We start from the raw sequence: 57,671 nt of genomic DNA, 5'->3' as shown, positions 1-57,671 counted from the left end.
CAATCTTCCATAATTGTACCTTTACGGGTGTAATATAGGAAAATTTGATTTTTATGCCTGAAAAGGTATATTTTGTAATTTCCGATCGATATTATACCCGAATAGGTATATAAAAAATTAGAATATTTAGCCCCCATATCTACCATAACTAATCTGCGCATGGATCCTGTGCTGTTTTTATAGTGTACGGGAAGTTAAGCGTTAAATAAAAACAGCATAGGGCGCAAAGTAATTATGATCTCTATGTCACAGTAAGAAATCATCAGTTTAAAGGGAGATTGTAGGAGTGCGTACCGAAAGCTAACTGTAACTATTTCCTTTTAACAGAATAGAATCTCAAGCCATTTCTGGTTTGAGATTTGACGCAAATAATGATGGTTTAATTGGGGTTTTCGGGGCATTTTACGCAAATAGTGGATGTTTTGCGGCAAAGTCAATTGTCATGACAAATCTTGCTTTAAACAAATAAATTTTGGTTGAAAAGACACTTAATCGCAGGATGTAATTTTACAAAGCTAGGGAATGCTACCGCAGTTAATTAAGCAAAACTTTCTCAAAACAATTCAAGACAATATGCTTTCTACTTAAGAAATTAGATTTAATCTTATTTTTTTAAAAACCTCTCCACATATAAACTGGCGTAAAAATCCGCAAGATTTTCCAAGTGAGGACTGACCGAGCCATAGCTTATATATTGTATTGGCAATCGTTATTTTTACATTTGAAGGTTCAAATTCAGTTTTGCTCCTAAAGCATTAAAAATCCGCATTACAGTTTCAAAAGTCACATTTCCAGTACTATTTTCAAGTCGAGAAATTTGAGCTTTTTTTACTCCAACTAATTCTCCTAATTGCTCTTGAGTCAGTTTCCTTTTCTTTCGAGCAGTTTTTATCATATCTCCAATCAATTCAAGTTTTAGCTCAAATTCATATTCATCTCTTTCTTCCGTTCCCTTTTTTCCTATTAAAAGGCCTTCTGCTTGGTCTAAAGTGTAACTTTTCATTTCTTTTTATTTTTAAAATACGTTTTTCTAATTTTTTCCGCTTTGTCAATTTTCTTTCTTATCCACTTTGCTGGTTTTCTTAATAATTCCGTGAGTTGCAAAAACTAATGTTTCTGTTTTATCTTCTTTGTCCCAAAATGCAAAAAGTCGATATTGAATTCCTGAATATAACGTTCTAAATTCCCAGATTTCATCATTTAATTTTTTGAAAAACTTTGGGTCGGACTGTTGTTAAGCACTTCTTATGTTCTGAAATATTTTCTTTCTTGCTTTTAGGTTTTGTTTTTCTATAAATCCAAAATCTTCTTCAAGCAATTTTGTTTCAAATCGTTTTATCATTCTTGTTATAAAATCAAATTTGATACAAATATATAAAAAGTTTCGTTAACTGTAAACTTTTGAGTGAGTTTTTAATTGTTGCCAACGGCAGTCTGTCTAATAACCTAATCCTAATCGCTGAGAATCGCTTATTCAGAAATTTTCAAAGACACCTACCCGAATATCAAATATACTAAAACAGGTTATTAGACAGTCTGACGGTCTTGGTTAAGGCAAGTGGCGTGGAGTAGGGTCACGTTCTTGTCGGCTTTGTTATTGGTTTCTTGGTCTCTAAAATATCACTTTTTAATCAATTGCCCGATATTTGCGCTTAACCGATGTTATGTGCTGGCTTAAATCTAGTCTCCAGTTTTAGCATTAATAATTTTTAATTTGAGCTCATAACTCAGTTCTTCGTCATAAATAATTGCTGCTATAATTTCTTTTAATAATTCTCTATCAATAATATTATCAGCGACATCTACCGCTATATTTTCCATCATATCAATAAATTTAGAAACTATATATCCTAAACCATTTATTTCTAAAAAGTATGCGCTCAGAGCAATAGAAGAACGTTTGTTACCATCGTTGAAAGCATGATTTTTATTTATGGCATAAAATAGATAACATACTTTATCTTCTATTTCAGGATAATATCCGTCATCTTGCACAAATTCTATTGTTGCATGAAGAAGTCCTAAATTTTTGCCCCCATTTAAGCCTCCAGAGTGTTCAATGATATAATCATGTTCTTTTACGGCATATTCAAAATCAAAATAAATAAAATTCATGCTATCTGTTTTTCAATCTTTTGAAAACGTCAATATTTTCATCAATTCTATCTTCTAATGCTTTACTCTTTTCTCCTAAAAATCTCTCAAAATCGGATTGAGAAACTGTATTTATATAGTTTTTTAAACTTTCATGAAAAACTTTCCTAAAACCATAATCTCTACTTGCCATTTTTATTCTAGCATCTTCTATTAATGGTTTGAATAGTGGATGGATGGAAAAGTCATATAATAGTACATCCATTTCATGTTTTGTTAGTTTTCTACCTAATGATTGTGACTTTTCTTTCATTTCATGCGATAATCCATTTTCAAACGAAGCGATAAGTTTTAGAACTTCAGAATACATAGTGTCTCTAGCATTGTCTTTTTCACTTAAGTTTAGTATTTTCTTATATTCTGTAGCATTTTCTTTAAAAATACACTCGTAAATTCTGCTGGTATAAATTGGGTATTTAAAATTTCCTAAATCTAAATATAGATTTAAAGAATTAGTGAATTCTTTACGGTAATGAGGCTCTTTTAAAATAGTGCTTAAAAAGTCTTCATCTCTTTGATTAATATATTTTGTGGAACCTCCAGCTTTTTCATTTAAACTGTCAATTACTATATCAAGGATTTTGCTTCTTAAAGCTTTAGCTATTTCACTTTCTACTAGTAACATTCCTATGTTTAAGAAAGATCGGAAGTTAAAAACCCCTAAATGAGCAGTATTGCTTGAAAGGTTTAAAATATAGCCGAATTGTTTTTTAAATTCTTTTAAATTCTTTCCTTTTAATACTGTATAGCCGTTGTGTTTAAACTCTTTTTCATTATTTTCAAGGTATCTTTCAATTGTAGCTACATCTATTTGATAAAAATCTGATATTTGTTGTTTGGTATATTTATACTCCTCTTGAAATAACATGCCCGGTACGCCAAGATAATTTCTTAGATTCTCTAGAACGGTCGTATTATTTAGAACGTTTTGCCTATCTATATTTGAGGAAGTTAAATCTTTCATTTTTCCAAATTTTGTTAATAACTTTTCGCTAACCAACCCGCATTGATGCGGGTTGGTTGTTGATAACTCGGGATTTTTGTTGATAAAGCCTTTGTTAATCAAGCATTTCATGTAAATGTAAGATTGTTTTTTGTGATTCTAAAGTTAGAATCTTCTTTTTTAGCTTGCACATAACATGTAATAAGAGAACAGATAAAATGCTATTGTAACGGAATAAGGGTAAAATTTGGCTAGAAATGTAATAGAATAAGGGCAAATAAAAAGAACATAGTTTTTTATAAAAAAACAGCCTCATCGTTCTCTGTAAGTTTTATAGCTAGCGATTTACCTATTAAAATTTTAGTTTGTCTCATTAATTATAGGTTGTGGTTTTAATGTAGTTCCAAAAAATAGCAATACATGATTTACCTTATTAGTCATCAAAGGGGCTTTCCTTGTTCCATATCGCGAACAAAACGCAATCCAACACCAGTTAAATCGGAGAGCTCTATTTGAGTCATTTTACTCGCTTTCCGCTACTTTCGCACATACTCACTTGTAGGGTTATTACGATTCCAATCTTCCATAAATATACCTTTAAGGGTGTAATACAGTAAAAAATACGATTTTTATACCTGAAAAGGTGTATTTTGTAATTTCCGAACGATATTATACCCGAATAGGTATATAAGAAAATTAGAATTTGCAGCCCCCATAATTAGCCTTGCGCGTGAAAAATATTCGGGAAAACAAATTCAGTTACAAGAAAACTTAATATATATTTAGAAAAAGTGGTTATTAAAGCTGAGACTAGGAAAAACTTATCATGCATTTCGCCAGACATAGTTTTGCCAAAAATGGGAGTTGGCACATATCTTATACAGTAAGCTTAAATGCGTTCTCCATTAATTGTTGCTCCTTATTTGATATCCCGATTTGCTTTGCGATAATTCCCCAATCCTTTACTACCCTTAAAACCTCATCAATGATTTGGTCCATTTCGATTTCGTTTAAGCGGAAAAACTCACCTACACTCTTTGCTAGATTATCATCCATATCAATATTTAGGGCAAGACCATCTTTTTCTGTAGACGGATTGAGATCGTAAGCAGGGGAAAGCACCCAGCCTTTTTTTTTAATATAAATCCGTGATTGCGCAAATGGTCATCTGTGTTTGAAATTGCTATATTAAATATAATTTTGCGCCACAGTTGATGTAAGTTTTCCTCCTGTCATAGCTTATAGTAAATCAAGGTCTTGAAGTTTTCGACCAAAAGCATCATCCCCGGCTAACTTTGCAAAATCACTATCTAGATTAAGTACTTTTAAAACATTGAAATAAATACCTATAGACACCGCTGGATCACCTTTTTCAACACGATGTAGGGTTGCTCTATGTATGCCCGCACGTTCAGAAACTTGTTCGGCAGTTAGCTTTCTACGTTTACGTGCTAATTTGATATTCTCTCCAATTTTATCGAATACTTTTTGATATTTAGGTAGCAGAATTGTTTTCTTTGAATTCATGAAGTCGCTTTTTTACGACAAATATAACTATTATGCCAGTAATAAGCGACATGTTTGCTGCATCTATATTTTTTGCTCATAAATGGAATAACGGCAAATAGAGAAGGCATTATTTTATACCCGATAGATATATTAATATTTCAAATTTCCAGCCCCAGATCTACAATAACTAACCTGCGCGTGAAAATATTTAGTAAAACTAATTCAGTTACAGGAAAACTTAATATATATTTAGAAAAGGTGGCTATTAAAGCGGCGACTAGGAAAAATTATCTTGCATTTTGCCAGACATAGTTTTGCCAAAATGGGAGTTGACACAGACTGTATAAGTGAGCCCATGTACAATCAAAACCCTAGCTATTATCCTAGCATAGTTAAAAATCGGGATAACTCAAAGTTGAATGCCTTTTATGCTTTGTAATTGTAATTATGCTTTGAGAGCATAATTCTTAACAAAATACTCAATATAATTTGGAAGTTGTGTGCCCAAATAATAAGGTAAATTCATTAATAAAAATGGAGTACCATTGGTGGTTTTTGATTCTTCGATATTAAATTTTCCTCCACAAATTCTAATTGCGTATGGATGATTTGCTCTTTCTATAAATTGATGCAGGGATCTGAGAGTGCCTTTTGCCCCCGATTTTATTTCTATGGGAATCACTTTATCGTTATACGGATAAACCAAATCCACCTCGGAGGATGATTGATTTTTATCTCTTACCCAGAAATTTGGTTTCGCATTCGTTATTGTATTTAAAGAAATCAGTTCCTGAGTAATTAGATGTGGTATAATAGCTCCTTTAAAGGAATTGCTTAAATCTTCCATTCCCAACATCTGCGCCTGAATTCCCAGAGCATGGTTTATTAATCCAGTATCCAAAAATTGGAGTCTAGGAGACTTTTTTAAATTGGATTTAATTGGATTATCGGTATCTGTGGTAGGATAAATAAGTTGAATGATTTTGGCATCATCCAAATTACGCATAGCCTCCCCTACTTCCCGGGATTTATAATTAGAATTACCAAAATTTTGAAATTTGATTCGTTCATCCACATATAAATGTGCTACGCCCATAATATGTTTTATAACGCGTCTTTCTGAAGAATTGGATGTGTATTTCTCTACATCATTCTTATATGTACCCCAAATACTTTCATAAATCTTTGGTAAGTCAGCCAAGTTTTTGTTTTTTAAATCGGCTTTAACAACTTCGGGCATACCACCAATAATGGCATATCTATGAAATAAATCCATTAGCGTTGAATGGGCAAAAGGTTTTACTGGTATGGTATTTAATTGGTCAAATGCTTTTTCGTGTTTAAGAGCTTTGAGATATTCAGCGAAATTAAGGGGGTATAAATATAAATATTGGATACGTCCTACGGGGAAGCTTTTCACGTCCTTAATGGCAAATTCCAGTAAAGAACCTGCCGCAATAACATGCAGTTTCGGCCTATCTTCATAAAAATAACGTAATAACTGGATGGCTTTTGGCAACTCTTGAATCTCATCTATAAATAATAAAGTATCGCTTATATCTACAGAAGGTATATTATTAATAAGGAATAGGGCTTCCACTATAGTTTCCGCATCATCGTATTCTTCGAATAACCTTCTATCCGCAACTTTTTCCAAATTTAAAAATATAGAATGCTTATATTTTTTTGCAAAATCATTTACCAAAGTGGTTTTACCAACTTGTCTAGCCCCTCTTAGTACCAAGGGTTTCCTGTTTATCCCTACCTTCCAATCTTCTAAATGAGAACTAATATGCCTTTCGAAATCCATAATTATTTATCATATAATAAGGGCAAATATATAGTTTTATTGTAACAAAATAAGGGTAAATTTTGATAATTTATGTAATGTAATAAGGGTAAATAGGAGATATGGTACTTTTATACCAAAGTATATATACGATAACTTAAGTTTTCAGCCCCCATATCTACCATAACTAACCTGCGCGTGGATCCTGTGCTGTTTTTATAGCGTACGGGAAGTTAAGCGTTAAGTAAAAACAGCATAGGGCGCATACTACTTATGATCTATAATTTACAGTAAAAAATTACCGTTTTATAGGGGTTATGGAACCATTTACTGTAAAATTAGGATAATTTGCGGCAAGGTCAATTGTCATGACAAATCCTACTTTTTTCCTTCCAGCCACTCGCAATAATCATCTTTAATTTCAGGATTTATAGAAAGATATTGCTGATAACTATCATTCTCTGATTCCAAGATTATTCGATATATTTCAAACTTTTCTTTCTCTGCTGCTTTTGCGGTATATCCAAAATAACCCAATAGACTTAATGCAATTATTCCAAGTGTTCCGAATAGAATCAACAGGTAATTCGGAATTATTCTGGCGTGTTTTAGCTTCTTCTCTATTTCTTTGAGAACTTCATCTTTTAATCGGTTTTCTTCTTCCTGTTTTTCCAGGAAAATGTTCAAGTTCTTTTCGAGTGCTTCTGTTGTAATCGGAATACTTATTTTTGAGAGTTGTTTTGAAAGCAATTCAAGTTCCAAAATTGCTACTTTAAAGTCGGCCATCTCATCGGCCATGAGCTCCATAATTTCGTCTAGCTTTTTCATTCCTTTAATTTTTTAAAATCCTATTCCAGTATCTAAGCTTCTCTTTATTACTTGTTTCACTAAGCTTTTAGCTATACTTGTTGCCATATTAGCGCTGACTTGAACTGTTTTATCCATCAATTTTAAACTGTTGGGTACTTCTTTCATTCTTGTGTATGCTGAATTTCTAGTAATTTCTCCAATGAGTTTACCACCAGTCATAGATCTGTGAACATCACTTCCTTTTAAATTCATTCCTTTATATTCAAATCGAAAGCCTTGCAACTGATTTGATTTATTAATGCAGGGAATCACTTTTACCTGATGCTCTTTCATTTTATTAATATATTCATCCAGTGATTTCGGTTTGGATTCCAATACCCGGTCATGGATCTGTTTTATTGCCAGTCGCTGCGGATTTAATTCCTGTAATTTATCTTGCTGCACTTCCCTAACTCTGGTAAGACCAAGCTCTTTTGCTACGTTGTCTGCAGCTAGCTGACTTCGTTTTCCAATGAAACTGTCGTTATAAGCTTTTCCATCAAAACCAATCCGGTTAGTATAAATATGCACGTGGGTATGTTCTTTGTCTCTGTGGACAAATCCAATAGACTGGTTGTTTTGCAGGTTCATCTCCTTTAAAAATTTTTTAGAGATTTCTTCCAGGTCTTTTACGCTTAGGTCCTTTCCATCTTCTATGGTTGGACTTAGGATAAAACTCAGGGTGTTATTGGTGCAACGTTCATTTTGCGACTGGATGATTTTGAACTCCTCAGTGATTTCTTGGGGAGTATCCCCGGCCAGATATTCCTTAAGGACAACTTCGGCATCCTTTACCTGATTCCATCCATAATCTATAGATGCTCCCGTTCTTGCTATGGAATGTCCCTTGCCGATCATTTTTTGAAATTATTTAAATGTGATCTGATTTCTTCAGACAACTGTTTTACTTCTTTGGCAAGTTTTGGATTGCCCTTTTTAAACATATTGCTGATTCGGCTAAAGTTGTTTTTATACTGAACCAGGAGCTGATAACTTTCTAACTGCTCCTGGGTAATTCGTTCCACAATATTTTTCTGAAAAGCCGTGGATCGCAAATATTCTGAAAGGGAAATACCTGCTTTGGCCGCTCTGTTTTTGAGTAGCTTTTTCTCGTAGATCGAGCAGCGTATCTGAATGTATTCCCTTTTCATTTTTTATATTTCTTTTTAAAAAAACTTTGCAACCTCCGGGAGCAAAGCAAGATTGTCATGACAATGACACATCTTGCTTTGCTATCCCAAATGAAATCTCCCTTGTGGCTTTTACATTTTTAATTCTATATTGAATTACACTTTTTTTTCGCTTTTGACCGAAATCAACTTTTCATTGAGGTCTTTATAACCTTTAAATAATTTGCTTTTATCTTTTACGTTTGCATAGTGACTTATTAAGTCTTTCGAATATTTCATTCCCGCTGAATCATTATCCAAATACAGATCAACTTCCTTATAATTTTCAAACAAATAGGAAACTGGTTTCAAAAAAGAGAGTGAGTTTAAAACGATCACATCCGAATTTATAAGTTCCTCAGGAAATAATTCAGCCAGTGATAATAAGTCAAACATTCCTTCTAAGAGAATTAAGTGATCTGAAACATTCTTCAAAAAGGAATAGGCTTTTGGAGAGCTAGAGCTTTTAAAGTATTTATTGCGAAGTTCCCATCCGTTCAAATGGTTTTTAAGTCCCAAGGCAAAGTAGTTTCTTCCCTTAAAGCTGTACTCAATTTCGTTACAATAAAACTGCGCTATTGCTAGCCGAATTTCTCTGGTACCCAAATATTGAATCAAAGCCTGATGCTGTATTTTTTTAATTTCGAAAACTTCAATTTTTGGAGAGTTTTCCTTTTTTAAAATCTGCTGCTGAAAAGAAAATAGATTTTTTTCATTGCTTAGAAGCTCCAAGGCTTGTTTAACAGAGCACTTTCTCATGGCTACAATCAAATCCAGCCCGTTTCCGCCCTTTCCAATTCCATGGTCATACCATTTGTTCAAAATTAAAGAAACCTTGAAAGAGGCCTGCGTTTCTGACCGAAGGGGACTCAGAAACCAGGCTTCTTTCTCCGTTGTCCTGTTTGGAAAGTGCCCGAATCTGGCCAGCGTTTTTACGATGGAGAGATTTCGGGCTCTTTCGCAGGTTATTCTTCTTAAGTTCATTTTCCTTTGCTTTAATTAATTGTTTCCTTGATTTGATTTTCTTACCCGTAAATCCTATTTATTTTTTTTTCAATAGCATATTTATTTTTTTAAAAAATGTAATTTTTCTATGGTTTTCTTGTTTCATTATTTGTCATCACTTTTTTTTGATGACAGTTTGATGACAAAACGATGACAACCTCAAGCCTTACTATTACTGGTCTAAAAAGATTCTGTCATCATTCATCAAAAAAAGAGAGAATTTGTAAAGTGTTTACAAGAAAAATCAGCTTCATTTTGATGAAACGATGACAACCTCTGAAATCCCTTCTGAAATCGAGGGTTTCACTGTCATCGTTTTGTCATCAATTCATCATTTCTTTTTTTATTCCTTTAATTCAGTCTTAATCTTGATCTTCAAAATTCTCTAAGAGGAAAATTTTATTTGTAGTGAAATAGCGTCCTTTAGCATCTGAAAGATTCGTACTGCCATCTGACCAAAGTGTGAACTTTTGATAGCGGTTCGAATTGGCAATATTTTCTAGTTTCCAGTCTTTCTTTAGAATTTTCCTTATCTGGGTTAAATCGGTTCTAATCCTCGTTTTGCTAATAGCATTTAATACATCCATGGGACAAAACTTTATTTCCTCTAAGTCGTGATTCTCCATTACCATAAGTAGAATGCTGGCTAGCTCCTTCTCTACCCTATTTCGATTATTCTGAACCAGTTTAATCAGGGCGGGGGTTTCAATTTGTTTGGGTGTGAACCACATTCGGGTTTGATGAGGACTATGTAGTGTGCGGTTCTGAAGGAAATACAAAAATGCGGGAATCTCCTTTTCCAAAGCATCTAAAAAACCAGTAATTTCCTTTTTGACCGAGGGTACTTTTAAAACCCAGAACCGGGTTTCGTGATGATCTATTTTTATAAAGTTTTCCTCATTATTACTACAGAGGATAAACTTGCCAAAGAATTCTACTTCCCTTCTGTCAATTCCCTTTTTTTCTAGTTTATTATAATTGGTCGTGCTTAGATACTTGATCCGTTCGGTGAGCTCTTCCTTATTGAACAAGACTTCATCAATACAAATCAGTAATTTATTCGCCCAATCGGAATTGAATTGACTGCTGAAACTTTCATTGGTGAGATAGGTCAGGTTATTTTCAAAGATCTGTTTGAGCCATTTTAGAAAAGTGCTTTTCCCCGTGGATCGTTCCCGGGAAACCAGACAAAGAATGGGAAGTATTTGAATTGGTTTCGTATATAAAAGTTGCAAGTAATCAAGACCTATTTCATAATGATCTCCAAAAATATGTTTTATGAAATCAAGAGATTTAGGACAGTCTCCACTTAAGACACTGTGACTCAGCGGAGAGTACGTATTGTAGAAGTTATTATAGGTAGATTGGAAATTCAAATGATCTGGGATACAAGTAAAGCCATCAAATTTCGGAATAGTTGCCAAAAATGTTTTTCCGTGATCCTGCCTAATAGTTTCGATGTTCCAAGAAACTAGTATTTCATTTACCTGTCCTGCAATTGTTGGTGCTTCAACTATTTTATAATAACTGACCCCTACTCTTATATATGTGCTCTCAATTTTCATCTAAATCTGGAATATCATCAGCTAAAAAACAGTTCCTTCAAATCACATTTAAAAAATAATGATATAAGAAAATGTACTGACAAAACATCGATTAAAGATAACTAAAACGAGTATTAATTAAATAATATTTATTAATTATTTAATTTGACTGAGAATAGTGCAATTTGATATCAAAAGAGTTAATTTATAACGCTTGAGCATATTGGATGTTGCTAAATGATTGATTTTGAGTTTTTGATATTTTTGAGAAAATCTGGAAAAACAACCAAAAAAGTCTAATGCAGGAAAAATTTATGATGGTTTTCAAATAAACTAGTAATCATATTATTAAAAAAGAAAATCTTTTTGATTGTCTTATCTAATTATCTAAAATTAAATCTAATGGAGTTGTATTCATCCAATAGTCATTAAAATTAACAGCTTTAGATATCTCCATTTTCTTGTATAGAAATTCTTTTCTTTAGTAAATCCATATCCTCACTCAATTTCTCATCCAGGATTTTAGCGTATTGTTGAGTTACTTTTAAGGAGCGATGCCCAAGCATTTTACTTACCGATTCTATAGGTACACCATTCGATAAAGTTACTGTAGTTGCAAAAGTATGTCTGGCCATATGAAAAGTCAGGTTTTTTTTGATGCCACAACTATCAGCTATTTCTTTTAAATAACTATTCATTTTTTGGTTCGAATATACTGGTAGTAGTTTTCCGTTTGGGCTTTCTAAGTCCTTATATTTTTCTATTAGTCTTTCTGCAACTGGGAGAATAGGGATGCTACTTAAGGATTTAGTTTTGGTTCTTTTTATTTTAATCCATTGATTTCCATCATTACCCTTAACAATATCATCGGCAGTTAGCTTAAAAACATCAGAATACGCCAGGCCGGTATAACAGGAAAACAGAAAAATATCTCTCACGTTTTCAATTCGTTGAATAGTGAATTTCTTTTCCATTATTTTAATAATTTCGTCTTTAGTTAAGAACTCGCGATCTATTATTTTTAGTTTTAATTTGAAATTATAAAACGGATCTTTCTCTAGCCAACCATTAGCATATGCTACTCTCACAATTTTTTTTAGGTATGCAAGATATTTGACGGCTGTATTATGAGACTGGTTGAGAGCCGTTTTTAAATAATATATAAAGCTATTAATGAATTTGGTATCAATATCCTTCACTGGATAATCTGTCATTTTGAAATCTGAAGAAATAAAAGCGGCGAGATGCTTTTGCGTTGTTTTATATCTTTGAAGAGTTCGGAAAGAATATTCCTTTCCAACCAGTTGTTCCATCTTCACATTATGATCTTCGAACATTTCAAGGATGAATTTACTATCTTCATTATTACCTAAGAACTCATTTTTTATTTTTACAGCAGTTATATCCTCCCCTTTATCCAAATATTTCTGATAGATTTCATGAATTCTATGTCTGATTATATCAAGATTCCTATTCACTTGTTTTGCTTCTGCGGATGATCCATTTACTTTATTAGCTTTTGAATTCCACTTTAGGAGAGAAACTTTTCTCAATGTACTTAACTCAACTCTTCTACCCTCATAGGTAATTCGCAGATATACTGTGGCCTGTTCAGCATTTTTTTCTTTGCTCTTTCTTATAAAAAATAATATAGATAGTAAATTTTGCATCTTTTCTAGCTTTAGATTTGCATTAAATTTAGCTAAAAATAAACAACAAAAAACACGTAAGGCTTTCTTTAACAGTCACTTAAAGGTAATTCGGGGACACCTAGAAGATAATTAAAAGTGTCCCCGAATTAGACACCTTTTAGTTGTATTCAAACGGTATCAAATGATATCAAGAAAAAAGAAAAACCCCGTAAACAGTACAGTTTGCGGGGTTTTGATTCAATTTGATATGTTAAAAGTACTCGAGGCGGGACTTGAACCCGCACATCCGAAAATACTGGATTTTGAATCCAGCGCGTCTACCGATTCCGCCACTCGAGCAAGTGGACGGCAAAATTATAAAAAAATTATCATTCACAACATAAAATCAAACATTTTAATCTTAAAAATCTGGAAGTTCTAAATAGATGTCAAAAATGGGGGATTTCCCCTATATCTTAATTAAAGATTTCGATTCAACTTTAACGAGTTAATACAGTTGTACCTCACATTCATTTTCCACCCACCCTACTTGCTAAATTTCAACTATGAGAGATGATAGTTTAATCCGTATTGCTGAATTTTTATTTTTAATCAGTAGCATAGCTTTAGTAATATTTATAGTGCTAAAGCTTACTGCTTAAAAATTTAAAATGCTTCTGACTATATAATTTCAGGTTGTAACTTTGAATTTTGAATTCACCTTACCAAGAAACTTACTTTCAGAAAGATTGACTATTTGTTAATTAGCACTACTATTTTACCCTCCAAAAATAGACATAGATATCACAGCTTAAATTCAATAACAAAAAGGAAATTTTCTTTTTTGTCCAATGGGACTGAAAAATTCTTTTATATTAAATTAGAACTTAAAATAGCGCCATTCCTTTAGGAGCTTACACTTCCCTACAAGTATAATTTCTTTCAGGTCTGGCGCTTAAATAATACTTTCATATCTAAAGCTCTACAAATTTAATAAGCTTCACGTAATTATATTACGGCTTCCCGTAAATTTGATACATCCAAAAACACCAAAAATAGTTGATGGGGTAGCTCAATAAATTATTGGACTAGGAAAATAAATTTCATTTATGAATTTAACTCTCCACGAAAAGATTTTTTGATCTTCAGCGGGTTTAACCGCGAGCATGGTTTTGGAAGCCGAGATCTATATTTAAGTACTAAGTTATAAAATGGGGATTGGGGTCTATCCAAAAATTTGGGAGAAAGAATCAATTCAGATATAACGGATTGTTGTTTGTTTATAGATTTAATACCAAGCAGCCTTTGTTTTGCAAGTAAAAGAAATAAAATAAAACCGAAGCAATTCAGTTCCTTAGAGGAATTCATAAGAGTATAGAATACTTACAACAATGAGCAGAGTAAAACTTATAAAACCCCATTTACGCTAAACCAATTCTTACAATGAAGATAAAATCTCCCTCAAAATATATTTTTTTAGAGGTATTAATTTATCTCTAAAATCAATGAAATCATATTTTTGCAAACTCTATAATAAATTGTAATTTCGGGTCTTATCACCCCCACTATATGTCTGAATTTTGGTTATATTTTAGATTAGGTCTAGAACATGTTTTAGATTGGTTGGCCTACGATCATATTTTATTTATTGTCGTTTTGGTTGCAGCCTACTCATTTAGCAGCTGGAAACGAGTTTTATGGCTAGTAAGCATTTTTACTCTTGGGCACACGCTCTCCCTGTTTTTGGCAGTGTATGACGTGGTAAGAGTAAATGCCACTTGGGTGGAGCTATTAATAGCCTTAACGATCCTCTTTACAGCATTTTATAATATACTTTCTGCCAAGAAAAGAGAGCATCAAAGAAATATTAATGTTCTCTATTTTAGCACGGCTTTCTTCGGAATAATACACGGGTTAGGCTTTTCGAGATATTTTAAAATGATCTTCCCAGATTCTTCTAGTAAGTTTTTTCCGCTTTTAGAATTCGCTCTTGGGATTGAAGCAGCGCAAATTATCGTGGTGATCTCTGTCTTAATAGCATCTTTTATTCTTCAAAATGTGCTTCGGGTAACCAGAAGAGACTGGATTTTAGTAATTTCAGCAATTGTAATTGGTGTTTTATTACCTATTTTAAAAGATACTATTCTAGCCGTTTGGTAAAAATTTAACGCCTATAAATTGTTTTAATCCTTGTCTTACAATATTTTAGCAAGCTTTTTGTTTTGATGCTTAACTATAATATTGAGAAAGAATTTATTTAAAAAAATGCAGAAAGAAAAGCAGTTAAAATTTGATAAAGCTTATTTAAGAATAGCAAATGAATGGGGTAAACTTTCACATTGTAAACGCAAACAAGTTGGTGCGCTTATTGTGAAAGATAGAATGATTATTTCCGACGGATATAATGGTACTCCTTCAGGTTTTGAAAATTACTGTGAAGATGATGAAGGCTATACAAAGTGGTATGTACTGCACGCGGAAGCTAATGCGATTTTAAAGGTTGCCTCCTCTACACAATCTTGTCAAGGCGCAACACTTTACATAACCATGTCTCCTTGTAAGGAATGCAGTAAATTGATTCATCAAGCGGGTATTACCAGAATTGTGTACGAAATTGGATATAAAGACAACACCGGATTAGAGTTTTTAGAAAAAGCCGGAATAGAATTAAACCAGGTAACAGAACTAGACAATTGAAGAAAAAACACAAAATATATCTCCCTTTATTACTGGGACTAGCTTGTGCCGTAGGAGTTCTACTTGGCTCAAAGTTAGATTTTACCCCAGACCAAAAAGGGCTTTTTTCTTCTAATGCCAAAAAAGAAAAACTCAATAGGCTTATAGATTATATAGACTACGAGTATGTAGATGATGTAAATACAGATAGTATTGTAGATGTCACTGTAAATAGGATTTTGGAAAATCTAGATCCGCATTCTGTATATATCCCCAAAAATGAATATGCCGGAGTAACCGAAAATATGCAAGGGGATTTTGTGGGGATTGGGGTGAGTTTTTACAATGTACAAGACACCATCGTTGTAATCCAAGCAATGACGGGTGGGCCTAGCGAGAAGTTAGGAATTAAAGGGGGAGATAGGATTCTATACGCTAACGACAAACAACTTTATAGCAAGCAAATAAGCAATGATTCTATTATTGCCCAATTAAAAGGCGCAGAGGATTCCAGAGTTACACTTACTGTTTTACGCAAAGGCTTAAAAAACCTTTTAAAATTTAATGTAACCAGATCTAGAGTTCCATTAAAAAGTGTGGACGCTGCTTACATGCTGAATTCTGATTTGGGATATATAAAAGTAAATCGTTTCTCTGAAACTACTTACCAAGAATTTAAAACAGGTCTTAATAAATTAAAAAAACAGGGCGCTACTCAAATTGCTATTGATCTTAGGGATAATCCAGGAGGATACCTTTCAGAAGCTATTAATATTGTTGATGAATTTTTAGAAGACGGGCAGTTAATTTTATTTACCAAGAATAAGAAAGGTGATATCGAAGAAACTTTTTCTAATAAAAAAGGAGCTTTTGAGAAGAATAAGCTTTTCGTTCTCATTAATGAAAACTCAGCTTCTGCAAGTGAAATTGTTGCGGGTGCTTTTCAAGATAACGACCGCGGGACTATTATTGGAAGACGCTCTTATGGAAAAGGCCTTGTGCAAAGAGAGATGGAATTAGGAGATGGAAGCGCAGTGAGGTTAACTATTGCAAGATATTACACTCCAACAGGAAGATCGATTCAGAAATCTTATGAAATGGGAAATGAAGCCTATTTTAACGACTATATCCTAAGATATAAAAACGGGGAAATGGCAACTGCAGATAGTATTCATGTAACCGATTCCTTACGTTACGTAACTCCTGGCGGCAAAATTGTGTATGGTGGAGGAGGAATAATTCCAGATATCTTCGTAGCCAAAAACACCGACATGGAGCGAGAAAATATTACCTATGCTCTTAGAATGGGCCTTTTTAGTCGATTTGTTTTTGAAGAATTAGAAAAAAACCGAGCTTTTTACAACGATCTTTCATGGAATGAGTTTTACACCGGCGATGTAGTTACAGATGAGACTGCCGAGAACTTTTTAGCGTACATGAAAAGTCAGAATGTACCAATGAAGATTAATAATTATCAACCACTTTTAAAGAAATATATAAAATCAGTTATGGCAGAACAACTTTTTGGAACGAATGAATTTCAACGGATTATTAATGAAAATGACCGAATTATTGACAAAGTCATTGAATTATCATTAACAAACTAGTATATTCGTAGACACTGTGGATGCTTACAACGACTATACGGCCATTTTTCTTTTACTCTCTCCTTTGTTCTTTTACATTGTAGCGGTGAGCTTTCGTCTATTGGATAACAGTGCGCTATTATTTTTACAAAAAGAAATTTTGGTAGATTCCTCAAATGTTTCATTAGGGGCGATTAAAAGTCAAATAGATTCTTCAGCAGATATTGAATTCAAATCTAAACTTAAAAAAGCATTAATATACAGAAAGCTTCATAGGGTATTTATTATCTTAATGATCGCTTCTCTTCCTGTTACAGTGGTTACATATTTCACCTTATTTTACTCCTAATAAATTTTTAAAGAACATTTAATTACGGTTAAAATCTCTCAAAAATATTTTCCGGGGCCTTTACAATTATTTGAATTTCAATGATTTAAAGCTATATTAATCAAGCCTTTTTTATTATACTATTAATAAAAACAGCAATTTCAGGAGATAAATAGATTAGGTCTTAGGCCTTTTTATTTTGAGAAACCTAGAGTTGAATGGAATAATTTATGCTGCTCAATTGAAAATCGAAATTGTAAGATAATTCCTTCGTAACTAGTTTAAGGCGTGGGTTTTATCTTACGCATTAAATGATCTCTTTCAGAAAAAAAGCAGCAACCATTACTTGCCCTAATTTTTGTCTTTAACTTTATGATCAATCGCTTTAGATGTCAACAAAATTGAAAGCAAAACGATGACACATGCTGCACATACAATTCCAATAAGTGCGATTGCACTATCTTCACTTAGTATATCATTAAAATTTAAAACTGTTACATTATAGGCGATAACACCAACAGATAGCGCTATTAGTAAGTAGATAAATATTTTCATTTAAATAAATTCTGAATGTTAGTAGCAAATAATTTTACCGCGATAGCTAATAAAATTACACCAAATATTTTTCGGATTACGTTGATTCCTTGTTTTCCTAAAAAACGTTCGATCTTTCCTGATGATTTTAGCACTAAGTAAACAAAGATGATATTAATTACAATTGCAACAATAATGTTGACCGTTTCATATTCTGACCTTAGAGATAATAAAGTAGTCATAGTCCCGGCACCAGCAATAAGAGGGAAGGCCAAAGGAACCACTGCAGAGGTTTCTGGCGTCTCATCTTTATAGAGTGTTATTCCAAGAATCATTTCCAGTGCTAGAAAAAACAAGATAAAAGAACCTGCAACTGCAAAAGAGTTCACATCTATTCCTATAAGTTTTAAGATCTCTGCTCCCACGAAAAGAAACATCACCATTAATATACCTGCGACAATAGAAGCTTTTTCGCTTTGAATATGCCCCGCTTTTTTCTTTAAATCTATAACTATTGGGATGCTTCCAATAATATCTATTACAGCAAATAAGATCATGCTGGCAGTACCAATTTCTCGAATATCAAGTTTCATAACAACAAACATTAAAATAGTCGCAAAATTACGCTTAAAATACAGAAAGCAAATAAATTCTTAAAGAAATTTACAAAAGCATCAATCCCTAAAAAAGCCATCCTAAAGAGGTTATAAATTCAGTTTATATAATATCTTTGCGCCTATGTTCCAAATAGGTAAAACAATCGTTTCTGAAGATATAATCCAAAAGGATTTTGTGTGCAATCTTGCTGCTTGCAAAGGAGCCTGTTGTATAGACGGCGATGCCGGCGCACCTTTAGATGCCGCCGAAACCAAAATTCTCCAGGATATTTATCCGAAGGTAAAACCATTCCTAAGAAAAGAAGGTATAGAAGCTATAGAGCGTCAAGGAACTTTTGTAACCACGGAAGATGGGGAGTTAGAAACGCCACTTATAAATGGAGCAGATTGTGCTTACGTAACCTTTGACAATAGAGGAACTGCTTTATGCGGAATTGAAGAAGCGTATAATCAAGGTGAGATAGACTGGAAAAAGCCTGTTTCCTGTCATTTATATCCGGTTAGAGTTCAGGATTATTCTGAATTTGCCGCAGTAAACTACCACCACTGGCATATTTGCGATGATGCTTGTACTCTGGGAAAAGAACTTCAAGTACCTGTTTACAAATTTGTTAAACAAGCTTTAATTAGAAAATTTGGAGAAGACTGGTATGGCGAACTTGAAGAAACTGCGCAGAAATTAAATAAATAAAACCTTCTCTTTTCAAAATAAAGAACCTCGGGGCAAGCCCGCCCGAACGGTAAGGGCGGGCCCACGAGATATGTCCCGATGCTTCGGGAGGAAAATACTTTTAAAAATTCGAGGCAAGCTCGCCTGAACGTATCGGGCAGGCCTCGGGGAACCTGCCCAGCCGATCAGGCGGGTTAAACCCTCAATGAGGGATTAAAACGTTTTCAATTGTTGTCAATATTTAGAATTGTACCCCAAATTCATAGTTTAAAATTAATTTCTTGTTAAAGTAATATATCAATACTTATAATTCTAAGTTAATTATAATTGATAGTTATAATTAGGTCTGTATTTTCGCAATAATATACTACCCTACACTATTTTAGTATTCCCTCCTTCCCCCTTTTTTTACTTTATCATATTGAATTTAAATCGTGTTTAGATTTTTTTTAGCGCACTTGCTATTTTGATAACCTAATATCTTACTATTTCTCGTGAAATTTTAATATTTAAAAAGATCTAGCGGTTTTTAATCTTGGCTATTTTATTCTTCTAGCAAATAACTCTTTCGCTACTTCCTTTTAATCTCTCCAAAATTCATTTCCATATATTGTTAAAATTTAGACTAACAAAAGGTAATTGTTAATAGCTTCAAAAGAAGCTTGTATCAGTCTGTTTTAAAGGGATTACCATGTATTTACCCCCGTTCGGTTCGTTTTTATCCATAGTCTTCAATTAACTGATTTTCAATTACTTAACTTTGTTTTTTAGCGTTATTTTAAGAACTTAAAAATAGACACCTGTTAAAAACTTTGTTGAAAACGTTTATCTATTTTCCTTTCAAAATCTAATAGATTTTTCAATATTTGTTTGAACGAGTATTTCACGTTAGATCACAATAAAAAAACCACTATTCTATGTCACAACTTGAACCCATTTTACAAGAGAACAAAGATCGATTTGTAATTTTTCCAATTAAACATCACGATATTTGGGATTGGTATAAAAAAATGGAAGCCAGTTTTTGGACTGCTGAAGAGATTGATCTTCACCAAGATCTTTCAGACTGGAATAACAAGTTGAGTGCAGATGAGCGCTATTTCATAAAACATATTCTTGCCTTTTTTGCTGCTTCAGATGGAATTGTTAATGAAAATCTTGCCGAGAATTTCGTGAATGAAGTTCAATACGCCGAAGCTAAATTCTTTTATGGTTTTCAGATCATGATGGAAAACATACATTCTGAAACTTACTCTCTACTTATAGATACGTATGTGAAGGATGAAAAAGAAAAAGATCAATTATTTAATGCGATTGAGGTTTTCCCGGCTATTAAGAAAAAAGCAGATTGGGCTTTACAATGGATAGAATCTGATTCTTTTGCTGAAAGATTGATCGCATTTGCTGCTGTAGAAGGAATCTTCTTCTCTGGTGCATTTTGCTCTATCTTCTGGTTAAAGAAACGTGGATTGATGCCTGGATTAACTTTCTCTAACGAATTAATATCTCGTGACGAAGGCGTTCACTGTGACTTTGCAGTGCATTTACACCAACATCACATCGTGAATAAAGTTCCAAAAGAACGTATTCGCGAAATACTTACAGATGCTTTAACTATCGAACGTGAGTTTATCACGGAATCTTTACCAGCAAGTCTTATTGGCATGAACTCTAAATTAATGACAGAATATCTGGAATTTGTTGCAGATAGATTGTTAGTAGAGTTTGGCTGTGAAAAAGAATATGGTAGTGCAAATCCATTCGACTTTATGGATATGATTAACCTACAAGGAAAAACAAACTTCTTTGAAAAACGTGTAGGGGAATATCAAAAAGCTGGTGTAATGAATAAAGACAAAGACACAGACAAAATAAGTTTTGACGCCGATTTTTAATCAAGCGTTATTTTCCGGATTCAATCGTGCCCCCCAACACGGTTGTAGCCGGTAATTGAATAAACCCATTAAGTTATTCGAATTCCTAAATCTGAGAACTTACTTCTCTCTAGGACCATTCGGTTTCATTATAAATTTCTGTTTGCTTTAAGTTTCTTCTTATAGCAGACCCATTAAAACCATAAGCCTATGTATGTACAAAAAAGAGACGGCCATAAGGAGCCCGTTATGTTCGACAAAATTACTGCCCGAATTAAAAAACTTTGTTATGGTTTAAATGAACTGGTGGATCCGCTTAAGGTTGCAATGCGTGTTATTGAAGGTTTATATGATGGTGTTACCACAAGTGAATTAGATAATCTGGCCGCAGAAGTTTCTGCAACCATGACTACTTCTCACCCGGATTACGCCAAACTTGCTGCAAGAATTTCTGTATCTAACCTGCACAAGAATACCAAGAAAACATTTTCTGAGGTGATGACAGATCTTCATCAATATGTGAATCCTAGAACGGGGAAAGATGCCCCTCTTTTAGCAGATGAGGTGCAAAAAGTGATTCAGGAAAACAAAGAATTACTGGATTCTACCATTATATACAATCGCGATTTCAATTACGATTACTTCGGATTTAAAACATTAGAGCGTTCCTATTTATTAAAATTGAACGGAAAAATAGCAGAACGTCCGCAGCATATGCTAATGCGTGTTTCTGTGGGTATTCATATAGATGATATTGATGCAGCTATTGAAACTTACGACTTGATGTCTAAAAAGTTCTTTACTCATGCAACGCCAACCTTATTCAACTCTGGAACGCCAAAACCACAAATGTCATCTTGCTTTTTACTTACCATGAAAGATGATAGCATAGATGGTATTTACGATACTTTGAAGCAAACCGCTAAGATCTCACAATCTGCCGGTGGAATTGGGCTATCTATCCATAATGTTCGTGCAACAGGATCTTATATTTCTGGAACAAATGGAACTTCCAACGGGATTGTACCTATGCTTAGAGTATTTAACGATACTGCAAGATATGTAGATCAAGGTGGAGGAAAACGTAAAGGTTCCTTTGCAATGTATGTAGAACCATGGCATGCAGATATCTTCGATTTCTTAGATCTTAAAAAGAATCACGGAAAAGAAGAAATGCGTGCAAGAGATCTATTTTATGCGATGTGGATCCCAGACCTTTTCATGCAACGTGTAGAAAAAGATGGAGATTGGACCCTAATGTGCCCAAATGAATGTCCTGGACTTTTCGATATCTATGGAGATGAATTCGAGGCATTATATCATAAATACGAAGCAGAAGGAAAAGGCAGAAAATCTATCAAGGCTCGTGAGTTATGGGAGAAGATCCTAGAATCTCAAATTGAGACTGGAACTCCTTACATGTTGTACAAAGATGCAGCAAACAGAAAATCCAATCAGAAGAACCTTGGAACTATAAGATCTTCCAACCTCTGTACAGAGATCATGGAATATACCAGCCCAGATGAAGTTGCGGTCTGCAACCTGGCTTCTATCGCTTTACCAATGTTTATAAAGGGCAATGAATTTGATCATAAAGAACTTTATAAGATCACTAAACGTGTGATCAAGAATTTAAACAAGGTAATAGACAGAAACTACTACCCTGTTAAAGAAGCAGAAAACTCTAATGTCCGTCACCGTCCTGTTGGATTAGGTGTACAAGGATTAGCAGATGCTTTTATAAAATTAAGAATGCCATTTACCAGTGACGAGGCTAAAGCTTTAAACCAAGAAATATTCGAAACACTTTATTTCGCATCGGTTACAGCTTCTATGGAACTGGCTATTGAAGAAGGACCATATTCTACATACGAAGGGTCTCCAATGAGTAAAGGAGAATTCCAATACAATATGTGGGGAATTAAGGATGAAGATCTTAGCGGACGTTGGGATTGGAAAAAACTGCGCAAGCAAGTGCTTAAAAATGGAGTAAGAAACTCTCTTTTAATGGCGCCAATGCCTACAGCTTCTACCTCTCAGATCCTTGGAAACAATGAAGCTTTTGAGCCTTATACTTCTAACATCTATACCAGAAGAGTTCTATCAGGGGAATTTATAGTAGTGAACAAACACTTATTAGAAGATCTTGTAGAGCGTAATCTTTGGACAGAAGATGTGAAAAATGCCATTTTGCGTGCTAATGGATCTGTACAAGGAATAGACATTATCCCTCAAGACCTTAAGGAACTTTACAAAACTGTATGGGAATTAAGTATGAAGGATATAATAGATATGTCCAGACAACGTGGGTATTTCATAGATCAGTCTCAATCGCTTAATTTGTTCATGGAAAATGCAAACAACAGTAAGTTAACCTCCATGCACTTTTACGCATGGAAGAGCGGACTTAAAACTGGAATGTATTATCTAAGAACTAAGAGTGCAGTAGATGCTATTAAGTTTACTCTTTCTAAAGAAACTAAGAAAGAGCCAGTATTAGAATCTTATGCAGAACTAGCACAACCAGATGAAGTTGTTCCGGTAAAAGCAAAAGCAGAACCACAAACCACACCGAAACCTGCAGCAATTGTTGCAGAAGGAGACGCACTTTCTCCAGATGAACTTCGCGATTTAATTGCTCAAGCCAAAGAAGGCGAAGATGATGATTGTCTAATGTGTGGATCTTAAAATTTAAATTTACCCCCCCCGGACTAATATAAAGTCCAAAGTTAATTAAAGGGAAGTATTCGCAAGTTTACTTCCCTTTTTTATTGCTTTTATAATCAGTGGATTGGGCGTTACCCTTTCGGGTCGGGCTTTCGCACCTCGCTTCCCGAATAAAAATCGGGAGAGCTCAAACAAATAGCTCAATCCCTAACGCAACCTTTTAAACATGATGAATTGGGAAGAACTTCTGAATGATTTCAAATAACAAATAAAAGGATTTGAAAAAAATCTGCGGTTTTCTGCGAAATCTGCGGGAAAAAACCATAAAAAATCATGATTTAGGAACAATTCCTTTCCTTAAAACGATATGGGATACAAATAAAAGCTTGAGCAAAGAACAAAGTAAACAAGTATAGGTTTTGAAGTAGATTGCAACTTAAGTGCCGTTGTAGAAATAAAATTAGCCCGCAGATTTCGCTGATATACGCAGAAAAGTAAACTAATAATATGGATAAAAATGAAATTTCTTATAAAATTAGAGGTTCCATTTTTAATGTTTATGATAATTTGGGGCCTGGCCTTTTAGAATCTGTTTATGTGGCAGCCATAAATTTGAACTTAGAAAAGAAGGTCTGAAAGTCAACAGAGAAGTTCCTGTTCCAGTTTACTATGAGGGTGAAAAATCAGAAGTAGGATTCAGGTTAGATCTTTTAATTGAAGAGAAAGTAATTATTGAAGTGAAATCAGTAGAAAATTTAGCTGAGGTTCATCACAAACAAACGATCACCTATTTAAAGCTCACAAAATTAAAATTAGCTATTTTAGTGAACTTTAATGTTGATAACATAACTTCCGGAATTTATAGAAAAGTGAATGGATTGTAAAATCTGCGGTTTTCTGCGAAATCTGTGGGAAAATATAATAACAAAATGATGAATTGGGAACAATCCCTTTTCTTAAAATGATATGGGAATATAAATAAAAGCTTGAGCAAAGAGCAAAGTAAACAAGTATAGGTTTTGAAGTAGATTGCAACTTAAGTGCCGTTGTAGAAATAAAATTAGCCCGCAGATTTCGCTATATACGCAGAAAAATAAACTAATAATATGGATGAAAATGAAATTTCTTTTAAAATTAGAGGTGCCATTTTTAAGGTTTATAATAATTTGGGGCCTGGCCTTTTAGAATCTGTTTATGTGGCAGCCATACAATTTGAACTTAGAAAAGAAGGTCTGAAAGTCAACAGAGAAGTTCCTGTTCCAGTTTACTATGAGGGTGAAAAATTAGAAGTAGGATTTAGGTTAGATTTGTTAATTGAAGACAAAGTTATCATTGAAGTGAAATCAGTAGAAAATTTAGCTGAGGTTCATCACAAACAAACGATCACCTATTTAAAGCTCACAAAATTAAAATTAGCTATTTTAGTGAACTTTAACGTAGAAAATATAACTTCAGGTATTTACAGAAAAGTAAATGGGTTGTAAATATCTGCGGAAATCTGCGAAATTCGCGGGAAATAATTATATAACATGATGAATTGGGAACAACTCCTATCTTTAAAACGATATGGAGATACTAATAAAAGATTACGCAAAGAACAAGATGAAACTCGTTTAGGTTTTGAGGTAGACTACGATAGAATTATCTTCTCATCTGCCTTTAGAAGTCTTCAGGACAAAACGCAGGTAATCCCACTTTCTAAAACAGATTTTGTACATACCCGTTTAACCCATAGTTTAGAAGTATCTGTAGTTGGACGTTCCTTAGGAAGACTTGCCGGACAAAAGATCCTGGAAAAACATCCACAGCTAAAGGAAACTCATGCTTACCAAATGAACGATTTTGGAGCTATTGTAGCAGCGGCTTGTTTAGCTCATGATATTGGAAATCCACCTTTTGGTCACTCCGGAGAAAAAGCAATAGGCGAATACTTCAGTCTAGGAAACGGAAAACGCTACAAAGAGCAACTTACAGAAAAGGAATATCAAGATCTTATAAAGTTTGAAGGAAATGCCAACGGCTTTAAGATCCTTACCGAAAATAGACCAGGAATAGAGGGCGGACTCCGTTTATCCTATGCCACATTAGGAGCATTTATAAAGTACCCAAAGGAATCCCTTCCGTATAAACCCACAAAAAATATAGGTGATAAGAAGTTTGGGATTTTTCAAACAGAACAAAAAATATTTGAAGAGATTGCAGAAGAATTAGGTCTAAAAACTGTTAGAAAAGGAGAATTTACAGCATACTCAAGACATCCTCTTGCTTTTTTAGTAGAAGCTGCAGATGATATTTGTTACACCATCATCGATTTTGAAGATGGTATCAATCTTGGATTGATCGATGAAGAATACGCATTAGAGTATCTCATTAAATTAGTGAAAAACAGCATTAACACATCTAAGTATAATTCGCTTACAAATACCGCAGATAGATTAAGCTATTTACGGGCTTTGGCAATTAACACCTTGATCACAGAAGCTGTGGCTATTTTCCTGAAGAATGAAGAAGCTATTTTAAATGGTGAATTTCATGAATCTCTTTTCGATAAAAGCAGTTATGAAGCCCAGATCAAGGATATTATAAAGATCTCTGTAGAACGAATTTATCAAAGTGAAGATGTAATAAATAAGGAAATTGCGGGTTACAAGATGTTATCGTACCTTTTAGATACTTATACTGGAGCCTTTTTACCAGAATCCATCGCATTAGATGACTCCAATTATAATAATTTAGTTAGGAAATCGGTTCCGAAGTTAAAAATACAAGAAGGGCAATCGGTTTATGAAACTTTATTGCAACTATGCACCTACACTGCATCTTTAACAGATGGAATCACCGTTGCTTCCTTCAATAAATACAAAGGCAATAGCATTTAATATACCTTACTCCCTATTATACAAAAACATGAAAAAAACAGCAAGATTATTAAATAGTAAGCGTGATGAGGTCATAGATCAATGGGAAAAAGAAGTTTTACAACAAGTGAAAGCCGCTCCAACCACCAATAAGATTGCACTTCACGATCATGTTCCAAACATTCTGGATGATATTATAGAAATCTTGAATCGTCATGAAAATACCGATGATTACCTTAATGATGAAAAAATCCATCATATAGAAGAAAATAGTATTGAACATGGGAGGCATCGGGCTACTTCTCCTAATTATACCGTAGACCAGATCATTCATGAGTACATGATCTTTCATAACGTGATCATCAAGGTGCTTCACAAGAACGATATTACTGAGGAATCTTTATTTCATCTTATAAAATGTTCCATAGACAAGGCGGTGCTGAATTCAGTATCCTCATTTACTGAATCTATTCAGGAAATGCAGAGTAAATTGATAGGAACCCTAGCACATGACATTAGAAACCCATTAGCCGCTGCAAGAATGGGTATTGAAATGATAAATTATGAAGCTGGCAAGGAAAGACTGGAAAAGGTTAAAAAGATGTCTTACAATAGCGTAAATAAGGCCATAGAGCTAATTGAAGGTCTTTTAGATTCCATTACTGTAAAGGCAGGGGAAGGAATTATGCTTTCCTTTTCTGAAATGGATATAAATGAAAATATCCAGACGGTTTACGAGGAAGCCTGTGAGGTTTTTTCAGAAGAAATAATCTTAGATAAAACAGATGAGCCTATAAATGGCACTTTTGATGGAACTGCCGTTAGGCGTTTACTGGAAAATCTGATTACCAATGCTATAAAATATGGGCATTCTGAAAAGCCGGTAGTTATTAAAATAAAGAACGAGGAAGAATGGCTGAATATCTCTGTACACAATCATGGAGAACCAATACCTATGGATAAACAGGAAGGCATTTTCACCTTTTTACATCATGGAAAACAGCAAAGGGAGAAAAAACTGAAAAGTTATGGAATTGGGCTGACGCTTGTGAAAATGGTTGCTGAAGCGCATGGGGGTTCGGTCGCCCTAAGGAGTGAAAAAGGTTTTGGAACAGAGTTTAAGATAAGATTAAATAAATACAGCAATGTTCCCGGAAAAGTAAGAACATTATTAAATACGGAAGCCTAAGTCAAGAACTTCGGATCGAACCCTCGAGGTATGTCCAGATGGTTTGGGAGGAAAATCCTCTTAAAAATTCGAGGCATCCCGATAGCTACAGAGACGGGGAATTAAACCTTAAATGAGGGATTAAAACTCGTACATCACACCTACACCCAATAATTGTTTAAACTGAATTTTGGGTCCTAAAGTTTCTAAAGTACCATCATCATCAGTATCTTCTTTAAACTTCACATCATCGTCATAAATAAGATGCGAGCCAATATTGGCTTTTACAAATTCATTTACTACCAGATTCAATTTTAGTTCCCAGTCTACATCTATATTTCCGAACTTATTAAGGTAGTCTGTATAAAAACTGACCTGATTATCCAGGTTCACATTGTTAAAAACCTCTTTACTAAAACTACTGGTTAGCAATACCCCAACTTCCGTACGTATGTTTTCCCCTTTGGTTATAATTTTTCCAATACTGTCCCGGACAGCTGGAGCAACCCCAAACATTCCCTCGTTAGCCAATCTCTGGTCCAACACAAAAGTAGATTTGTCAGTTAAAGGAGACGCATACACGGTAAGGTCTTCTTTAGGAGCAGTATACTCGGCACCTACACCTAAAAAGATATATCCTGGAGCCATAAAACTGGAGATCGACTTATCTCTTTGTGGATATTTATAACCATCGGCAAACTGCGTTTTAAAATTGAATTTTGCAGAATACCGGAAATTTGAGGTAGAATCTCTTCTATATCCATAGGTTGAATTCAACGAGATCTCATCATCTGTTTTTCTAACTTTTCTCCCTTCTTGAGCATTTAATCCGTAACGAATAGTTGCAGATGTTTTCCAGAGCAAAAGATTCTTTTGTAATTTCCTCTCGAAATTCCCATAAAACAAGGCCGAAATAGAATTGTTACCTCCAGCGTTCCAGTTCACAAAAGCAACTTCACTCATATTTACCCCGAGAGAATTCTTTTTAGACCACATCATCAACATGTCTTGACTCTCTTCCTTAATAGAGTCATTCTTTGCACTATCTACAGAGGTTGTGTCTGAAATTGTTTTTGACAAACGGCTAGCAAAGGAGCTAGAAACCGAAAAAATTAAAACTAATAAAATGGGTAGAAGTGGGGCAAACTTAAATTTCATTATAAATAAGGATACTATTATTTTAAAAAGACATTAATGGTATGAGCTATACTTGTAACGTCCAATTTTACTATTTCATATAATTCTTTCATATTTCCTTGTTCAATAAATTGATCTGGAATTCCCAAACATTTTATCTTGCTGGAATAATTGTGTTTGGCAGCGAACTCTAAAATCGCACTTCCAAATCCCCCAGAAATCGCTCCTTCTTCCACAGTAATCACCTTTTTGAATTTGGAAAATAATTCATGAAGCAATGCTTCGTCTAAAGGTTTTACAAATCCTGCATCATAATGGGCTACTTTATCTTTTGCTTCAATAGATGCTATTGCCAGCTTAACATTTTCAGCAATGGTTCCTAAACTAATTACAGCTACTTCTGTTCCTTCGAGCAGCAACTCTCCCTTACCTATCTCCAACTCTTTAAATTCCTGTTTCCAATCTAATCTAACTCCTCTTCCGCGAGGATACCGAATTGCTATAGGATGTTTTAAGTCTATTTGGGCCGTATACAATAAGTTGCGTAATTCCACCTCATCTCTGGGTGCAGCAATTATTAAATTCGGGACACATCTTAAATAAGCGATATCAAAAATTCCGTGATGCGTAGCGCCATCTTCTCCAACCAAGCCGGCTCTATCCAAGCAAAAGATCACCGGAAGATTCTGTATTGCTACATCATGTATCACCTGATCGTAGGCGCGTTGTAGAAAAGTGGAATAAATAGCACAATACACTATAAATCCTTGAGTAGCCATTCCAGCTGACAAGGTAACCGCGTGTTGCTCTGCTATCCCAACATCGAATGCTCTTTCGGGGAAAGCATCCATCATATATTTTAAGGAGCTACCCGTTGGCATTGCCGGAGTTATCCCAATTATTTTTTCATTCTTTCTGGCTAAGTCAACTAAAGTCAATCCAAAAACATCTTGATATTTTAGAGGTAATCCTGCAGAAATAGATGGCAATAATTCGCCCGTATCTGCAACAAATTTTCCTGGGGCATGATATTTTACCTGATCTTCTTCGGCCTTTTGCAAACCTTTCCCTTTAGTAGTTATTACATGAAGGAATTTTGGACCTTGTATTTTCTTCAATTCTTCAAAAGCCTTTAGTAAGCCTTCAATATCATGACCGTCTACCGGACCAAAATAATTAAAATTCAAGGCTTCAATAATATTGTCCTGTTGTGGCTTATGGCCCACTTTGGCTTTGGTAAGATATTGTTTCAAAGCTCCAACACTAGGATCTATCCCAATGGCATTGTCATTTAGAATTACCAGTAAGTTGGCCTTGCTAACTCCAGCATGATTCAAACCCTCAAAAGCCATCCCGCTGGCAATAGATGCATCACCAACTACGGCAATATGTTGTTTTGAGTACTCTCCTTTTAAATTAGAAGCAATTGCCATTCCCAGTGCAGCAGAGATCGAGGTAGAGGAATGTCCTACTCCAAAAGTATCATATTCACTTTCAGATCTTTTAGGGAATCCGCTTAAACCATGTAATTGCCTATTGGTATCAAATATGTCTCGCCTTCCGGTAAGTATCTTATGCCCATAAGCTTGATGGCCAACATCCCAAACCAAGAGATCATCCGGAGTGTTAAATGCATAATGCAGAGCAATGGTTAGCTCTACAACTCCTAAGCTGGCACCTAAATGTCCCTCTTTAGTGGCTACGATATCTATAATGAATTTACGGAGTTCCTTTGCCAGAACAGGTAATTTTTTCCTAGAAAGTTTGCGTAGATCTAATGGGGAATCAATATTATTTAAAATACTTTTTTCCATGAAAAGCAAAGGTACATTTTGAATTTGTATTTTTGGATATGCAATTGATTTTTGACGACGAGTATTTTATGCGGAAAGCCTTAAATGAGGCTTCTTACGCTTACGAAAAAGGAGAGATTCCTGTTGGAGTAGTGGTTGTGATCAATCAGCAAATAATCGCCCGAGGTCATAACTTTACGGAAATGCTGAATGATGTTACCGCACATGCCGAAATGCAGGCGATCACCGCTGCAGCTAATTTTTTAGGCGGAAAATATCTGAAGGATTGCACCATGTATGTGACCCTGGAACCTTGCCAGATGTGCACTGGAGCGCTGTACTGGAGTCAGCTTTCCCATTTAGTCTTTGCTGCTACAGATCATGAACGTGGCTATAGAAAATTGGGTGGGCAATTACATCCAAAAACCACTGTGAAAAGTGGGGTGATGGAAGAAGAAGCTTCCAAACTTCTTAAACGTTTTTTTATTGAACGCAGAAATTTGAATTAGATCTGTCGTTTTGCGAAGGATGGCAAGCTCACTCAATTGTCATTCCGACGAAGGAGGAATCTCTTATAAATAAACATTCTGCTTCGTTGAGATCCATCGCTTTGCTCAGGATGACAGACTAACTTAATTGTCATTCCGACGAAGGAGGAATCCCATATAAACTGAAATCTTGCTTCATTGAGATGCTGAAATAAATTCAGCATGACGCGCTCATCCTTGGACAGGCAAAGGCAGAGACTAACTTAATTGTCATTCCGATGAAGGAGGAATCTCTTATAAACTGAAATCTTGCTTCATTGAGATGCTGAAATAAATTCAGCATGACGCACTCATCCTTGGACAGGCAAAGGATGACAAGCTCGCTTAATTGTCATTCCGTCGAAGGAGGAATCTCTTATAAATATAAATTCTGCTTCGTTGAGATGCTGAAATAAATTCAGCATGACGCGATCATCCTTGGACAGGCAAAGGACGACAAGCTCGCTTAATTGTCATTCCGACGAAGGAGGAATCCCATATAAACTGAAATCGTGCTTCATTGAGATGCTGAAATAAATTCAGCATGACGCGATCATCCTTGGACAGGCAAAGGACGACAAGCTCGCTTAATTGTCATTCCGACGAAGGAGGAATCTCTTATAAATATAAATTCTGCTTCGTTGAGATGCTGAAATAAATTCAGCATGACGCGATCATCCTTGGACAGGCAAAGGATGACAAGCTCGCTTAATTGTCATTCCGACGCAGGAGGAATCTCTTTAAATCGAAATCTTGCTTCGTTGAGATCCTTCCTGTGTCAGGATGACACTTCTCAGGATGACACCTTAATAAAATAATAGCTTAAACAACTTTCTTAGCATCTTCAGGAATATCCCACATATCTTCCAATTCCTCCAAAGTCTTTCCTTTGGTCTCTGGGATATATTTATAGGTAAAGAATACAATTCCTAGTATGAATACTGAAAAGATAAAGTAAGGTAAGGATCCATTCCAGAAATCACCTCCGTTAATTTTACTTTCAGCAACCATCGGGAAAGATTGGGTTACCAAATAATTTGCTGCCCATTGTGCGGCTACAGCTATAGACATTGCTGTACTTCTTATACTGTTTGGGAACATCTCTGAAAGGATTACCCAAACCACAGGTCCCATAGACATAGCAAAAGAAGCTATAAACATAAGTACACCAATAAGAGAAAGTATTCCTACAGAGTCAGTCATTAGGGTAAAACCTAATAATAGAAATCCTGCTAACATCCCTAAAGATCCTATGTATAATAGAGGTTTTCTACCAAATCTATCTACGGTTGCCATAGCAACAAAAGTGAAAAGTAAGTTTATACCAGCCAGCAATACTTGTTGTAGCAACACGTCGTCTTTTCCAAAGCCTAAGGCTCTTTCAAAGATATCGGCTCCATAATAAAGCACCGCGTTAATTCCTGTGAACTGTTGTAAAACAGACAATACAGTACCTATTACAATAATTCCGAAGATCCCTTTTGCGAAAATATTGAGTTTTAATTTGTTCTGATCTTTATGAAGAGATTTCTCGATCTCCAAAATCTCATTTTCGGCGACATCTGCACCATGAATTCTCGTCAACACTCTTAGAGCATCCTCTCTTAAACCTTTCATAGCAAGCCATCGCGGACTTTTAGGCACAAAGAACAATAAGAACAGAAATGATAAACTTGGAATAAGTTCAGACCAAAACATCGTTCTCCATCCATACTGTATGTTTTCTGCTTCTGTAGCACTATTCCCAATAAAATAGGTTGCTAAGAAAACCACAAAAAACCCAACTACAATTGCCAGTTGGTAATATGTAACTAGAGTTCCTCTAATTTTTGCAGGCGCAATTTCAGCAATATAAGTAGGTGCATTCATTGACGCTATTCCAATTCCTAAACCTCCAATAATTCTAAATACCACCAATAGTGAAACCGATTCTGGTAGAAACGCCGGCAATCCAGATCCCCATGCAGAAATTGAAAATAATATTGCCGCAATTATTAGAGAATACTTTCTACCGATACTTTTACTAATCGGACCAGACAAAATCGCCCCTACAAAACAGCCTATCAAAGCACTTCCAACGACCCAACCTTTCATTCCAGCATCCAAATCGAAATACTGACTGAAATAATACTGAGATCCATTAATTACTCCGGTGTCATACCCAAAGAGTAAACCCCCTAAGGCAGAAACGATGGTGATTAAAATTAGAAATGTTTGGTTTTTCATTGGTTATAGGAATTAGGTAGTATAATGAGTGTTTATAATTTGGTAACTTTGATGTAATCTACGTAAAGTTTTTGAGGTAAGGTGGTATCATCCACAACTGCACCCCCTAAATTCCCTCCAACGGCTAGATTGACCAAGAAATAAAAGGGTTTTCTAAAAGGATAGTGCTTGTCATCATAATCTTTAGGAACAAAAGTGTACAATAATACATCATCTACATAAAATTTGATGTTGTCTTTACTCCAATCTGTTTTAAAAATATGAAAACCATCTTCTATACCATCTATTGTTGTCTTTTTTGTGTTGATGGTATTTCCATGGCTTGCAGGAGTGTGCAGGGAAGTGAATACTTTTCCTGGTTCTTTCCCAACATATTCCATAATATCTATTTCTCCAGAAGCAGGCCATCCTACCTCATCAATATCTGCTCCCAACATCCATAAGGCAGGCCAAAATCCTTTTCCCGTTGCAAGCTTGGCTCTTACCTCAATGCTTCCGTATTGAAATTCTATTTTATCTTTTGTATTAATTTTTCCTGAAAAATATTGATCTCCCTTTTTTATTGCTGTAATAACAAGGTTTCCATCTTCAACTTTCACATAATCTCTATTGTAGATCTGAAGCTCATTATTTCCCCATCCACAAAGATCTGGGCAACCATCACCTTCTTCATAACTCCAATGATCCATGTTCAGGGAATCACCGTCAAAATTATCCTGAAATATCTTTGGTGCACAAGATGTAAACGGCAACAAGCTTATTAGAAGAATTGCTACTTTGTAATTCATGAAATGATGTTATTTATTAATTCTTAAACGTAAATTCAGAAGACTTTAGATCTCTGGAATTACCTCCCACAAATATATTAAAATCTCCATCTTCCGCTTCCCAAACTCTATTTGCAGTATAGAATTCCAACATTTTTTTAGTGATCGGGAATGTTACAGTTTTGCTTTCTCCTGGTTCAAGCTCTACTAACTGAAAGCCCTTCAATTCCTTTATAGGTCTTGTTCTGCTTGCAATAATGTCCTGAAGATACAATTGTACCACTTCTTTCCCTTTTACTTTTCCAGTATTTTTTATAGTGATCTGCGCTTCTATGTTTTTTTCTGAACTCATCTCAGAACCAGAAAGCTGTACTTCACCATATTCAAATTGTGTATAGCTCAATCCATATCCGAAAGGATAAAGGGCATCTTTTTTCACATCGGTATAATGGGAATAAGTAACATGCTGATCATTCGAAGGTCTTCCTGTATTTTTCTGATTGTAATACAAAGGCTCCTGCCCTACCAATCTAGGAAATGAAACCGGTAATTTTCCTGAAGGATTATATTTTCCAAACAGTACATCTGCAATCGCATTTCCGCTTTCTGTTCCTAATTGCCAAGCTACAACAATAGCAGGAATGTTCTCTGAAGCCCAAGAGATCTCCATCGGGCGACCGTTAATGAGCACTAAAACTATGTTGCTATTAACTTTTTTAATTTCTTCTAAAAGTTCTTGCTGAAGACCTGCCAAACTAATCTTTGCCTGACTTCTACCTTCCCCTGCCTGAAATGCATCTTCCCCTAAGACCATTACAACCAATTCTGAATTCTTAGCTAACTCGATAGCGTCTTTAAATCCAGACCTGTCAGTTTTATTGATCTCCAAAGGCAATAAGAATCCGCGTTCGCTTGTTCCTAAAGTGGTTCCTAAGGAATATTTCACCTTGACATCTTTCCCCACTGCATTTTTAATTCCTTCTACTACAGAGACAGCAGAGTTTGCTTCTCCCTGTGCTCTCCAGTTTCCTATTGGCGCATCCTTATCATTTGCCAACGGACCTATAACCGCAATAGATTTTACCTTAGGCTTAATTGGTAACAGTTCTTTTTCATTCTTAAGAAGTACTATCGATTTTGCAGCAATTGTTCTTGCTACTTTTCTATGGTCTTCATAAGATATTTTTTTTTTGACCTCTGGGTTGGAGTATTTATAAGGATCATCAAAAAGTCCTAATTTAAACTTTACTCGAAGCACTCGTCTAACAGCGTCGTCAACTAAAGCAAGATCAACAGTTCCTTCATTAACTAATTCAGCAAGACTGGACTCGTAAGCACCACCTTCCATATCCATATCGCTTCCTGCATTAATGGCAATCTGCGAAGCCTGTTTTTTATCTTTAGCAAATCCATGGTAGATCATTTCAGTAATAGAACCCCAATCTGAAACCATGAAACCTTTCCAGTCCCAATCACCTTTTAAAATGTCTCTTTGTAGATATTTGTTACCCGTAGATGGAATTCCATCTATCTCATTAAAAGAGTTCATAAAAGTGGCCACTCCTGCTTCAGCCGCAGCTTTAAATGGAGGAAGTACTGTATTGTGGAGTTCATTCTCCCCTAAATGTACCGTATTATAATCTCTTCCCGCTTCCGCAAATCCGTATCCCGCAAAATGTTTAGCGGTGGCAGCAATGGTAAGATCTCCTGCGAGATCGTCTCCTTGATATCCTTTAATTTTGGCAACCCCAACTAAAGAAGTTAGATAAGGATCTTCACCAGAACCTTCCATAATACGTCCCCATCGGGCATCTCTGGAAACATCTATCATTGGTGAGAAAGTCCAGTTAATTCCTTCTGCAACAGATTCTCTAGCTGCAATTCTAGCAGACAATTCCATAGCTTCCAGATCCCAACTGGCGGTTTCGCCAAGTGGTACAGGAAAAATAGTTTTATAGCCATGAATTACATCATAACCAAAGATCAACGGGATCTTCATTCTGGAGTTTTCCATGATTAGCTTTTGCGCCTCACGAGTAGCTTCTACAGAAAGCACATTTAACATAGAACCTACCAGACCATTTTTGAGATTATCTTCCTTTTGTTTACTGCCAAGTTCTGATGCCGGACCTGTTAGATCCCAACTTCCGTTGTATTGCACCAACTGTCCAACTTTTTCTTCCAAAGTCATTAAAGACAGTACAGAATCTATTTTCACTTCTATGTTTTCAATAGAACTAGGAATTTTAGAATTCTGACTAAATGCCGTTAAGCAACTTAGTAAAAGGATACTACTATATAATGTTAGTTTTTTCATTTTTGATAAATAAATACCTGGAGGAAGTGATTTCCTCCAGGTAAGTTTGGCTAATCTTAAAAAATTATTGGTATACTCTTATATAGTCTACTTCCATAGATGATTCCTGAAATGCAAGATCTATATCTCCACCGAATACGCCACCCATGGCCACATTCATTATTAAGAAAAAATCTTTATTGAAAGGCAGAGAGGCATCGTTGGTAAAAGTGAAAAACTCGTCTCCATCCAGTAAGAAGATAATATTATCCTGAGTCCATTCTACAGCATAGGTATGAAATACTGAAGTTGCATTTTGGACTGGAGTTGTACCGTACACTGGATTACCTCCAGAATTGCCTGGAAAGTGAAGTGCAGATGAGATTTCATCTGGATTGTTACCTATCCATTCCATAATGTCAATTTCACCTGTTTCAGGCCAGCCTACTACATCAAAATTAGCACCCAACATCCATATTGCAGGCCACGTACCTCCGCCTTCAGGCAATTTAGCACGAGCTTCAACTCTTCCAAATGTAAAATCATAATTATCCTGAGTAGTAATTCTTCCAGAAGTAAAATCAAATCCGCTTTCGGCTTCTCGCCTGGCAGTGATTACAAGGTTTCCATCTTGGACTTTTACATTATCTTCGGTATAGAATTGCGCTTCTCCATTCCCCCAACCGTTGGTTCCATTACCTATTTCATAATTCCAGATATCGGTATCTAAATCATCACCGTCAAACTCATCTGAAAAAACAAGATTTGTAAATTCAGAAACAAAAGCTTCCTCCTCTTCGCCTCCATCTCCAACGGTTCCATCTGGAGAAGTGGTAAGAATAAGATACCATACTAGGAAATTATCGTTACCCTGTACAGCACGGAGACTCATTTTGTTTTCTGTGATTGATAAAACTTCGTATTGACTTTGACCAATATAATAGCTTATAAATCCATCATCGGCAATACTAAGAACTGTTCCGGTTGAACGCTGCTCATCTATTCCTGAAGATGCAGGTACTAAAGATAATGGCACTGTCTCTGTTGATGTGAAGTCTAAACATTCATCTACAAATTCTTCTCCATTACCACCAAACTGTAAGGTGAATTGCCAGTTAAAGAAGGTTACTCCAAAATTTTTATACTCATATAAAATTCCATCATTTTCATTCAAACTAAAAGTCATCTCATCATCGTAAAAACATTCTGGTCCAAAATTAGGTGGGCCAGAGAAGAATCCACCTCCGTCTACTATAGGTCCGTCATCATTTACATTCTGTCCAACTCCTAAATGACCTGGAACTGCTGAAGCTATGTACCAAGTTTTAGAACTACCTCCAGTAAGTAATTGCTTAGTTTCAGGATCATTAAAATCACTTCTAACTTCAACTTCTATAGATTTTGAGCTACTTACACCACCTTTGCCATAAGCTACTACGGTAACTAAATAAGTGTTTAAACCTACACTTGTAAAACGCTTAGTAATATCGCCTCCTAAAGAAACTGCGGAGGTCCCGTCGCTATAAATATACTTATAGCTCAGTGCATCATTAGCACTAGCTTGAAAACTAACTTCTCCAGAACCATCATCACTAATCTCTGTTGTAACCTGAAGATTGGAAGGCACTAATATCGTATCCAACCCTAGATCATCGTCCTGGCAGCTTGAAAACAGCAGGGCAATTGCCAATAAGCTAAAAATTATTTTAAAATATTTCATAGTTTTCTTTTTTCCTAGTTATGGAAGTATACATTATCTATATAAACATTCGCTTCTCCTGCAGTAGCTGCAGAAAATATATATTGCGCGATATTTTCTGTAGTTGTAAGTCCAGTAAAGTCTGCTAAAGGTATATCAAGACTAACCCATTGATTAGGAGTTACATTAAATTCAATTTGATGTTCAGTATCGTCCCCGCCTTGAAAACCTCCGTCAGCACCAAAATCAACTAATTTGATTCTAAAAACTGTCGCATTTCCTGTCCAGTAATCTACATGAAAATGAGTCATACCTGATGCGTCAATCTGAGAGGAAACTGTTTCAATTCCAACAAAGTCTAGGTTACTGTAAAGTTTCACGTCGTTCCCATCAACTGTCGTTTCAGTATAGTCTACAGAAGACCAACTTGTTCTCCACGTATCTACTGCAACATCTGTATAAGCTTCGCTAAACAAGGAAATAACATTTGCAGCAGCCAAAGTTGGTGTTGGCGCAGCAGCAGTTGGATCTGTTCCTCCACTTGATCCACCACCACTTCCTGCGGCATTTAGAGTAACGTTATCAAAATAAACAACATTGTCTTGGGTTCTGCTATCATTAAAATCTGGGAACACAACAAGCCCTGTAATATCAGTATTGTTAGGATCGCCAACTGCCCCTGAGAAATCGAAAGTAAGTTCTTCCCATTCATTGGTCTTAGTATTTGCAACTTTAATCTCTCCTGTAGATCCACCTGCAGCATTTTCGAATTTAATACCCACATCGCTTATTACCGTTTTCCATACCATAACCTTTACAGTGCTGTTTGATGCGCTCAATGTAAAAGGAGTTTGTAATTGTGTAATGGTACCAGCAAAAGGTGCCCCTGCTTGTCTTGCGGTAAACTTTGCTACTGTTGCAGAAGTATTACCAGCCATATCAGGGTTATTTATAATCTCTAATGGAGGATTATCTACATTTTCAAAAACCGACCAGTTTGCGGCGGCTCCACCATTTGCAGCAGATTCGAAATCTACAGGAAAGCTTGTTTTTGTGCTTGCTGTTCCACCACCTGCTACTCCATCTGTTTGTTTAAGATCATCGAAATAATAAACATCGCCATCACAAGCTGCGCCTCTTTCGAAATAAAGTATGATACTTTTGAAGGTTTTGTCATTTACATCTGAGAAATCAAATGTTAGTTCCTGCCATACTCCAACTTCAGTAACCTGAGCTACCCTTTCTTCAGCTGGATCTACATTAGGATGAGGTTCAAATTCTAATCTTAAGGTCACATCTGTAGCCTGATTTTCGGCAAGAACTTTCAATGTGAAAACCTTTTTATCGGTGGTAGCGAAATCTATAGATGTCTGGAGTCCTTTACCTAATCCAGCCCAAGATTCACATGGATTGTTTTTAACCACTTTTCCTACGTTACAGCTGGCGTTAATTCCATCTGTCGCCGGGTTACTGGCTATAGAAGCCTCAACATTTCCAAATCCTTCGAAAGCAAATGCCGGATCATCTGTCTTAAATGTCCAGTTAATAGGACCATTCGCGGGATCTATATTTTCTTCCGTTTCTGCAACGCAATTTGCTGTTGAGGCTTCCTGCATAATATCATCGAAATAGAAAGTACCTGCAGTGGTTTCACCAATTTCAACAAATAAAACTAAAGTGCTATATTTTCCAGTTGGTACAAAAGCTTGACCATTATCATCAGCTCCTTCTAAGAAACTCTTAACAGCATCTGAACCGAAATCGAAAGTTAAAACTTCCCAGCCTGTTCCACCATGATCGGCCGAAACTTCGTTAGGTCGATCGTCGTTAGTACCTCCTTCAAATTTCACAAGTACCGATACTGGCGTTTCTGAATAAAACTTCATTGATATAGTTTTATTATCCCCGCTGAAATCTACAGGCTCTCCCAAATTATAAGCCCCACCTTCAAAGTTAGCACCCGAATTCGTGATTGCTCCTACCATTGACTCCTCAGGATTTGCTCCTGATAAAAATGGATTAGTAACAACTTCAAATGAAGCATCATTAAAAGTTACAAGTGCATAATTAACAGTTGGTATATCATAGGTGATCGGTAATTTTACCGGATCGTTCGCCTCAGGAATAACAACTTCTACAGTAGTTTCAGTGGTAGCAACACCAGCACCTTTAGCAACTACACGAATTGTATAAGTACCCGGACTGGCATATGTGTGTTCTATAGATGCATCAGGCATTAATTGAGTTGGTTCTTCATCTTCTGCATCTCCAAAGTAAACATCGAATGAAGCAGCAAAATCTGCCGATGCACTAACGCTAATCGTTGCAGGATTATTAGCTGGCTGATCTACATTTACTACCAAATTTTCTGGAGCCTTAAAGGAGATTAATAACCTCTGGTTAAATTCACTAGTTAGACCAGTGGAACCAACAGCTATTACTCTTACCAGGTATTCACCTTCTCCATAAGTATAAGAAACTGTCTCTCCTGGAGCAACCTCTACTGGCGTATCATTACCATCTCCAAAATAAACTTGGAAAACCTGTGCTCCTTCACCGCTTGGTGTTATTGAGACATCTCCTGAATCATCTTGAGCCACATCAAAATTGGCTGTTACACTTGTAGGTGCAGAGATTTCTTGAAATGCATAATTCGTGATCTCTTCTTTCTCACATCCTGTAAATAAAAGGACCGAGATTGTAAGCATTGCTAAGAATTGGAATATTTTCATCTTTATTCGTTTAGTTTAGTTTTTAATAATTTGGATTTTGCTCCCAGTTATTACCGGCTAGTTCAATTTCTATTGCCGGAATTGGAAATAATTCGTGTTTCCCTGCAACAAAGCCATCAATTTCACTGGCAGCTCTTCCGGTACGTACAAGGTCAAAGAATCGATGACCTTCACCAACTAACTCTAACCTTCGGTCTATATATATTTGATCTAATAATATACTTCCTACAAAATCAACCGGATCTAATTGAGCTCTCACTCTAACTCGGTTTAAATACTCCCTAGCCTTTCCTTCATCTGGCGGCGATTTCTTAAAGTTGGCTTCTGCAGCCATTAATAACACGTCTGCAAAACGAATAGATCTATAATTATTAGGATTGGTAAGGTTAGCATCCCCAGTATTAAGATCGCCCTGTCTAGCAAGATATTTACGGTTGTAATACCCTGTATGTTCAAAACCCTCAATGAATGTTGCACCAGTAGCATTTGCAAAAGCATCTATATCTAAAATGGCAACATCCTTTCTAATATCATTTTCAGAAAAAGCGTCTACCACATCCTGAACAGGAAGATTGAAACTGAATCCAGAACCAAATATTGGCCCGGTGAAATTTCTAATTCCGTTGAATCCAACAGCTACATTTCCTTCGCTACACTGAAGACAACCAAAACCAGCACCTTCTTTGTCTGTATATTGAATTTCAAAAACAGACCCTGGTCCATTCTCTCCTTCTGGTTCAAATATACTCTCATAGTCTTGCGCCAACGTATAAGGTCCACTAATCACTTTTTCAAATGATGCAGCTGCTTCTGTAAATTGTTCTTGGTATAAATAAGCTTTTCCTAAAAGTGCATTTGCAGCACCAGAAGTAATACGTCCTGTCTGTGCTTGGGTCGCAGGTAAGTTTTCTGCAGCAAAAATAAGATCTGCTTCAATTTGGTCATAAACCTCAGCTCGTGGAGTACGTACTATATCAAACTGTTCTCCAAATTCCAAAGGTTTATCTATAAACAACGGCACATCTCCGAAGAATTTAACCAGTTCAAAATAATAATATGCTCTTAAAAATCTTGCTTGAGCTATCACTTCGCTTCTTCCTTCAAAATCTGTCTTATCCTGAAATTGAAGAATATAATTTGCACGATTCACTCCTGCAAACATCCAATTCCACACATCCCGCAACTGTTGATTTACAGGAGTGTGGCTCATCTTATCAATTTGTTGAAATCCAATTACATCATTGGCACTTTCACCTCCAGCTAAGGTATTATCTGATGCAATTTCACCAATCATAACATTCAAATAGGTTGCTTGCAAAAGATCGTAAGCTCCAATTAATGCTTGTTGGTACTCCTCTTCAGAGTTGAAATAGTTATCTGCACTTTCATTTTCAGAAGTTACATCCACGAAATCGTCACTACAAGAAATAGCGATAAAAGCTACTAAAGTGAAGATAATTCGTTTTTTGAGTGTGTTTATTTTCATCTTCATTTTTTTAAAATTTAAAGTTTAAACCTGCTGAATAAACTCTAGGTACGGGGTAAAATCCTTGATCTATTCCAGCTCCAATTGGGTCTCCTGTAGAAGCAGAAGGGTCGTAACCGTTATATTCTGTCAAGGTGAATGCATTGTTCACAGATACGTAGAACCTCAGTTTTCTAATCCCCAGCTGATCTGTGGTGGCGTTATTTAAACTATACCCTACTTGTACATTTTGCAATCTTACATAAGAAGCATCTTCTACATAGAAATCTGAGAATTGGTTATTGGAATTAGGTCCAATATTCACTCTAGGATATATATCTGTAGTACCTGGCCCTGTCCATCGATTCAAGACAAAAGAAGTTTTGTTGGTACGTATTTCATTTCTATCGTATGCTCTTACCATATCGTTTCCTACTGAAGCAAATGCATAAGCAATGAAGTCGAAATTCTTGTAGTTGAATCCAATGTTAAGTCCCATTGTAAGATCTGGAATTGGATCTCCAATATTAACACGATCATCTGAATCGATAAGTCCATCTCCATTCTGATCTACATAGCGAAGATCACCTACATTTGCATTAGATTGAGTAGCAGCAGAAGCTATATCTGAAGCATTTTGAAAGATCCCGTCAGATTTCAATCCATAAAAATACCCGATTGGTTGCCCAGCTTCCATTCTCGATGGTGCTTCTCCTTGACCTACGGCAAAAAATCCTCCTGGAACAAACCCATTTTCGTTAGCTACAGAAAGTACTTCATTTTCTAAAGTGGTAAGGTTGAAGCTCACATTAAAATCAAAATCGTCTGTTACTAATTGTTTGTAGGTAAAAGAGAATTCCCATCCTTTATTTTCTACAGAACCTGCATTTACGATTGGGGCACCAGCCCCCGGAGCTCCAACTCCCAGGATTCCTGAAACCTGAGGCACCAACAATAGCTCGTCTGTTCTTCTTTGGAAATAATCTACCGTAAGGTCCAATTTAGACCCAAATAATCTTGCATCTATACCAATATCGAAAGCTGTTTGCTCTTCCCATTGTAATTCTGGATTAGAAAGTCTACCAGCAGCAACTCCAAAGAATAATTCGTTGTCAAAAACATAGGTTCCTTCCCCGTTTAAAAGAGAGGTGTAACCAAAAGCACCAATACGATCATTACCTAAAATCCCGAAACTAGTTCTGATTTTAAAGAAGTTTACAATATTGTTTTCAAAAAACTTCTCCTCACTCAACACCCAACCAGCTGATGCCGATGGGAAATAACCGAATTTATTCTTTGGTCCAAAATTAGAAGAACCATCACGCCTTATAACTGCAGATATTAAATATTTCTGATCATAGTTATATTGAAGTCTAGCAAAGTAAGATAATAATCTAGAGTCAAAAATTCTATTGCTTACATTTATGTAATTATCTACTACATCTGAAGCATTCTCTATACTTGCATTATCAAACGAGTTACCTGGGATATTAAATCCTGTAAATCCATAAAAATCTCCTGTAGATTTGAAAACGGAAGTCCCTAGTAGGGCAGTTACATTATGTACATCATTAAAAGAATTTGTGTAAGAAACAAAAGCATCAAAAGTATAATCTCTAAAAAAGTTTGTGCTTTCATTTACAACATTTCTATCCTCGCTTATATTGAAAACCTTTCCCGAACCATAAAAGACTTCCGGAAAGAAACTAATTCCTTTTACTTCAGAATAGTTAAACTGGTATCTTGCTTCCGCCTTGAAATGATCAAAAAAGTCATAGGCAAGACCAGCTGTTCCAGTGATCTTATCTACTTGTGAATTATTATAAGTGTTAGCTACTTGTGCAACCGGGTTAATCACCTCATTCCCTAAACCTTCTGCTAGACTAAATTCTCCATTTGCATCGAAAACAGGGATTGTTGGAGCCATATTAATAGCATTAAACAAAACAGATCCCAATGTGTTCTCAGGAAGCGTGCTTCTGTTAGAATGTGTATAAATAGCTGTTGTAGATAATTTTAAATTATCAAGAATATCATAGTTAAAACTTCCTCTTCCAGTAATACGTTCAAAATTAGACTTAGAACCACCAACGATACCATCTTGATCTAGATAACCAGCTCCTGCAGAATACGTGGATTTTTCTCCACCTCCATAAACGCTAACGTTAACATCTGATATAAAAGCTTCTCTAAAAATCTCATCCTGATAATCTGTTCCCTCACCTAAAACACTAAAATCATTAAATGGTGGATTCTCACCACCTGCTGCAAAAGCTTCATTAATTATTACAGCGTATTCAGTAGCATTCAGAACAGGTAACTTTCTACTCGTTTCCTGAATTCCAGTATAAGTATCCAGTTCCACTCTAAGGTCTGTGTTTTTCTTACCTCCTTTGGTGGTGATTAAAATAACCCCATTTGCTGCTCTTACTCCATATATACCAGCAGTAGCATCCTTAAGAACACTAATACTTTCTATATCATTTGGGTTAATTACACTTAAATCTTCTATAACCGCTCCATCAACCAGGATTAAAGGTCTAGAATCCCCATTGGTAGAAATACCTCTTATACTTATATTAGAAGCACTACCCGGAGAACCAGAAGTCGAAGTAATATTTACTCCAGCAACTCTTCCTTGAAGTGCCTGTTCCACCCTAACCGGATTAAGCTCTTCAATAGTTTTGGAATCAACAACGCTAACAGCTCCTGTTATTTCCTTTTTCTGTTGAGTACCATATCCAATTACAACAACCTCGTCTAATGATTCAGAATCGGTTTGTAAAACGATTTTTAAAGTTTGGTTAGAAGAGACTGTTATCTCTTTTGGTAAAAATCCTATATAAGAGAACTGAAGCACATCGCCTACGTTTATACTCTCTATTATAAAATTACCATCAAAATCGGTGGTTGTCCCACGCGATTGATTCTTCACTAAAACATTTACCCCTAATAGCGGAACATTATTCTCATCTAAAACGGTCCCCTGGACCGAAATCGATTGCGAATACATAGAAATAACTCCCCCAAAAAGGACAATTAATAAACATGTAAATCTCTTCATTTGTAAGTTTGTTTAAATTGCATTGGCAATATATTAATAGAGTGTTAAGAAGCAAGAAAATTCACCTTTACAAAACATATACAATGGCAATATTAAATGTAGGGAAAACCCACAAGCCTCTATTACCTAGGTATTATAATGCAAAACACTAGTCAAAAGATAGTTACAATCTTTGGAAAATTAGTGTTAAAACTACTATATGTAGAGTTTATGTATAGTTTTTAAACAACAATGTATAGGTTCAAACATCAAGAATATACTCTGTAAGATTCACTTCTCTTGGTAAAAGCATTTTTTTACGCAAACGATATCGCTTTATTTCAACACTTTTTACCGAAATATTAAGAAGAGGAGCGATCTCTTTCGATGAAAGATTTAACCTTAAATAAGCGCAAAGCTTAAGATCGTTGGAAGTAAGATCAGGATGCTTCGATTTTATCTTTTTAAAGAATTCTTTATCTGCATTATTAAATGCATCCTTAAATAAATTCCAGTTGTATTCTTCATTTATATCCTTATCAATCGTCTTGATAACCAATTTAACTTTGGAAGATTCAGATTCTTTTAATTGGTCCTTGATGTTGTTAAGGAACTCATTCTTTTTAATTAAACTCATTGTAGAAGCGGCAAGTTCTTTATTCTTACTTGTCATATCTTTCCCCAACTGCTCATTCTGTAGCTTTATAATCTTTTGTTCTGCTTCAAGATTCTTCATTTTAAGCTCCTTCTCTTTTTCCTCGTTGATCTTCCGGTGATGTCTTAAATTGGTTCTGTGAATTAGCAGCAGAATACTTAAAAACAACAAGACATAGCATGCAATCGCAATCCAGCTTAAATACCAAGGTCTTGATATTGTAAAAAAGTAGGAAAGCGTTTCTGTAGTGTTGGCTCCAATTTTTCCTTTTACCTGAAACTCATAATCTCCAAAAGACAGGTTTTTGAAAGAAGCCATTGGTGCTTTTTGCCACTTGCTCCACTTGGAATTTAACCCTATAAGTCTATAGCTGTACTCCGGAGAAATAAATTTTTCATATTCAGCGACACTATAATTTATATTGATGTTATTCGATTTATAAGCAAATACCGACTCCTCATTTAGGGGAACCAAAATGGCATTATTCTCTACTGTTGCACTGGTTATCTTATTTATTTTTATCTCATGCTTAAGATCTTCTAGTTCCATTTGATTATAGATCAAATAACCATCGGAAACTCCAATTATGTATTTACCATTACCTAGCGCAGTAATATTCTCATGTCCAATAGTAATATTCCTAACCTCTTTGGGTAAGTAAATAGGCGTCAAATTATAGCCCGAGCTCAATTGGGAAAGATCCACATTAAAAATAGAATTTTCAGTAAAACCCCAGATCTTATCTGAGCCGTCATTTACAACAGTCCCTGAAATTCTTTTAAAATTAGTTGTGATCTTAGATAACTCATTTTTCGAACTGAATTTATTTGAACTTGGTAAGTATTGGAAGAAATCTGATTTTGTAGCATAATATAAAGTGTCATTGAACTTAAAAATACTTGAAGTTATTCCAGAAACATCCTTAAATGGATAATTTTTAGTGGCACTTATATTAGTTAAGGAATCATCCAATCTTATTTTAAAAACACCTTTATGCTCGTTCCCAATCCAGATATCTCCATTTTTATTAGATACTATGGACTTGGATGAATGAGGAAAGTCTTTAAGCATTGGATAAGCCTCAATTTCTTCTCCATTTCGTTTTAACACACTTAAACCGTTATAATGCCCTTGTAAATAAAAACCGGGATAATACTCAAGTTTTATAACTTTCCAGGTACCCGACCTGTCTGCAATTTTCTGGGCTATAGCATCTTTAATTATAAAAGTCCCCATATTATGACCACAGAAGAGAATATCATCTATTTTCTGCAAACTCCATACTTGCCCGTTGGTGCCAGGGATAAGAGTATATGCCTTTTCTCCATCTTTTTTGTAGTACAAACCTTGATTAGTTCCCAGATATAAATAATCCTTCTCTTTAATTGAAGTATAAACCGAACCAATTTTACCATTCTTATCTTGAAATATTTCAAATGCAGAATTAAGATTGATAACCCCAATGCCATTATCTAGTCCTGCCCAAAGATTATTATCCACATCTTCAAACAAACTTAGAACGGTATTGTTTAAAAGTCCATTCGTCTGATTGAAATTTTCTAATAGCTCTCCATTAGAGTTCACATGATAAACACCATTTTCAACAGTACCCAGGACGAAAGAATTATCTACTAAATCCAGTGCATAAAAAACACTTAAGCCACTGATCGCTTTGGACAATTCTTGATTAAAAGCCTCTAATTCTGAACCATTCCACGTATAAAAATCTCCAGATTTACAAATTATCTGAAGCTGTTTGTCTTTTATAGAAATATGAATAAATTCTAAGTCATTAATAACCTCAGCAGGTATCAATAATTCTGGTTTCCCATTCTTAATTAAGAAAACTCCCTGCCCTTCCTGCTGATAGTAAATATTTTCTTCAACCTTAAAGAGATTAGTAATTGCAGATGAAGCTATGGTTTTAACATTAGTAATCTCATTAGTGCTCAGATTATATAAATATAATTTTTCAAAACTTTGAAAGATCACAATATCTTCGCTGTTCTCTATATGCCAGAATTGTTCCCCATCTTTTACTGCTTCTGGAAATTTATCTAACAAACTGGTATAATCTAAAGTTCCATATTTATTTTCCTCCCAATAACCAACTTCCATATATGCCCCAGTGAAGATCTTTTTACCTACTGCTTTTACAGATCTCACAATTGTATTGTTGGGTATTGGATATAGATTCCATTCTGCCCCATTAAATTCTAGTAGTCCTGTCCCATTGGCTATATAAATGTTTTTATTCTCTGCTTGTGAGATCATCCAATTTTGGTTCCCGGCATCGTAGGTTATAGGGCTATAATTAATTACAGGTGGTAGTTCCTGTGAAAATCCAGAAAATGAAGACAAAAAAGCTAGAAAGAAGAATAATCTCAAGAATATAGTTTTGAAGCTAATTTAAATTTTATTCCACAATAATGTAGAGGAAATTAGAAAAGCTATACACAAAAATTGACCTTATTACCAAGAACAGGTTTTTTTTATATATAACAAGTAAGATCCTTAATAATTATTGGATTATTTTCCTTTAAAATTAAATTCAAAAGAGGTGATAGTTTTATAGAAGATTTAAAAAATGTTATAGAACGTTAAATTTAATCTACATATGTTTTTTTTTTTGAAACTTGCCTGCTTTTAGCGGTTTTCCCCATATTGATAAAGCTACCTAAAATAAGACCTTAACAACTACTATAATATGCACAAGTCTATTACTATAAGAAGTTTTCAACGAATTTTCAACTTCTCAAACCTTAGTCTTTTAATTGTTTTCAGTGTTTTTTCTTCCAGTTTTGCACAAGTCAAGAGTGCCGATCAAGGAAAAGAAATTGCTCATACTTTTTATATCACCGCGAATACTGGTTTGGATGAAACCAACAAGACCTCTCAAGAAGTATTACACGGGATTGTAAAATCTAGTCAAGAAGATAAAGATGCTACTTTGTTAATTGTTGGAAATATTACTAAAGAAAAAGGATATCCAGCTAAAGTAGACGCTCAAAGAAAAACAGAATCATATTTACAAAACTCACTATTAAACCCTATTGATAAATTTAATGGGAAAGTGATCTTCACGCCTGGCGTAAACGAATGGAATAAAAAAGGTCACAAAAGCATAGACGATCTGGAATCTTTTTTACAGGATAACAGCAAAGCCGAATTTTGGCCAAATGATGGTTGTGCAATTGAAAGCAAAGAAATTAATGAGGATGTAGCGCTTATCATGATTGACTCTCAATGGTATTTAGAAGATTGGGATAAACATCCTTACGTCAATAATAAATGTGATATCAAAACCAGAGATCAGTTCTTTGCAGAGTTTAAAGATGAATTGAAAGACAACTATGGTAAAACCGTTATAGTAGCGGTACATCACCCTGTATTGAGCAGCACCAAATACGGCTTTATAAAAAAGGTCGCTGGATTTTCAGACCAAACTTATCAAAATCCCGAGCAGAGTAAACTTCATAATATTTTGGAGGCTACCGCTCGTGCATTCGATGATGTGATCTTTGTGTCTGGGAACGATCAAAACCTACAATTTTTAGATCATCATGAGGTACCACAAATTATAAGTGGAGCAGCCGCTAAAACTCAAAAAGCGAGGGCTGAAAAGAAAGGCCATTTTGCTTCAGATAAAAATGGATATGCAAAACTTATTTTATTCAAGGATGGTAGTTCTTTGGTTCGGTTTTATGAAACTACAGTTACAGATTCTAAATTTCTATTCGAAAAGGAGATAAAGAGAAAACGAACTTCTCTAGATGAAGTTTCTTATAAGCCTAAAGAAACTTATGACAAAACTGCAGTTTCTTCAATATACACCATGGAGGAAACTGATAAAAGCGGCTTACATAAATGGGCGTGGGGAGAACACTACCGTGATATTTATAGTAAACAAATTAATGCTCCTGTATTGTTTTTAGATAATTTGGCGGGTAATGTGAAACCAATATCAGAAGGTGGAGGAAATCAGTCCAGATCTTTAAGATTGATTAATGATAACGAGAACGAATATACATTAAGAGCTTTAAGAAAAAGCGCTATTCGTTTTATTCAGAATAACATGAAAGAGCATTATGTGGCAGATATCGTGGATAATACTGTTGCCGAAAGGATTGTAATGGATTATTATACCACTGCGCATCCTTATGCTCCTTTTGCTCTGAACGATTTAATGGATGATGTTGATATTTTGCATGTAAGTCCCAAAATTTATTTTGTACCTAAACAAGAAGCCTTAGGAGTTTTTAATGATGAGTATGGAGATGAACTTTATATGTTGGAAGAACATGTTGGGGACGAGAATAAAGACTTGGAAATATTTGGTTCTCCAGATGATATTTTAAGTTCAACAGACCTTAGAGAAGAATTACTTGAATCTAAAGACGCAAGTGTTGACGAAGAAGAATATATTAAAGCACGAATTTTTGATATGCTGGTTGGAGATTGGGATAGACACGATGACCAATGGAGATGGGCAGAATTCGAAAAAGGTGATGATAAAAAGGTTTACCGCCCAATTCCAAGAGATAGGGACCAGGCATTTTCCAAATATGATGGACCTATAATCTCCCTTCTAAAATTAGGGTTCCCTCCATTTAGAGCCATGCAATCCTATAATTCTGATATCAAGAATGTAAAATGGTTTAATACCGCTGGCTATGCAATGGATAAAATGATTATTCAAACTTCAACCTGGGAAGATTGGGAAAAACAGGTGAAATTCATTCAATCAAACCTAACCGATGCTAAGATTGAAAAAGCTTTTGCAAATCTTCCAGAAGATGTACAAGACGAAAGCATTATCAATATTCAGAAGAATTTAAAAATTCGACGTGATAATTTAATGTCGGTTTCTCGTGACTATTATGAATACTTAAATAAATTTCATGTGGTTACAGGTACCGATGAAGACGATAAATTCTTGATCACCCGTAAAAAAGATGGAGTTACAGACATTCGAATTTCAAGAAAAGACACTATTGTATTTGAAAATAGCTATAAGGCTGAAGACACTAAGGAAATTTGGATTTATGGCTTAGATGGAGATGATGAATTTAAAATCGAAGGAAAAGGAAATAACCTTATTAAATTGAAGGTGCTTGGTGGGGAAGAAAATGATATTTACAATTTCGAAAATTCTAGAAGAGCCAAATTATATGATTATAAGAGTAAAGAAAATACCATAGTAAAAGCGCGTAAAAAATGGTTGGTAGATTCTTACGACATTAACAATTTCGATTATTTAAAAAGAAAAACTTCCAATAATAGTTTATTCCCAGCAATAGGATTTACCTCCGATGCCGGATTTAATTTAGGTCTCTCTGATACTTATACCACTTATGGATTAGCAAAAAACCCATTCACTACGCAACATACAGTAGGTGCAAACTACTATTTTGACACAAAAGGTATCGAGCTTAGTTATTTTGGAGAGTTTGCACACGTCTTTTACAACTGGAATTTAGGAATAGATGCGTATTATACAAGTCCTAATTTCACGTTGAATTACTTCGGAAGCGGGAATGAAACTTTTTATGATGCCTCTGTAGATTTAGATTTTAATAGAGTAAACATTGAACAATGGCATTTTGCGCCATCCTTAATTTGGAATAATGCCAGAGGGAGTGAATTTCAATTTAGAGTGTTAGTTCAATCTTTGGAAGTCTCCAGAGATATAGATCGTTTTATTGGAGATAGATTTCAAGGTACAAACGATGTGTTTGATTCTCAACTATATGGTGGAGCGGAAGTGATTTACAAATTCTTGAATAAAAGAAAAAACCCTGCCTATCCAAACTTAGGAATACAGTTAGATCTTACTGCTGGTTATAAAACAAATATAGACGGTCATGATAATGAGCTTGGGTATTTGAAGCCATCCATCTCTGTAGATTACCCAATACATAGTAGTGGTGTAATTGTACTTGCCACTAAAATTGGAGGAGAAGTGATAATTAGTGATAAATATGAATTTTATCACGGTGCCATGTTAGGAGGTAATGAAAGCCTAAGAGCTTTTAGAAACCAACGTTTCAATGGAAAGAGCAGTTTTTATCAAAGTACAGATCTTAGACTTGGACTTGGAAAAGTTCAGACTAGTTTTATGCCCTTGCGTTTTGGGATAACAGGAGGATTCGATTATGGTAGAATCTGGTTACAAAATGAAGATTCCAACAAATGGCATACTAATTATGGAGGTTCTGTTTTTATAAATGGATTTAGTGCATTTACAGCAAATGTTGGTTATTATACCAGTGAAGAAGATAATCGAGTGGTATTTACTTTTGGATTCAAGTTCTAAAACTTAGTGTTTCAAAATTAAAAAGCGAAGCCAGATTTCCTAGATCTGGCTTCGCTTTTTTTTGATAAGCCTACTGTATTTTTTAGACTACCTAAGCCTGAAATAGTTTTAGATATTGTCTTATCTTCACTATTGTAATAAATTTTGGAAGATAAACCATGAGCAGAATTAAAGTGATTCAGCATGAAGTTGCTGAAGGTAGATTAAAGGAAATTTATGATGATATCGTCGAAAGTCGTGGTCAGTTGGCCGAAGTTTTAAAAATTCAAAGTTTGCGTCCGGAAAGCATCGTAAAGCATGCAGATCTCTATATGGAGATCATGTTTACGAAATCTGAATTGTCCAGAGCTCAAAGAGAAATGATTGCCGTAATAGTATCTGTTGCTAATAATTGTGCTTATTGTGCTACTCATCATGGAAGCGCATTACAGCACTATTGGAAAGATGAAGAAAAACTAAAGCTATTAAAAACCGATTACCCTGTATTAGACCTTCCTGAAAAAGAAATGGCATTATGTGATTTTGCTTCTCTTATAACCTTAAATCCAGAAGCTAACAATAAGAGCGATCTTACCGAGAATTTAAGAAAACTTGGCTGGAGTGATGCTGCAGTTTTAGATGCAACACTTGTTGTATCTTATTTCAATTTTGTAAACCGAATGGTACTTACTTTAGGCGTAGAGCTGGAAAAAGATGAAGGAAAAAACTATAAATATTAATTATGGCTACTAAAAATTTTGATGTAATAATTATTGGAACCGGACAGGCAGGTCCTCCCTTGGCAGCAAGCCTTGCGAAAAATGGAATTAAAACTGCAATTATAGAAAAAGGCAATTTAGGAGGAACCTGCGTCAATGTAGGTTGTACTCCAACTAAGGCTTATGTTGCAAGTGCCAGACGTGCTTTTATCGCTAAAAACAGTGAGCCTCTTGGAGTAGAAGTTAAAGGCGAAATAGTGGTCAACCTTAAAACTATAAAGGCTAGAAAGGATGAAATTATTCAGGATTCCAGAGATGGACTTCATAAAATGCTTACTGAAACTGAAAACATAAGCCTAATAAAAGGAACTGCAAAATTTGTAGATGAGCATACTGTTAGTGTAAATGGCGAAAATTATTCCGCAGAAAAAATTTATATTAATGTTGGTGGGAGAGCACGGATTCCTGAAGGCTTTTCAAATGTTCCGTTTTTAACCAATATAAGTATTCTAGAACTCGAAGAAATTCCAGAACATCTAATTATTGTAGGTGGAGGGTATATAGGTCTTGAATTTGGACAGATGTTCCGCCGATTTGGAAGCAAAGTCACAATTCTTGAAAGTGGGGATAAATTGCTAAAACGTGAAGATGATGAATTTGCCGAAGAAATAGCAGCGATCTTCAAAAAAGAAGGAATAGATATTAGATTAAATTCAGAATGCATCAGCGCTAAGAAAAAAGGAGATCAAATAGAAGTAAAGATTGAATGTACTGAAGGAGCTCCAACATTAACAGGTTCCCATATTTTGATTGCCGCAGGAAGAATCCCTAATACAGATGATCTTGGTCTGGATAAAACAAAAGTGAAATTAGATAAAAGAGGCTATATTAAAGTGAATGATGAGCTTCAAACAAACCTTGATCATATTTGGGCATTAGGAGATTGTAACGGCGAAGGTGCATTTACCCATACTGCTTACAATGATTTTCAAATAGTGAATTCGCAATTATTTCAGGAGAAAAAGAGAAAACTCTCAGATAGATTTTTGTGCTATGCTGCTTTTATAGACCCTCCAATCGCAAGGGTTGGAATGAATGAAAAGGAAATAAGAGAAAAAGGAATAAAAGCCAAAATAGCGACTCGTCCAATGTCTAAAGTTGCAAGAGCTAAGGAAATGGGGGAAACGCAGGGCATGCTTAAAATTTTAATCGACGATAAAACCGATAAAGTTTTAGGTGCTACTTTTCTAGGAACTGGAGCAGATGAGTATATACATACCATTATAGACCTAATGTATGCCGATGCTCCATATACAGTAATTAGAGATGCGGTTCATATTCACCCAACAGTGAGTGAATTGATCCCTACGATGCTTGAGAATCCAAAACCAATGGAATAATTTTAAAAACTCAATAAGGATTCGGTAATCTCTTTTAAATTAGATCCAATAATTTCTGGTTCTATGGCCAATGGGTAAAGTGATTTTCCAGGTCTACTTATAAATGCAGCTTGAATACCTGCTCTTTTCGCTCCTGCAATGTCCCAACCATGAGCTGCAATTAGCATAGTGTCCTCTGGTAAGACATTCATTAATGAATACGCGCAATGGTACGTAGAAGCATGCGGCTTATAATTTTTAACCTCTTCTATGCTCAATACTTTATCAAAAAAGTGATGGATCCTGGCATATTTTAATTGATCAATTACCACCTGTGGTTTCCCATTAGAAAGAGCAACTAGTTTAAATCCGTTTTGTTTTAAAACTTTTAGGGCATTTGAAACTTCTGGATAAGCAGATAATTTAGTAATAGGGCTTAAAATACTTTTTATCTGCACTTCCGTAAGATCTATATCCAATTTTTGAGCTGTCATTTTTAGGGTAGCACCAGCGATTTCTGAAAAATCCTTATAATTTTTAGTCAGGGTTTCTACTAATGAATATTGAAGCAATGTAGGGAACCATATATCAAAGGCTCTTTCCTCTTTTAGGGCTTCATTTATGGACTTCTTTAATGGTTCCATGTCCAGTAATGTTTCATTTATATCGAAGATCAGTAATTTAGGCTTAATCATTTATATTAATTTTAGATTTGTATAATCAAGGCGTTTATGAATGATCCGGATAGTATCGCTTCAATTTTTCTGTATCTACTCCAAGTTTAAATAAAATTGCAATTAACATATCTTGAAAGAATTGTTTGTAATAGCCAGACTTTTCGAATCTTCTTACAGAAGTTTCCACCCCCAAATTTAATTTCACAAATTTTCCTTTTTTTCTTGCGGACTTCTGGATCTCTGCATCTTCCATAAAACTAACGTTTTTGAAGCCTCCAATTTCAGAAAACACTTGTTTACTGATGAAAATTCCGTGATCTCCATAAGTAAAAAAAGAATGATTTATCTTACTTAGCATACTATAAAGGAATAACAAAACATGATATTTATCAAACTCTAAATAAAAACTTCCTCCAACCACTTGCTCATTTTTAAATGCTTTAGAAATTGAAACGATGGCTTTTGGAGGCAATAAAGTATCTGCATGTAGAAAAAGAAGAATGCTACCTTTTGAAGTTTCTGCGCCCTTATTTAACTGATTTGAACGACCTTTAATTGAAGAAATAAGCACGACCGATGGATAATTCTCCACAATTTTGGTTGTATAATCTGTACTACCTCCATCTACCACAATAATCTCAAAATCCCCGATTTGTGAAAAACATTGTTTTAGTGTGGCTTCAATATAATTCGCTTCGTTATAGCAAGGAATAATAATAGAAACCATGATTTAAATATTGTATAACATTTGCGCTACTTTTTTCATCCAAGGTTTCAAGTCCTTCACCATCCTATCCCTAATTATTTTTTTGTGCAGATCTGCAGCAGTGGGATATGGATAAGTCTTGTTCATGATTTTTTTAATTGCAATCCCCGCGCTGTTTACTAGAATAAGTTCCTGTGCAATTTCCCCTGCGTTAGGAGCCACTAAGCTTCCTCCTAAAATCTTTGCTGAACCCGCTAAGAACATTTTTTTTTCAATAAACAGCAGCAGTTTTCCGTATTCAAAATCATCTGTGGTGCCACGATCGTTCTCGGAAAAATCTATTTCTAAACGCTCATAATTTATGCTTTTGTTTATGAGTTGAATTTCTCCCAACCCAAAAGTTGCCACTTCTGGGTTTGTAAACGTAACCCAAGGGAATTTATCTTTTTCTAACTTCTTTTTAAAAGGAGATAGAAAATTATTGAGCAGTAACATATTATGCATTTCTGCCGCATGAGAAAATTTAAAATTATCGGCGGCATCGCCACTTACAAAAACATTTTTATTGCTGGTTTGTAACTTATTATTCAACACAATTTTTCCGTCAACTGTTTTGATTTCGGCTTTCTCCAGTTGCAGGCTTTCAAAATTCAATTCCCGTCCAATCCCCATAAAAACAGCATCTATAGGTTGCCTAACCAGCTCACCTTGTTTGTTTTTTATTTCAGCTAGACCATCATTAGTGATTTTTTCAACTTCCGCATTTAAATAAAAAGTGATGTTCTCTTCTTCTAATTTTTTAAATAAAACTTCAGAAATAACGGGGTCTTCTTTCTTCAGGATTCTTTCTCCTCTGTCTACTATAAAAACTTTAGAGCCTAGCCTTGAAAAAGCTTGTCCCAACTCCATGCTAACCGGCCCCGCACCGATAAATAAAAAGTTCTTCGGAATAAAATCGATCTCAAAAATACTTTCATTGGTAAAAGTGATCTCAGGTTTTAAACCTTCAATTTCAATTTGTCTTGGCTTTGACCCGGTAGCAATGATTATGTTTTTTGCTGAATACTCTCCGTTATTAATTTCTAAACTGTTTTTAGAAGAAAACTGAGCCGTCCCAATAACTACATCTAGTCCCTTTTCTCTGAAATAGTCAACATTTTCATGCCTGCGAATAGTATTTTGCTTGCTTTCTATATATTTTTTTACTTTATGAATATTAGGAGCTCCTGAAGATTTTATTCCAAAATCTGATGCCTTAGTAGATTGATGGATGATATTAGCCACATGGATTAAAGCTTTGCTTGGTACGCATCCGGTATTAAGACACTCTCCTCCTATTTTTTCTTCAGATTTATCTACCATGAGCACTTTAAAACCCATTTCTAACATGCCTAGTGCAATTCCCAAACCTCCAGATCCTGCACCAATAACAATTAGATCGTATTTATTTTTAATCATCTATTGAAGATAATATTGATAACAAAAAAAAGCCGATTTCTAGCAATAAGAAACCGGCTTTAGTATGTATTAAAAAATTCTACTGAATAGCATTAAACTCAAATTTTTGACCTCCAACAGAAATTCCTGCCATGGCTCCTGCCTTTGGTTTTGTAACTACTCCTACTCCATCTCTAAACTCCACGTCTCTAGAAACTCCTTCTTCTAAAAGAACTGCAGATACATTTCCGGATAATTCATAGCTACCACTTTTAAAACGGTTCAAAGCATCTTGTGTTTGAAAAAAGATCACTTCTATATATGCTTTTCCACCTACCTGTAAACCTACATCTACCTGTTTAAGACTTGAATATCCTATTAAAGTTCCATTTTCATAAACAGTCCCGTTTCCTGAAGCCGCACCAATTATATAGGCTCCTTTCCCAACATTAGGAAAAATAGCGTAGCCTACAGAATTATCAAAAAGCTCTGAAATATTTGGATGATTTTTAGTTATAGTTGCCTTAGCATCGCGTGAATCGGCCAT

General features: G+C 35.2%; 45 protein-coding genes, 1 tRNA gene and 1 pseudogene (2 of these 47 only partly in view). 15 read left to right on the top strand and 32 right to left on the bottom strand.

The window, feature by feature from the left end; all coding sequences use genetic code 11:
* From ES724_RS16950 to ES724_RS01435, 16 genes are all read right to left on the bottom strand, one after another.
* Positions 1 to 161 carry the 5' portion of a helix-turn-helix domain-containing protein gene (locus ES724_RS16950; protein WP_317129733.1) on the bottom strand. It extends 217 nt beyond the left edge of the window, so 161 of the gene's 378 nt are visible here — the first part of the coding sequence; the start codon lies at positions 159 to 161; its stop codon lies beyond the left edge, outside the window.
* 554 nt (positions 162 to 715) lie between these two features.
* Entirely contained in the window at positions 716 to 1,003 is a 288-nt protein-coding gene (locus ES724_RS01505) for a helix-turn-helix domain-containing protein (protein WP_146928582.1), read from the bottom strand.
* A 45-nt stretch (positions 1,004 to 1,048) separates the two neighbouring features.
* On the bottom strand, positions 1,049 to 1,192 hold the full coding sequence (locus tag ES724_RS16980; RefSeq protein WP_394345062.1) for a type II toxin-antitoxin system RelE/ParE family toxin: 144 nt from the start codon (positions 1,190 to 1,192) through the stop codon (positions 1,049 to 1,051).
* A 488-nt stretch (positions 1,193 to 1,680) separates the two neighbouring features.
* Positions 1,681 to 2,115 (bottom strand): type II toxin-antitoxin system death-on-curing family toxin, encoded by a 435-nt coding sequence (locus tag ES724_RS01495; RefSeq protein WP_146928579.1) that lies wholly within the window; start codon positions 2,113 to 2,115, stop codon positions 1,681 to 1,683.
* Between the two features lies 1 nt (position 2,116).
* Positions 2,117 to 3,118, bottom strand: coding sequence for a DNA-binding protein (locus tag ES724_RS01490; RefSeq protein WP_146928577.1), 1,002 nt, complete (start codon positions 3,116 to 3,118; stop codon positions 2,117 to 2,119).
* Between the two features lie 855 nt (positions 3,119 to 3,973).
* Positions 3,974 to 4,219 carry a HipA domain-containing protein gene (locus ES724_RS01480; protein WP_246136790.1) on the bottom strand — a complete coding sequence of 82 codons (246 nt, stop codon included), beginning with the start codon at positions 4,217 to 4,219 and terminating at the stop codon, positions 3,974 to 3,976.
* Positions 4,162 to 4,284 carry a hypothetical protein gene (locus ES724_RS16945; protein ID WP_317129739.1) on the bottom strand — a complete coding sequence of 41 codons (123 nt, stop codon included), beginning with the start codon at positions 4,282 to 4,284 and terminating at the stop codon, positions 4,162 to 4,164. The genes ES724_RS01480 and ES724_RS16945 overlap by 58 nt, the downstream gene beginning before the upstream one ends.
* A 52-nt stretch (positions 4,285 to 4,336) precedes the next feature.
* Positions 4,337 to 4,624 (bottom strand): helix-turn-helix domain-containing protein, encoded by a 288-nt coding sequence (locus ES724_RS01475; protein ID WP_146928574.1) that lies wholly within the window; start codon positions 4,622 to 4,624, stop codon positions 4,337 to 4,339.
* Positions 4,625 to 5,051: 427 nt separating this feature from the next.
* Positions 5,052 to 6,416 (bottom strand): ATP-binding protein, encoded by a 1,365-nt coding sequence (locus ES724_RS01470; protein WP_146928571.1) that lies wholly within the window; start codon positions 6,414 to 6,416, stop codon positions 5,052 to 5,054.
* 357 nt (positions 6,417 to 6,773) lie between these two features.
* Positions 6,774 to 7,223, bottom strand: a complete 450-nt coding sequence (locus ES724_RS01465; protein ID WP_146928568.1) for a DUF6730 family protein — start codon at positions 7,221 to 7,223, stop codon at positions 6,774 to 6,776.
* 12 nt (positions 7,224 to 7,235) lie between these two features.
* On the bottom strand, positions 7,236 to 8,102 hold the full coding sequence (locus tag ES724_RS01460) for a relaxase/mobilization nuclease domain-containing protein (protein WP_146928566.1): 867 nt from the start codon (positions 8,100 to 8,102) through the stop codon (positions 7,236 to 7,238).
* Entirely contained in the window at positions 8,099 to 8,395 is a 297-nt protein-coding gene (mbpA, locus tag ES724_RS01455) for a mobilization protein MbpA (RefSeq protein ID WP_146928563.1), read from the bottom strand. The genes ES724_RS01460 and mbpA overlap by 4 nt, the downstream gene beginning before the upstream one ends.
* 135 nt (positions 8,396 to 8,530) lie before the next feature.
* Complete coding sequence (locus ES724_RS01450) at positions 8,531 to 9,397, bottom strand: toprim domain-containing protein (RefSeq protein WP_146928560.1); 867 nt, start codon at positions 9,395 to 9,397, stop codon at positions 8,531 to 8,533.
* 383 nt (positions 9,398 to 9,780) lie between these two features.
* Positions 9,781 to 10,983, bottom strand: coding sequence for a primase-helicase family protein (locus ES724_RS01445; protein ID WP_146928557.1), 1,203 nt, complete (start codon positions 10,981 to 10,983; stop codon positions 9,781 to 9,783).
* A 422-nt stretch (positions 10,984 to 11,405) separates the two neighbouring features.
* Positions 11,406 to 12,632, bottom strand: coding sequence for a site-specific integrase (locus ES724_RS01440; protein WP_146928554.1), 1,227 nt, complete (start codon positions 12,630 to 12,632; stop codon positions 11,406 to 11,408).
* A gap of 239 nt (positions 12,633 to 12,871) precedes the next feature.
* Positions 12,872 to 12,953 (bottom strand) — tRNA-Leu (locus tag ES724_RS01435).
* A gap of 1,209 nt (positions 12,954 to 14,162) precedes the next feature.
* On the opposite strand from ES724_RS01435, the gene ES724_RS01430 reads away from it, so the two are divergent.
* The 4 genes from ES724_RS01430 to ES724_RS16630 all read left to right on the top strand — a co-directional run bounded on the left by ES724_RS01430 (position 14,163) and on the right by ES724_RS16630 (position 17,204).
* Positions 14,163 to 14,753 (top strand): HupE/UreJ family protein, encoded by a 591-nt coding sequence (locus ES724_RS01430; protein ID WP_146928552.1) that lies wholly within the window; start codon positions 14,163 to 14,165, stop codon positions 14,751 to 14,753.
* A 105-nt stretch (positions 14,754 to 14,858) separates the two neighbouring features.
* On the top strand, positions 14,859 to 15,290 hold the full coding sequence (locus ES724_RS01425; RefSeq protein WP_026837143.1) for a deoxycytidylate deaminase: 432 nt from the start codon (positions 14,859 to 14,861) through the stop codon (positions 15,288 to 15,290).
* Positions 15,287 to 16,876: a S41 family peptidase gene (locus ES724_RS01420; RefSeq protein ID WP_146928549.1), complete on the top strand. Its 1,590-nt coding sequence runs from the start codon at positions 15,287 to 15,289 to the stop codon at positions 16,874 to 16,876. The genes ES724_RS01425 and ES724_RS01420 overlap by 4 nt, the downstream gene beginning before the upstream one ends.
* Positions 16,877 to 17,015: 139 nt before the next feature.
* The gene (locus tag ES724_RS16630) at positions 17,016 to 17,204 is read left to right on the top strand and encodes a hypothetical protein (protein ID WP_231367542.1); all 189 of its coding nucleotides are present in this window, start codon (positions 17,016 to 17,018) and stop codon (positions 17,202 to 17,204) included.
* A 330-nt stretch (positions 17,205 to 17,534) separates the two neighbouring features.
* Here ES724_RS16630 and ES724_RS01410 read toward each other — a convergent pair whose 3' ends face one another.
* Complete coding sequence (locus ES724_RS01410; protein ID WP_146928546.1) at positions 17,535 to 17,738, bottom strand: hypothetical protein; 204 nt, start codon at positions 17,736 to 17,738, stop codon at positions 17,535 to 17,537.
* A complete protein-coding gene (locus tag ES724_RS01405) occupies positions 17,735 to 18,310 on the bottom strand; it encodes a MarC family protein (RefSeq protein WP_146928544.1) in 576 nt (191 codons plus the stop codon). Before ES724_RS01405 ends, ES724_RS01410 begins: the two co-directional genes overlap by 4 nt.
* 145 nt (positions 18,311 to 18,455) lie before the next feature.
* Here ES724_RS01405 and ES724_RS01400 point away from each other — a divergent pair, with 145 nt between their 5' ends.
* The 7 genes and pseudogenes from ES724_RS01400 (at position 18,456) to ES724_RS01370 (ending at position 27,592) form a co-directional block, all read left to right on the top strand.
* On the top strand, positions 18,456 to 19,025 hold the full coding sequence (locus ES724_RS01400; RefSeq protein ID WP_026837138.1) for a DUF3109 family protein: 570 nt from the start codon (positions 18,456 to 18,458) through the stop codon (positions 19,023 to 19,025).
* 896 nt (positions 19,026 to 19,921) lie between these two features.
* Entirely contained in the window at positions 19,922 to 20,899 is a 978-nt protein-coding gene (locus ES724_RS01395) for a ribonucleotide-diphosphate reductase subunit beta (RefSeq protein WP_146928541.1), read from the top strand.
* A 189-nt stretch (positions 20,900 to 21,088) separates the two neighbouring features.
* The gene (locus ES724_RS01390) at positions 21,089 to 23,566 is read left to right on the top strand and encodes a ribonucleoside-diphosphate reductase subunit alpha (RefSeq protein WP_146928538.1); all 2,478 of its coding nucleotides are present in this window, start codon (positions 21,089 to 21,091) and stop codon (positions 23,564 to 23,566) included.
* A gap of 486 nt (positions 23,567 to 24,052) precedes the next feature.
* A pseudogene (locus tag ES724_RS01385) lies at positions 24,053 to 24,429 on the top strand (GxxExxY protein).
* 222 nt (positions 24,430 to 24,651) lie between these two features.
* On the top strand, positions 24,652 to 25,029 hold the full coding sequence (locus ES724_RS01380; protein WP_146928537.1) for a GxxExxY protein: 378 nt from the start codon (positions 24,652 to 24,654) through the stop codon (positions 25,027 to 25,029).
* 48 nt (positions 25,030 to 25,077) lie between these two features.
* Positions 25,078 to 26,424 carry a dGTP triphosphohydrolase gene (gene dgt / locus ES724_RS01375; protein WP_146928981.1) on the top strand — a complete coding sequence of 449 codons (1,347 nt, stop codon included), beginning with the start codon at positions 25,078 to 25,080 and terminating at the stop codon, positions 26,422 to 26,424.
* Positions 26,425 to 26,452: 28 nt separating this feature from the next.
* Positions 26,453 to 27,592, top strand: coding sequence for a sensor histidine kinase (locus ES724_RS01370; protein ID WP_170249830.1), 1,140 nt, complete (start codon positions 26,453 to 26,455; stop codon positions 27,590 to 27,592).
* A gap of 120 nt (positions 27,593 to 27,712) precedes the next feature.
* Here the strand turns inward: ES724_RS01370 and ES724_RS01365 are convergent, their stop codons facing one another.
* Positions 27,713 to 28,729 carry a DUF3078 domain-containing protein gene (locus ES724_RS01365; RefSeq protein ID WP_146928531.1) on the bottom strand — a complete coding sequence of 339 codons (1,017 nt, stop codon included), beginning with the start codon at positions 28,727 to 28,729 and terminating at the stop codon, positions 27,713 to 27,715.
* A 17-nt stretch (positions 28,730 to 28,746) separates the two neighbouring features.
* Positions 28,747 to 30,522, bottom strand: coding sequence for a 1-deoxy-D-xylulose-5-phosphate synthase (gene dxs, locus ES724_RS01360; RefSeq protein ID WP_146928529.1), 1,776 nt, complete (start codon positions 30,520 to 30,522; stop codon positions 28,747 to 28,749).
* Between the two features lie 38 nt (positions 30,523 to 30,560).
* Between dxs and ES724_RS01355 the strand changes: the two genes are divergently transcribed.
* Entirely contained in the window at positions 30,561 to 31,010 is a 450-nt protein-coding gene (locus ES724_RS01355; protein ID WP_146928526.1) for a nucleoside deaminase, read from the top strand.
* A gap of 840 nt (positions 31,011 to 31,850) precedes the next feature.
* Here ES724_RS01355 and ES724_RS01350 read toward each other — a convergent pair.
* From ES724_RS01350 to ES724_RS01315, 8 genes are all read right to left on the bottom strand, one after another.
* Positions 31,851 to 33,254 carry a sugar porter family MFS transporter gene (locus ES724_RS01350; protein WP_146928524.1) on the bottom strand — a complete coding sequence of 468 codons (1,404 nt, stop codon included), beginning with the start codon at positions 33,252 to 33,254 and terminating at the stop codon, positions 31,851 to 31,853.
* A gap of 32 nt (positions 33,255 to 33,286) precedes the next feature.
* Complete coding sequence (locus tag ES724_RS01345; RefSeq protein WP_146928521.1) at positions 33,287 to 34,042, bottom strand: glycoside hydrolase family 16 protein; 756 nt, start codon at positions 34,040 to 34,042, stop codon at positions 33,287 to 33,289.
* Between the two features lie 16 nt (positions 34,043 to 34,058).
* A complete protein-coding gene (bglX, locus tag ES724_RS01340) occupies positions 34,059 to 36,338 on the bottom strand; it encodes a beta-glucosidase BglX (protein WP_146928518.1) in 2,280 nt (759 codons plus the stop codon).
* A gap of 64 nt (positions 36,339 to 36,402) precedes the next feature.
* A complete protein-coding gene (locus tag ES724_RS01335; RefSeq protein WP_146928515.1) occupies positions 36,403 to 38,037 on the bottom strand; it encodes a family 16 glycosylhydrolase in 1,635 nt (544 codons plus the stop codon).
* 14 nt (positions 38,038 to 38,051) lie between these two features.
* On the bottom strand, positions 38,052 to 40,748 hold the full coding sequence (locus ES724_RS01330) for a PKD domain-containing protein (RefSeq protein ID WP_146928512.1): 2,697 nt from the start codon (positions 40,746 to 40,748) through the stop codon (positions 38,052 to 38,054).
* 22 nt (positions 40,749 to 40,770) lie between these two features.
* On the bottom strand, positions 40,771 to 42,240 hold the full coding sequence (locus ES724_RS01325; RefSeq protein ID WP_146928509.1) for a RagB/SusD family nutrient uptake outer membrane protein: 1,470 nt from the start codon (positions 42,238 to 42,240) through the stop codon (positions 40,771 to 40,773).
* 4 nt (positions 42,241 to 42,244) lie between these two features.
* Entirely contained in the window at positions 42,245 to 45,277 is a 3,033-nt protein-coding gene (locus ES724_RS01320) for a SusC/RagA family TonB-linked outer membrane protein (protein ID WP_146928506.1), read from the bottom strand.
* A 241-nt stretch (positions 45,278 to 45,518) separates the two neighbouring features.
* The gene (locus ES724_RS01315; protein ID WP_146928504.1) at positions 45,519 to 48,299 is read right to left on the bottom strand and encodes a helix-turn-helix and ligand-binding sensor domain-containing protein; all 2,781 of its coding nucleotides are present in this window, start codon (positions 48,297 to 48,299) and stop codon (positions 45,519 to 45,521) included.
* 319 nt (positions 48,300 to 48,618) lie between these two features.
* Here ES724_RS01315 and ES724_RS01310 point away from each other — a divergent pair, with 319 nt between their 5' ends.
* The 3 genes from ES724_RS01310 to ES724_RS01300 all read left to right on the top strand — a co-directional run bounded on the left by ES724_RS01310 (position 48,619) and on the right by ES724_RS01300 (position 54,325).
* Entirely contained in the window at positions 48,619 to 52,227 is a 3,609-nt protein-coding gene (locus ES724_RS01310) for a metallophosphoesterase family protein (RefSeq protein WP_146928501.1), read from the top strand.
* 158 nt (positions 52,228 to 52,385) lie between these two features.
* Positions 52,386 to 52,946 carry a peroxidase-related enzyme gene (locus ES724_RS01305; RefSeq protein ID WP_146928499.1) on the top strand — a complete coding sequence of 187 codons (561 nt, stop codon included), beginning with the start codon at positions 52,386 to 52,388 and terminating at the stop codon, positions 52,944 to 52,946.
* Positions 52,947 to 52,948: 2 nt separating this feature from the next.
* Positions 52,949 to 54,325 (top strand): FAD-containing oxidoreductase, encoded by a 1,377-nt coding sequence (locus ES724_RS01300; RefSeq protein ID WP_146928496.1) that lies wholly within the window; start codon positions 52,949 to 52,951, stop codon positions 54,323 to 54,325.
* A 2-nt stretch (positions 54,326 to 54,327) separates the two neighbouring features.
* On the opposite strand, the gene ES724_RS01295 is transcribed toward ES724_RS01300, so the two are convergent.
* From ES724_RS01295 to ES724_RS01280, 4 genes are all read right to left on the bottom strand, one after another.
* On the bottom strand, positions 54,328 to 54,999 hold the full coding sequence (locus ES724_RS01295; RefSeq protein ID WP_146928493.1) for a haloacid dehalogenase type II: 672 nt from the start codon (positions 54,997 to 54,999) through the stop codon (positions 54,328 to 54,330).
* Between the two features lie 34 nt (positions 55,000 to 55,033).
* A complete protein-coding gene (locus tag ES724_RS01290; RefSeq protein ID WP_146928490.1) occupies positions 55,034 to 55,708 on the bottom strand; it encodes a TIGR04283 family arsenosugar biosynthesis glycosyltransferase in 675 nt (224 codons plus the stop codon).
* 3 nt (positions 55,709 to 55,711) lie between these two features.
* Positions 55,712 to 57,145, bottom strand: a complete 1,434-nt coding sequence (locus tag ES724_RS01285) for a dihydrolipoyl dehydrogenase family protein (RefSeq protein WP_146928488.1) — start codon at positions 57,143 to 57,145, stop codon at positions 55,712 to 55,714.
* A gap of 79 nt (positions 57,146 to 57,224) precedes the next feature.
* Positions 57,225 to 57,671 carry the 3' portion of a lipid-binding SYLF domain-containing protein gene (locus ES724_RS01280; protein WP_146928485.1) on the bottom strand. 102 nt of this gene lie beyond the right edge of the window, so only the last 447 of its 549 coding nucleotides appear in the window; its start codon lies off the right edge, out of view; it ends in the stop codon at positions 57,225 to 57,227.

Origin of the sequence: Gillisia hiemivivida, assembly GCF_007997295.1 — a bacterium.
GTDB lineage: Bacteria > Bacteroidota > Bacteroidia > Flavobacteriales > Flavobacteriaceae > Gillisia > Gillisia hiemivivida.
This window is presented reverse-complemented; position numbering and strand designations above follow the sequence as displayed.

Coding starts and splice junctions, on each gene's coding strand:
- ES724_RS01505 (WP_146928582.1), bottom strand. CDS start 1,003: ATGAAAAGTTACACTTTAGACCAAGCAGAAGGCCTTTTAATAGGAAAA.
- ES724_RS01495 (WP_146928579.1), bottom strand. CDS start 2,115: ATGAATTTTATTTATTTTGATTTTGAATATGCCGTAAAAGAACATGAT.
- ES724_RS01490 (WP_146928577.1), bottom strand. CDS start 3,118: ATGAAAGATTTAACTTCCTCAAATATAGATAGGCAAAACGTTCTAAAT.
- ES724_RS01475 (WP_146928574.1), bottom strand. CDS start 4,624: ATGAATTCAAAGAAAACAATTCTGCTACCTAAATATCAAAAAGTATTC.
- ES724_RS01470 (WP_146928571.1), bottom strand. CDS start 6,416: ATGGATTTCGAAAGGCATATTAGTTCTCATTTAGAAGATTGGAAGGTA.
- ES724_RS01465 (WP_146928568.1), bottom strand. CDS start 7,223: ATGAAAAAGCTAGACGAAATTATGGAGCTCATGGCCGATGAGATGGCC.
- ES724_RS01460 (WP_146928566.1), bottom strand. CDS start 8,102: ATGATCGGCAAGGGACATTCCATAGCAAGAACGGGAGCATCTATAGAT.
- mbpA (WP_146928563.1), bottom strand. CDS start 8,395: ATGAAAAGGGAATACATTCAGATACGCTGCTCGATCTACGAGAAAAAG.
- ES724_RS01450 (WP_146928560.1), bottom strand. CDS start 9,397: ATGAACTTAAGAAGAATAACCTGCGAAAGAGCCCGAAATCTCTCCATC.
- ES724_RS01445 (WP_146928557.1), bottom strand. CDS start 10,983: ATGAAAATTGAGAGCACATATATAAGAGTAGGGGTCAGTTATTATAAA.
- ES724_RS01440 (WP_146928554.1), bottom strand. CDS start 12,632: ATGCAAAATTTACTATCTATATTATTTTTTATAAGAAAGAGCAAAGAA.
- ES724_RS01430 (WP_146928552.1), top strand. CDS start 14,163: ATGTCTGAATTTTGGTTATATTTTAGATTAGGTCTAGAACATGTTTTA.
- ES724_RS01425 (WP_026837143.1), top strand. CDS start 14,859: ATGCAGAAAGAAAAGCAGTTAAAATTTGATAAAGCTTATTTAAGAATA.
- ES724_RS01410 (WP_146928546.1), bottom strand. CDS start 17,738: ATGAAAATATTTATCTACTTACTAATAGCGCTATCTGTTGGTGTTATC.
- ES724_RS01405 (WP_146928544.1), bottom strand. CDS start 18,310: ATGAAACTTGATATTCGAGAAATTGGTACTGCCAGCATGATCTTATTT.
- ES724_RS01400 (WP_026837138.1), top strand. CDS start 18,456: ATGTTCCAAATAGGTAAAACAATCGTTTCTGAAGATATAATCCAAAAG.
- ES724_RS01395 (WP_146928541.1), top strand. CDS start 19,922: ATGTCACAACTTGAACCCATTTTACAAGAGAACAAAGATCGATTTGTA.
- ES724_RS01390 (WP_146928538.1), top strand. CDS start 21,089: ATGTATGTACAAAAAAGAGACGGCCATAAGGAGCCCGTTATGTTCGAC.
- ES724_RS01380 (WP_146928537.1), top strand. CDS start 24,652: ATGGATGAAAATGAAATTTCTTTTAAAATTAGAGGTGCCATTTTTAAG.
- dgt (WP_146928981.1), top strand. CDS start 25,078: ATGAATTGGGAACAACTCCTATCTTTAAAACGATATGGAGATACTAAT.
- ES724_RS01370 (WP_170249830.1), top strand. CDS start 26,453: ATGAAAAAAACAGCAAGATTATTAAATAGTAAGCGTGATGAGGTCATA.
- ES724_RS01365 (WP_146928531.1), bottom strand. CDS start 28,729: ATGAAATTTAAGTTTGCCCCACTTCTACCCATTTTATTAGTTTTAATT.
- dxs (WP_146928529.1), bottom strand. CDS start 30,522: ATGGAAAAAAGTATTTTAAATAATATTGATTCCCCATTAGATCTACGC.
- ES724_RS01355 (WP_146928526.1), top strand. CDS start 30,561: ATGCAATTGATTTTTGACGACGAGTATTTTATGCGGAAAGCCTTAAAT.
- ES724_RS01350 (WP_146928524.1), bottom strand. CDS start 33,254: ATGAAAAACCAAACATTTCTAATTTTAATCACCATCGTTTCTGCCTTA.
- ES724_RS01345 (WP_146928521.1), bottom strand. CDS start 34,042: ATGAATTACAAAGTAGCAATTCTTCTAATAAGCTTGTTGCCGTTTACA.
- bglX (WP_146928518.1), bottom strand. CDS start 36,338: ATGAAAAAACTAACATTATATAGTAGTATCCTTTTACTAAGTTGCTTA.
- ES724_RS01335 (WP_146928515.1), bottom strand. CDS start 38,037: ATGAAATATTTTAAAATAATTTTTAGCTTATTGGCAATTGCCCTGCTG.
- ES724_RS01330 (WP_146928512.1), bottom strand. CDS start 40,748: ATGAAAATATTCCAATTCTTAGCAATGCTTACAATCTCGGTCCTTTTA.
- ES724_RS01325 (WP_146928509.1), bottom strand. CDS start 42,240: ATGAAGATGAAAATAAACACACTCAAAAAACGAATTATCTTCACTTTA.
- ES724_RS01320 (WP_146928506.1), bottom strand. CDS start 45,277: ATGAAGAGATTTACATGTTTATTAATTGTCCTTTTTGGGGGAGTTATT.
- ES724_RS01310 (WP_146928501.1), top strand. CDS start 48,619: ATGCACAAGTCTATTACTATAAGAAGTTTTCAACGAATTTTCAACTTC.
- ES724_RS01305 (WP_146928499.1), top strand. CDS start 52,386: ATGAGCAGAATTAAAGTGATTCAGCATGAAGTTGCTGAAGGTAGATTA.
- ES724_RS01300 (WP_146928496.1), top strand. CDS start 52,949: ATGGCTACTAAAAATTTTGATGTAATAATTATTGGAACCGGACAGGCA.
- ES724_RS01295 (WP_146928493.1), bottom strand. CDS start 54,999: ATGATTAAGCCTAAATTACTGATCTTCGATATAAATGAAACATTACTG.
- ES724_RS01290 (WP_146928490.1), bottom strand. CDS start 55,708: ATGGTTTCTATTATTATTCCTTGCTATAACGAAGCGAATTATATTGAA.
- ES724_RS01285 (WP_146928488.1), bottom strand. CDS start 57,145: ATGATTAAAAATAAATACGATCTAATTGTTATTGGTGCAGGATCTGGA.